The organism is Comamonas sp. MYb21 (assembly GCF_037479395.1).
GTDB lineage: Bacteria > Pseudomonadota > Gammaproteobacteria > Burkholderiales > Burkholderiaceae_C > Comamonas.
This window is the reverse complement of sequence record NZ_JBBGZC010000005.1, coordinates 226974-284644: the sequence shown is the minus strand read 5'-3', so window position 1 is coordinate 284644 and position 57671 is coordinate 226974. Positions and strand designations below refer to the sequence as shown.

At 62.2% G+C, this 57671-nt stretch carries 41 protein-coding genes and 2 pseudogenes (2 of these 43 cut by a window edge); 17 read left to right on the top strand and 26 right to left on the bottom strand.

Features of this window, described 5'->3' with window-relative positions:
- The 9 genes from WH367_RS09550 to dld form a co-directional block, all read left to right on the top strand.
- Positions 1-7876: the 3' portion of a putative Ig domain-containing protein gene (locus tag WH367_RS09550; RefSeq protein ID WP_339535751.1), read on the top strand. 2396 nt of this gene lie to the left of the window's left edge; only the last 7876 of its 10272 coding nucleotides appear in the window; the start codon falls outside the window, past its left edge; its stop codon occupies positions 7874-7876.
- An 18-nt stretch (positions 7877-7894) separates the two neighbouring features.
- Positions 7895-8485, top strand: coding sequence for a hypothetical protein (locus WH367_RS09545; protein WP_339535750.1), 591 nt, complete (start codon positions 7895-7897; stop codon positions 8483-8485).
- Between the two features lie 286 nt (positions 8486-8771).
- On the top strand, positions 8772-9350 hold the full coding sequence (locus WH367_RS09540) for a hypothetical protein (RefSeq protein ID WP_339535749.1): 579 nt from the start codon (positions 8772-8774) through the stop codon (positions 9348-9350).
- Positions 9351-9515: 165 nt separating this feature from the next.
- Positions 9516-10094: a hypothetical protein gene (locus WH367_RS09535; RefSeq protein WP_339535748.1), complete on the top strand. Its 579-nt coding sequence runs from the start codon at positions 9516-9518 to the stop codon at positions 10092-10094.
- Between the two features lie 186 nt (positions 10095-10280).
- On the top strand, positions 10281-10940 hold the full coding sequence (locus WH367_RS09530; RefSeq protein ID WP_339535746.1) for a hypothetical protein: 660 nt from the start codon (positions 10281-10283) through the stop codon (positions 10938-10940).
- Between the two features lie 814 nt (positions 10941-11754).
- Entirely contained in the window at positions 11755-13437 is a 1683-nt protein-coding gene (gene lldP / locus WH367_RS09525; RefSeq protein ID WP_339535744.1) for an L-lactate permease, read from the top strand.
- A gap of 164 nt (positions 13438-13601) precedes the next feature.
- Positions 13602-14378 carry a transcriptional regulator LldR gene (gene lldR / locus WH367_RS09520; protein ID WP_312988237.1) on the top strand — a complete coding sequence of 259 codons (777 nt, stop codon included), beginning with the start codon at positions 13602-13604 and terminating at the stop codon, positions 14376-14378.
- A gap of 60 nt (positions 14379-14438) precedes the next feature.
- On the top strand, positions 14439-15575 hold the full coding sequence (lldD, locus tag WH367_RS09515) for an FMN-dependent L-lactate dehydrogenase LldD (protein ID WP_339517058.1): 1137 nt from the start codon (positions 14439-14441) through the stop codon (positions 15573-15575).
- A gap of 25 nt (positions 15576-15600) precedes the next feature.
- On the top strand, positions 15601-17355 hold the full coding sequence (gene dld / locus WH367_RS09510; protein WP_339535742.1) for a D-lactate dehydrogenase: 1755 nt from the start codon (positions 15601-15603) through the stop codon (positions 17353-17355).
- Positions 17356-17446: 91 nt separating this feature from the next.
- Here dld and WH367_RS09505 read toward each other — a convergent pair whose 3' ends face one another.
- Positions 17447-18361, bottom strand: coding sequence for a LysR family transcriptional regulator (locus tag WH367_RS09505; RefSeq protein WP_339517060.1), 915 nt, complete (start codon positions 18359-18361; stop codon positions 17447-17449).
- 637 nt (positions 18362-18998) lie between these two features.
- Between WH367_RS09505 and WH367_RS09500 the strand changes: the two genes are divergently transcribed.
- Entirely contained in the window at positions 18999-19253 is a 255-nt protein-coding gene (locus tag WH367_RS09500) for a hypothetical protein (RefSeq protein WP_312988232.1), read from the top strand.
- A gap of 96 nt (positions 19254-19349) precedes the next feature.
- Here WH367_RS09500 and WH367_RS09495 read toward each other — a convergent pair whose 3' ends face one another.
- Both WH367_RS09495 and WH367_RS09490 read right to left on the bottom strand, forming a co-directional pair.
- Complete coding sequence (locus WH367_RS09495; protein WP_339535741.1) at positions 19350-20786, bottom strand: CitMHS family transporter; 1437 nt, start codon at positions 20784-20786, stop codon at positions 19350-19352.
- A 180-nt stretch (positions 20787-20966) separates the two neighbouring features.
- Positions 20967-21215 carry a TIGR04438 family Trp-rich protein gene (locus WH367_RS09490; protein WP_021024739.1) on the bottom strand — a complete coding sequence of 83 codons (249 nt, stop codon included), beginning with the start codon at positions 21213-21215 and terminating at the stop codon, positions 20967-20969.
- 1068 nt (positions 21216-22283) lie between these two features.
- On the opposite strand from WH367_RS09490, the gene WH367_RS09485 reads away from it, so the two are divergent.
- Positions 22284-27587, top strand: coding sequence for a DUF5979 domain-containing protein (locus WH367_RS09485; RefSeq protein ID WP_339535739.1), 5304 nt, complete (start codon positions 22284-22286; stop codon positions 27585-27587).
- Between the two features lie 186 nt (positions 27588-27773).
- Here WH367_RS09485 and WH367_RS09480 read toward each other — a convergent pair whose 3' ends face one another.
- The 5 genes from WH367_RS09480 to WH367_RS09460 all read right to left on the bottom strand — a co-directional run bounded on the left by WH367_RS09480 (position 27774) and on the right by WH367_RS09460 (position 32967).
- On the bottom strand, positions 27774-28532 hold the full coding sequence (locus WH367_RS09480; RefSeq protein ID WP_339535737.1) for a helix-turn-helix transcriptional regulator: 759 nt from the start codon (positions 28530-28532) through the stop codon (positions 27774-27776).
- A 102-nt stretch (positions 28533-28634) separates the two neighbouring features.
- Positions 28635-29963, bottom strand: coding sequence for an MFS transporter (locus WH367_RS09475; protein WP_339535735.1), 1329 nt, complete (start codon positions 29961-29963; stop codon positions 28635-28637).
- Between the two features lie 123 nt (positions 29964-30086).
- The gene (locus tag WH367_RS09470; protein WP_339517065.1) at positions 30087-30296 is read right to left on the bottom strand and encodes a DUF2783 domain-containing protein; all 210 of its coding nucleotides are present in this window, start codon (positions 30294-30296) and stop codon (positions 30087-30089) included.
- The gene (locus WH367_RS09465; RefSeq protein WP_339535733.1) at positions 30293-32002 is read right to left on the bottom strand and encodes an FAD-dependent oxidoreductase; all 1710 of its coding nucleotides are present in this window, start codon (positions 32000-32002) and stop codon (positions 30293-30295) included. The genes WH367_RS09470 and WH367_RS09465 overlap by 4 nt, the downstream gene beginning before the upstream one ends.
- 5 nt (positions 32003-32007) lie before the next feature.
- Positions 32008-32967: an MBL fold metallo-hydrolase gene (locus WH367_RS09460; protein ID WP_021028870.1), complete on the bottom strand. Its 960-nt coding sequence runs from the start codon at positions 32965-32967 to the stop codon at positions 32008-32010.
- A 766-nt stretch (positions 32968-33733) separates the two neighbouring features.
- Between WH367_RS09460 and WH367_RS09455 the strand changes: the two genes are divergently transcribed.
- On the top strand, positions 33734-35716 hold the full coding sequence (locus tag WH367_RS09455; RefSeq protein ID WP_339535731.1) for an IPTL-CTERM sorting domain-containing protein: 1983 nt from the start codon (positions 33734-33736) through the stop codon (positions 35714-35716).
- Positions 35717-37011: 1295 nt separating this feature from the next.
- Positions 37012-38307 carry an IPTL-CTERM sorting domain-containing protein gene (locus WH367_RS09450; RefSeq protein ID WP_339535729.1) on the top strand — a complete coding sequence of 432 codons (1296 nt, stop codon included), beginning with the start codon at positions 37012-37014 and terminating at the stop codon, positions 38305-38307.
- Between the two features lie 246 nt (positions 38308-38553).
- Here the strand turns inward: WH367_RS09450 and WH367_RS09445 are convergent, their stop codons facing one another.
- The 10 genes and pseudogenes from WH367_RS09445 to WH367_RS09400 form a co-directional block, all read right to left on the bottom strand.
- Positions 38554-39813, bottom strand: a complete 1260-nt coding sequence (locus tag WH367_RS09445; protein ID WP_339535728.1) for a hypothetical protein — start codon at positions 39811-39813, stop codon at positions 38554-38556.
- 463 nt (positions 39814-40276) lie between these two features.
- Positions 40277-40984, bottom strand: a pseudogene (locus tag WH367_RS09440) (aldo/keto reductase); the annotation flags it as partial.
- A 275-nt stretch (positions 40985-41259) separates the two neighbouring features.
- A pseudogene (locus tag WH367_RS09435) lies at positions 41260-41466 on the bottom strand (aldo/keto reductase); the annotation flags it as partial.
- 184 nt (positions 41467-41650) lie between these two features.
- Positions 41651-42016, bottom strand: coding sequence for a RidA family protein (locus tag WH367_RS09430; RefSeq protein WP_339535726.1), 366 nt, complete (start codon positions 42014-42016; stop codon positions 41651-41653).
- A 48-nt stretch (positions 42017-42064) separates the two neighbouring features.
- Entirely contained in the window at positions 42065-43369 is a 1305-nt protein-coding gene (locus WH367_RS09425) for an NAD(P)/FAD-dependent oxidoreductase (RefSeq protein WP_339535724.1), read from the bottom strand.
- Positions 43370-43382: 13 nt separating this feature from the next.
- Positions 43383-44150 carry an ABC transporter ATP-binding protein gene (locus WH367_RS09420; protein ID WP_116925529.1) on the bottom strand — a complete coding sequence of 256 codons (768 nt, stop codon included), beginning with the start codon at positions 44148-44150 and terminating at the stop codon, positions 43383-43385.
- A 20-nt stretch (positions 44151-44170) separates the two neighbouring features.
- A complete protein-coding gene (locus WH367_RS09415; protein ID WP_021028878.1) occupies positions 44171-44914 on the bottom strand; it encodes an ABC transporter permease in 744 nt (247 codons plus the stop codon).
- Between the two features lie 41 nt (positions 44915-44955).
- On the bottom strand, positions 44956-45939 hold the full coding sequence (locus tag WH367_RS09410; RefSeq protein WP_339535722.1) for an aliphatic sulfonate ABC transporter substrate-binding protein: 984 nt from the start codon (positions 45937-45939) through the stop codon (positions 44956-44958).
- A gap of 116 nt (positions 45940-46055) precedes the next feature.
- Positions 46056-47018 (bottom strand): LysR family transcriptional regulator, encoded by a 963-nt coding sequence (locus WH367_RS09405; RefSeq protein WP_339535720.1) that lies wholly within the window; start codon positions 47016-47018, stop codon positions 46056-46058.
- A gap of 237 nt (positions 47019-47255) precedes the next feature.
- Positions 47256-47987: an SDR family oxidoreductase gene (locus WH367_RS09400; protein ID WP_339535719.1), complete on the bottom strand. Its 732-nt coding sequence runs from the start codon at positions 47985-47987 to the stop codon at positions 47256-47258.
- A 129-nt stretch (positions 47988-48116) separates the two neighbouring features.
- On the opposite strand from WH367_RS09400, the gene WH367_RS09395 reads away from it, so the two are divergent.
- The 4 genes from WH367_RS09395 to WH367_RS09380 all read left to right on the top strand — a co-directional run bounded on the left by WH367_RS09395 (position 48117) and on the right by WH367_RS09380 (position 50738).
- On the top strand, positions 48117-48950 hold the full coding sequence (locus WH367_RS09395; protein WP_339535717.1) for a LysR family transcriptional regulator: 834 nt from the start codon (positions 48117-48119) through the stop codon (positions 48948-48950).
- A gap of 251 nt (positions 48951-49201) precedes the next feature.
- Positions 49202-49369, top strand: coding sequence for a hypothetical protein (locus WH367_RS09390; protein ID WP_339535715.1), 168 nt, complete (start codon positions 49202-49204; stop codon positions 49367-49369).
- A 376-nt stretch (positions 49370-49745) separates the two neighbouring features.
- Positions 49746-49961, top strand: coding sequence for a hypothetical protein (locus WH367_RS09385; protein WP_339535714.1), 216 nt, complete (start codon positions 49746-49748; stop codon positions 49959-49961).
- A 171-nt stretch (positions 49962-50132) separates the two neighbouring features.
- Positions 50133-50738 (top strand): hypothetical protein, encoded by a 606-nt coding sequence (locus WH367_RS09380; protein WP_339535712.1) that lies wholly within the window; start codon positions 50133-50135, stop codon positions 50736-50738.
- A 213-nt stretch (positions 50739-50951) separates the two neighbouring features.
- Here WH367_RS09380 and WH367_RS09375 read toward each other — a convergent pair whose 3' ends face one another.
- The 8 genes from WH367_RS09375 to WH367_RS09340 form a co-directional block, all read right to left on the bottom strand.
- Entirely contained in the window at positions 50952-51239 is a 288-nt protein-coding gene (locus WH367_RS09375; protein WP_116925463.1) for a GNAT family N-acetyltransferase, read from the bottom strand.
- 94 nt (positions 51240-51333) lie between these two features.
- Positions 51334-51666: a hypothetical protein gene (locus WH367_RS09370; protein ID WP_339535709.1), complete on the bottom strand. Its 333-nt coding sequence runs from the start codon at positions 51664-51666 to the stop codon at positions 51334-51336.
- A gap of 19 nt (positions 51667-51685) precedes the next feature.
- Positions 51686-52096: a DUF2251 domain-containing protein gene (locus WH367_RS09365; RefSeq protein WP_339535707.1), complete on the bottom strand. Its 411-nt coding sequence runs from the start codon at positions 52094-52096 to the stop codon at positions 51686-51688.
- Between the two features lie 94 nt (positions 52097-52190).
- Entirely contained in the window at positions 52191-53027 is an 837-nt protein-coding gene (locus WH367_RS09360; protein ID WP_339535705.1) for a hypothetical protein, read from the bottom strand.
- Between the two features lie 97 nt (positions 53028-53124).
- Positions 53125-53409, bottom strand: a complete 285-nt coding sequence (locus tag WH367_RS09355; RefSeq protein ID WP_339535703.1) for a DUF3325 family protein — start codon at positions 53407-53409, stop codon at positions 53125-53127.
- The gene (locus WH367_RS09350) at positions 53409-54962 is read right to left on the bottom strand and encodes a PepSY-associated TM helix domain-containing protein (protein WP_339535701.1); all 1554 of its coding nucleotides are present in this window, start codon (positions 54960-54962) and stop codon (positions 53409-53411) included. The genes WH367_RS09355 and WH367_RS09350 overlap by 1 nt, the downstream gene beginning before the upstream one ends.
- Positions 54959-55270: a DUF3649 domain-containing protein gene (locus WH367_RS09345; RefSeq protein ID WP_339535698.1), complete on the bottom strand. Its 312-nt coding sequence runs from the start codon at positions 55268-55270 to the stop codon at positions 54959-54961. The genes WH367_RS09350 and WH367_RS09345 overlap by 4 nt, the downstream gene beginning before the upstream one ends.
- Positions 55271-57671 carry the 3' portion of a TonB-dependent receptor gene (locus tag WH367_RS09340; protein ID WP_339535696.1) on the bottom strand. It continues 35 nt past the right edge of the window, so 2401 of the gene's 2436 nt are visible here — the last part of the coding sequence; its start codon lies off the right edge, out of view; its stop codon occupies positions 55271-55273.

Sequence of the window (57671 nt, the reverse complement as noted above, 5' to 3'; positions counted from 1 at the left end):
GAACCGCCCGCCGATCTTCACCAGCCAGCCCGTGCTGGGCGGGGATGTCCGCCAGCTGTACGAATACCAGGCAACGGCCATCGATGCCGATGGCGACACGCTCAGCTACCAGCTGATGTATGCCCCCGTGGGCATGACCGTGGATGCCGCCACCGGCAAGATCAGCTGGCAGCCAGGCTTGATGGGGGATTTCCGCGTCAACCTGCAGGTGAGCGACGGCAAGGGGCTGCTGGCCAGCCAGGCCTTCTCCATCCATGTGGTGGATGGCAACCTGCCGCCGCAGATCACCAGCCAGTTTCCTGCCAAGGTACCTGCGGGTGTGAGTTTCTCCCACCAGGTCACCGCCACAGATCCCGAGAAAGGTCCGTTGCAGTACACCTTGGGCAGCCAGGCGGCGGGGATCAGCATCAATGCCTCTGGCGGCATTTACTGGACCAACCCCGAGCCCGGCACCTATCCGCTGGTGATCCAGGTCACCGACCAGTTTGGTGCCCGTGATGTGCAGCGCGTGGTGGTGTCCGTGCAGGCGTTTCCGGCATTCACCAGCCTGCCGGTGTTGACGGCCACCTTGGCCCAGCCCTATACCTACCAGGCGCTGGCCAGCGACCGCGATGGTGACGCTATTGTCTACAGCGTGCTCAGCGGCCCTGCTGGCCTGGTGATCAACGCCAGCAGCGGCGCCGTGACCTGGCCATCGCCGGTGGCGGGGACGGCCGCGGTCATCCTGGCAGCCACTGATCCGGATGGGAACCAAGGCAAGCAGAGCTTCAGCATTCGCACCACGGCCACCCCCAACCGGGCCCCGGTGTTTATCGCCACACCGGTCACCTATGTGGCCTACCCCGCCACCTACGGCTATACCGCCTCGGCCAGCGATGCCGATGGTGACAACCTGGTCTGGAAGCTGCTGCAGGCACCAACGGACATGACGATCAACGAGCGCACGGGCGCGATCGCCTGGAAATTTGCCAGCCATGTGGCGGGCAAGTTTGCCGTGCGCGTGCAGGTGGACGACCAGCGTGGTGGCCAGACCGAGCAGGCGTTTGAAATCCAGCTACCGGTGTATGGCAATGGTGCGCCCACCATCACCAGCCGCCCGCCTAGCCAGGTGCGCGCTGGCGCCATCTATAGCTACTCGGTCATTGCTACAGACCCTGAGGGCGAGACGCTCAGCTACCGCCTCGCCTCCGGGCCTGCAGCAGCTGCTTGGGCTGGCAACCAGCTGAGCTGGGCCACCAGCGTGGCCGATGTGGGCGTGCATGCGCTGCTGATCGAGGTGGCCGATACCGCCGGCAACGTGGCGCAGCAGAACTGGCAGCTCGAAGTGCTGCCCGCCAGCGGCAACCAGCCGCCGGTGATCAGCTCCACCCCCAAAGTGACGGCCGTTGCTGGTGGGGTGTATGAATACCAGGTGGTGGCCACCGACCGCGATGGTGACCCGCTCAGCTACCAGCTGCTGACCGGCCCGGCAGGCATGACGATCTCTGCCACCGGCAAGCTGGAGTGGCCCGTGCCCGCAGGCTTTGCCGGCAGCGAGACGGTGGAGATTAAAGTGGCCGATGGCCGGGGTGGCGAAGTGACCCAGGCCTATGCGATAGGCGTGGGCGTTACCGCCAACCGGCCGCCGCTGATCAATTCGACCCCGGTCGCCACCGGCACGGCCGGCGCAGCCTACCTGTACCAGATTCTGGCCAGCGATCCCGATGCGGATGTGCTGACCTACAGTGTCTCCACCAGCGAGCCTGGGATCACCATCGATGCGCAGACGGGCCGGGTCTCCTGGGCCGTACCGGCAGGCACGAGCGGACAGGCGCAGCTGACCGTGCTGGTGACCGACGGCAAGGGCGGTACCGCATCGCAGACCTATGCCATTGGCGTGGGCCAGCCCGGCAACCGTCCGCCTCGGGTGACCACGCAGCCAGGCACCAGCGCTGTCTCGGGCGCCAGCTATACCTATGCGCTCAAGTCCGTGGATGCCGACGGCGACACCTTGGTCTATGCATTGACGGAGTTCCCGCAGGGCATGCTGATTGACAGCAGCACCGGTGCCATCCAGTGGAGCATTCCGGCCAATGTGGCAGGGCTGGCACCTGTGATGGTGGAGGTGACGGACGGCAAGGGTGGCATCGCCACCCAGGGCTACGCCATCTCGGTCTCGGGCGCCTCCAACCGCGCACCCGCATTCAGCTCCACACCGGTGACTTCGGCCACCGCAGGCTCGGCCTACGCCTACACGGCGCGGGCGACCGATCCGGATGGCGATGCCATCAGCTATACGCTGGTCTCCGCCCCGGTTGGCATGGCCATCAACGCCGCATCGGGTGCCATCAGCTGGACGCCGACCTTGGCGCAAGGCGGCACCCATGCAGTAGCCGTACGCGCCACCGATGCGAAGGGTGCCTATGCCACGCAAAGCTTTGGCGTTTACGTGCAGCTGCCCAACAACAACCCGCCACAAATCAGCAGCAAGCCCACGCTGCGCTGGGCCCCGGGCGTGCCCTACCAATACCAGGTCACGGCTACAGACCATGAAAACGACCCACTGACCTATGCGCTGGACAAGGCCCCTGCGGGCATGGCCATGGCGGCCAGCGGCCTGCTGACCTGGAACAGCCCGGTGCTGGGCAGCCATGCGGTAGAGATCAAGGTGCAGGACACCCGTGGCGCCTATGTGGTGCAAAGCTATACCTTGCAGATTGCGGCCAACCGCGAGCCGGTCATCACCAGCGCGCCCGTGCCCACTGCGGCCATTGCTGCGCCTTATGCCTACCAGGTGGTGGCCACAGACCCGGATGGTGACTTCCTCACCTACCGGATGAGCGGCGCACCGGCCAGCTTGACCCTGTCGGCCATAGGCCTGATCTCGGGCACACCAACTGCCCAGGGCACGCATGCGATTACCGTGACGGTGTCGGACGGCCAGGCCTCCGTCACCCAGAGCTGGACCTTGCGCGTGACCGAGCCCGCAGCGGGCGGACCGCTGGAGGCAGGCGTGACGCCATCGCCCAAGTACCTGAACCTGGGTGAATCGACGACCCTGCAGGTGTTTGCGCAAGGCGGCACAGCGCCCTATACCGTCAGCAGCCTGACGGTGAACGGCCGCGCCGTGACCGTGGATGCCGCTTACCAGGCTGTCTTCACGCCCACGTCGATGGGCAAGCACAACCTGCGCCTCACCTTGCGCGATGCCAAGGGCAGCAGCGTGACCGTGGACGACTGGTTCGGCGTCAAGGACCCCAGCGATGTGCTGGCGCCATTGGCTGCCATCACCGCGCCGGGCAGCTCGGACGACATCACGGTGACCGACGTGTTCGAGCCCACGGCCATCATCGGCACGGCCTCCGATGCCAACCTGGCCGAGTACCTGCTGATGATCTCGCCAGCCGGGCAGAACCAGTGGAGCAAGATTGGCGGCGGCATTGCCAGCGTGACGGCCGCCAAGCTCGGCGACCTGAACCCCCAGACCCTGGCCAACGGCTTGTACGACCTGGGCCTGATCGTGCGCGATATCTCGGGCAATGAGACCAGCGCCAAGGTGACGGTGGCTATCAGCGGTGAGCAAAAGGCGGCGCCCCTGCAACTGACCTTCACCGACATGGCTTTTGAGATCGAAGGGCTGCCACTGACGGTACGGCGCAGCTACGACTCGCTCAAGCGCGCGCAGCGCATGGACTTTGGCTACGGCTGGACGGTGGACTACCAGGACGTCTGGTTGCAGACCAATGGTGTGCTGGGTCGCTCTTGGGTGATGCAGGAGACGGGCTCGGGCTTCAATCGCAAGATCTGCGTTCGGCCCCAAGGCTCCCGCGTGGCATCGGTGCGTATGCCCGATGGCAGGCTCGAGCAGTTCGACCTGCGTGCCAGCCCCGAATGTGTGAGCGTGCTGCAGTGGGCGTCCAACCCCAGCGTCAGCCTCGCATTCAGCGCCAAGGCCAGCAACAAGAGCGGCAGCAAGCTCGAAGCGCTGGGCTACAGCGATCTGCGCCTTGCCGGCGGTGATCTGTTCGACCTGGGCACGACCGAGACCTTCAACCCCAGCCAGTACAAGCTCACCACCCTGGATGGCATCGAGTACATCCTGAACAAGGACTTCGGCATCCAGCAGATCAAGGACCGCAACGGCAACAGCCTGCAGTTCACGCGCAGCGGTATCAGCCACTCTGGCGGCTGGGCGCTGGCCTTCACGCGCGATGCGCAGGGCAAGATCAGCAAGATCAGCGGCCCAGGCGGCCAGGTGCTGAACTATGGCTACGATGCGGCGGACAACCTGATCTCCGTGGTCGACCAGAGCAATGCCGTCTCCGACTTCCGTTACGAGAACCCCAAGGTGGCGCATGGCCTGACCAGCTACACCGATCCGCTGGGCCGGCTGGCGCTGAAGACCACGTATGACGACGCCGGGCGCGTGCTGAGCCAGACCGATGCCGCCGGCAAGGCCGTGACGGTGAGTACCGACAACACGGCAAACAAGCAGACCATCAAGGACCGCAACGGCAACACCACCGTGTATGACTTTGATGACCGGGGCAATATCACCCGCGTAGTGGATGCTGCAGGTGGCACCACCCAGTATGCCTATGACGCCAATGACAACGAGATCGAGGTGATCGATGCGCTGGGCCGCAAGACCACGCGCAGCTACGACGCCTTCGGCAATGTCACCAGCGAAACCGACCCCGCCGGCCGTGTGACCAAGACGGCCTTCAATGCGCAAGGCAATGTCAGCACCATCACCGATGCGGCAGGCAACGTCACCACCAATGGCTACAACGCCAGCGGTGATCTGACCGCCATCACCGATGCCGCCGGCAAGGCCTTTGGCATGGGCTACAGCCCGACGGGCAGCCTGAGCAGCATGACCGACAAGGTCGGCAATTCCACGCGCTACACCTATGCCAAGATCAATGGCACCACGCTCAAGCAGACCGAGACGGCTCCGGACGGCACGGTGACCACCTACGCTTACGACAGCGCCGGCAACGTCACCTCCACCACGCGCGCCATCGTCACCCAGCCGGGCCAACCCGCCACCACGGTGGTAGAAAAGACCAGCTACGACACCAAAGGCAATGTCACCAGCCGCACTAACGCGGTGGGCGATACCAGCACCTACCTCTACGATGCGGCGGGCCAGCTGGTGCAAGAGACCGACAGCCAGGGCCGCAAGACGGCGCATGAGTACAGCCTGCGCGGTGAAAAATCCAAGACCACCTACCCGGATGGCAAGGTAGAGAGCTGGGCCTATGACAACAACGGCAACGAAACCCAGAGCTGCATCGGTAGCCTGTGCACGCGCACAGCCTACGATGCGCTGGACCGCGCCACCAAGGTCACCGACCCGATGGGCTTTGCCGTCGAGAGCGTGTACGACGCAGCAGGCCAGCTCAGCTCCAGCAAGGATGCGCGCGGCAACAGCACGGCGTTTGAATACGACCTGGCTGGCCGCGAAACCAAGCAGACCAATGCCGCTGGTGTTGCGGTGATGCGCGAGTACGACCTGGCGGGCAACCTCGTCAAGACCACCGATGGCTTGGGCCGGGCGACGGTCCACGTCTACAACAGCACCCAAAAGCGCACCAGCACGACCTTGGCCAATGGCGCGGTGACGCAGTTTGCGTATGACGCCAATGGCGTGCTGCTGAGCGAGACCAACCCGCTGGGCCATGCCTACCAGTTTGGCCACGATCCGCTGGGCGCCCTCAAGACCGTGACCGACCCACTGGGCAAGGCGACCGGCTACACCTGGAATGGCAGCAACCAGCTGCTGACCCAGACCGATGCCAACGGCCACACCACTCGCTATGGCTATGACAGCGCTGGCCGGCGTGTGGCGCGCACCCTGCCAGGCGGCAAGAGCGAAGGCCTGGTCTACGACAGCGAAGGCCGTCTGGTAAGCCGTACTGACTTTGACGGCAGCCAGACCATCTACAGCTATGACGTAGGCGGCAAGCTCAGCAAAGTCACGCGCAGCGATGGCCGCAGCCTGAGCCAAGGCTATGACAGCGTTGGCCGCATGAACAGCCAGACCGATACCGCCTATGGCAACCTGGGTCTGACCCTGGACGGCAACGACCGCGTCACCCGCGAGGTCTGGAGCCACAGCAGCCTGGGCACCAGCTTCAGTGCGACCTTGGACTACGCCTGGGACGCCAACAGCAACCGCACCCAGGTCAGCACCTCGGGCCAGACCATCAAGGCCAGCTACAACACGCTCAACCAGCTGGAGACCCTGACCCACCCCGATGGCAGCACCACCCGTTTTGCCTACGACAACGCAGGCAACCGGGTGCAGGTGACGCGGGCCGACGGCAGCACCACCGACTACCAGTACAACCTGGCCAACCAGCTGACCGCCGTGCTACACAAAAAGGCAGACGGTGCAGACATTGCCAGCTTTGTCTACACCCTCAATGCCGCAGGCCAGCGCACCCAGGTGGCCGAGCGCATGGTGGGGGTCGGCAGCCCGGCAGCAACGGTGGAGCGCTCGGTGCACTACCAGTACGACGCTGCTGGCAAGCTGCTGCAAGAACGGGTGGCACAAACCGCGCCTGCGGTGTTTGACTCGACCATCGACTACGTCTACGACGACGTGGGCAACCGCAGCCGTCGCAGCGTCAGCCACAACGGCCAGGTCACCACCTACCAGTACGACAGCCATGACCGCCTCACGCAAAGTGTGGATAGCCTCAACGGCACCACCACCTACCAGTGGGACGAGCGCGGCAACCTGGTGCAGAAGGCATCACCCTCCGATACCACCACCTATGCCTGGACAGTGGACAACCGCCTGGCCAAGGTCAGCACCGGTGCCAAAACCGTCGAGTACGGCTATGACAGCAGCGGCCGCCGCATCAAGCGCCTGGTCAAAGAGGGCGCCACCACCACGGAGACCCACTACAAGGTCGACCACCAGCGCAGCTACAGCGAGATCCTGGTTGAGAGCACCAAGGTCAACAGCGGCGCCTGGGTCGATACCGTGCATGTGCACACCCCCGATGGCTTAGGTGAGCTGATCGCCAGCACTTCGGCCGGCGTGCAAACCCAGCTGTTCAGCGATGGCTTGGGCAGCGTACGAGTGGCCCAAACCGCTGCCACCAGCCATGCCTTCAGCTACGACGCATTCGGCATTGCGCTGGGCGCCACCGAAGGCATGCCCGCCAATGCGGCCGATGCTGCTGCTACCAGCCACCGCTACACCGGCGAGTATGCGGATAGTCAGACGGGGCTGCTGCACCTCCGTGCGCGTGATTACGATCCGCAGGTTGGTCGCTTTATCTCGATGGATGAGCATCCGGGAAAGGAAAGTATCCCGCTGACACTCAATAAGTACATCTATGTCAACGCTGACCCGGTCAATCACATTGACCCAAGCGGCAATATCTTCACGATGGCTGGAACGATGACTTCGGTTGGACGCCAGATGAATATCGTAAGGTTTAACTTCATCAATGTTGGCCGCCAAGCAGGGGGCGCGGCCATACGCAATCTAGGCCAATTGGTCGAGCGGCGTATTGGAGGAATGATTCAGCAGTGCTTGAAGCCGGGGGTCAAAATGACAAGGGGTTGGAGCACAGGAGATGGCAAGGTCACGGTCGATTTCTTCTTGGAAATGGGCAAGAAAACTAAGGCGATGGAGGTGAAATACAGCTTGGGCAGTGCATCGAGTGAGGCGTTTGCGCGTGCGGCACGACAGCTGAAATCTGCATTGAAAAAAACCGACGATGTTGTGCTGGTTTCCTTCAAGGAAATATCCCAGCGTCATCAAAAATCGATGCTAGACAAGCTCGGAAATCCTGGCGTAGCTCCACAGATGGGCGCAATGGTCGAACTTGCGGCGATGCTCGGCGAGTTTGTTATTGAAGGTTGTATTAAATAATACGGAGGTTGGTTGATTATGATGAACTCGTGGCATGTTAAGAGCCTTGACTCTCTCTTGAGTCAATATATTGAAAGTCAAAAATACGATTTTTCATACGATGCTGGTTTGAGAAAAGTGAACCCACTTATTCAACGAAAACTGGCGTACACGACGACGCAGTTTTCCAGGCCTTGTAGTGTTTTTTTTGAAATGGCAAAAAATGGAACAGACGCTGGTTTCAATACCTATGTTGCATGGGGAGACAGCACTGGCGATATTCTCGATGCAGTTCGTGAGAGAGTCGGTGGGGACGAAGTCATTGTGGCGAACCAATGTGTCATCATGCAGACCATTTGGGACCCGGAATACAAGGATAGATCGACTTATTTCGGCTGGCTACCCATAAAAACAAAAAGAGTCTCTACAAAATCATGGATCAGAAATAAAAATGCGCCTGTCGAACCTAAAACAGGGGAGCAGGAGATGGCCGAAGTCACGCCGGCATTCAACCGTTTTGTAGATAATTTTGAGAAATATGCGATTCCGTTCTTTGATTCACTGCCTGTGAATATTGGAAAAAAATGGACGGATTTGATAATTTCCAGTGAGCAGAATTCTGCAAGCTGATCTAGGATTTAAAGCGAGCAATACATGCTCTGCAGATCGCTCACCACTAGGGAGTCTCTCAAAATCCGATTTTTAAAAGATTGGCATTGAATAAGGCAAGGCATTACGAGGCGAACTTTGGAAATTTTTGGGGTTTTAAGATGTGCCCGTATGCTTGCGAAAACCCCTACGGAAATTTGTAATGGTTCTGACCGAATTGGCGCGGCAGTGGAGGTTATAACCCCAAAAATTTATCTTTTCTTTCAGCGGTGGAGTATCATTATCCCTGTGCAAAAACAAGCATGCCATGAATAAAAATGCACTCATTTTTGATAAATTGACAACCGATGAAATGAACATTTTGCTATCAGAGTTGAATGGAAAATTCCCTCATTTCAGTTTTATTTCAAAGCACCAAGAGGACTGGCAGTCGTGTTTTAAAGAGACAATGGAAAATGTTGCGTCGTATGATGCAGACTACGATCCACCTAGATTTTTGAGGGAGAACTGGCCGACAATTGGACCAGTTTGGGAGTTGGCTGATTTTCCACACCTAGGTGTATGCTCTTTTGATGTGCTGACCAAGGTGAATTCATCCTTCTTGTGGTTGATTTCTTTTTGGTATTGCTGGGATATTAATTTTATTGCTTACTCTTGTAATGATTGCTCAAAAGACATAGCGAGAAAGTTTCATGCGCTTGCAATAAATGCGTTGGATCTTGATTTGGAGCTCAATACTTTAAATGTCTATGACTCAGTACTAACTGTATTTGAGGATATGGATATGCTTGGTGAGGCATTGGATTTTTATTTGACGGGGGATATGGGAGGCGATGATCCATTTCGCCCCATTCTTTTTTGTAAGCAGATCGAGTTTGTGGAGTAACTTAAAAACCATCCCTTCTTAGTAGGGAAGTGCGACTACTACAGTCGTGACGAATATTTAAAAGATCCGGTTTTGAACCCGCTGCGCCTGCAGTTGCCGCCTGGGGTGTGATAAATGCTTTCTCTAAGTGACGAGAGATTTTGCCAATACGAAGTTTATTATTTAATGAACTTTGTTTTGATTAAGCCTAAATCACAGTTGGCGCATTTCTACGTCAAGAGGATTACGCCTGTCTGTGCAGAATCGCACTTTCAAGCCATCGATCTGGATCATGATTTCAATTCGAACATCACAAACCCTTTGTATCAGCTGTTTGTGTCTTGTTTTCTTAACTCGCAAAAGATAATTCCGTTATTGGAGGATATGTTTGGTAGTAATGATATATATCATAAAATAAATAATAAGCGAGAAAATCTGTTTGATGGTGAGCTGTCAAATAGATTTCTTGAAAATCTTGAATTTAATACATCTTTGGATGGGTTTGAGAATGGAGCATGTTGGCAAGAGCTGAGAGAGAGATCCAGATTATTTTTGACGAAATACAGTCTGCTGGATAATTTTGCCTTTCCAAGGCCTATGAAATTCTCTGAATTTTTATATCCAGATGATTTTGAAGAATATGATCCCGCCCCTCGTTGGTCCTGGTGTGGACAATTCATGTCGTTGGAAGATTGGATGTATTTTAAAAAAACGACATTGGATGCCTACCATGGCATCGAATTGACAAGATCGTTTTCTAAGTAGTCATGCCAACTTGTGATTTCTGAAATCGTATTTATATGTATATGAATAAAAACGCACTGCGATTCGATAATTTGACAGCCGACGAAATGAATATTTTACTGTCGGAGTTGAAGGATAGATTTCCTGATATTGCTGTGGCCGCGCCGCGTGGGGAGCTCATCGATAAAAATCGAAAGGCGCATTGACATGAATTTTGTTGCATTGAAATATGAGTTGGATAACCTCTTTAAAGGACTAAACGAACCTTATGATGTTGTTCCTGAATGGACCGGCGCTGGTGTTTCGCCTGATGTACTCAAAGAAGCGGAAGCCCGCATGGATGTTGTCTTTCCAGAGGTGCTCAAGGATGTATCAGGCCAATTTTCAGCGATTTACCATGAGACTCCTTATTTTATGGGGAATGCTTTTAAGAAAATTCAGAGTGAAGTTATTAAAAGGTCTAGAAGAGAAATTTCTGAAGACTACTTTAAAGATGACTTAGAAATTTCTATTGTTTATGCGCCTACAGAATGGGATGGTGAGGACGCTCAAGGTCTCAAAGCACTAAATGTTGAATACATGAGTGAAATGGATGCAAAGCAATATATTGGAGTAGACTGCGATCTAATGTGGTTGCATGATAGAAGTTTTTTGCTCATCGGAGCCACTTACTCAGAGTCGCTGTATATGGATTTGAGAGAGCCCGCATCCAACCCAAATTATGGCGCGCTCTATAATTTTAATTCTTTGGAGGATTTTTGCATCATGTATAAAGTAGCCGATGATTACGGGCAATTTCTTCTGAATATCAAGCATTCGCTGGAAAAGAAAATCCAGCTCGATGCTGAAGATGCAGACGATAACTAAGGTGTAGGCGCTGCTGAACCAGGCGGAGAACAGTACGCGCCATGCTTGGTTCCGGCGATCTTGCATTGGCGCCACAAGAACGCATACCGATGGCGTTGAGCCCTCCTCGAAGGGGCAACGCCCGTTCAATCTTCGGCATCTCTTTGCCATTACGGCTAAGCACCAGCGGTCTTGGTGCAGTAGCCGCATCTCGCCATGAGATGCGGCTTTCCCTCAGCTACGCAGCAATGCTGCTGCATCGACCACCAAATAGGTGCCCACGCCACCGGCGTGCCGCACAAGGTCCCACATTCCCACCCAGATATCCGACTGCCTCAACAAGCACAGGCAAGCGCCTCCGCGCGATACACAGCCCGCCATGTACCAAGGGCTTTAACAACCAACCCCTTACAGAACCCACGCTGCGGCTGAGTCGCCCAGCCCAACATGGTCTGTCCGGGCAAGTGCCAGCGACGCCTTGACGTAAGGCAAATAGAGCTAAGCGCCACTGGATGTGCGTCCAGCTCTAGTTGGTAAATTGGTATTACCAATAAGCTAATTTAGCCCTTAGATTGTCAAATTACGGGTTTACCCTGGCAATAAATTTGCATGATTCCCCAATAATCGCCCAACTTTGCCGCAGATTAGTAATTTCGTGGTTTATTGGTAATACCAATTTAGACCAAAGGTCCAACCAACGGCTTAGCGAACAAGCCATTCACCAGCCAAGGCCAAGCACAGGGCAGCCCAAGCAGCCCGTTGGCGCCACCCCCTCGGTGAACAGCCCAAGACCAAGGCGCCTCAAGCGCCCCTCCAATAACTTCGAGACATCGCCATGCAAACTCTCTGGCAGCAAAACTACGACCCGGCTGGCAACATCTGGGTGTCGGCCCTGGTGGCATTGATACCGATCCTGTTTTTCTTTTTGGCATTGACCAAGCTGCGGCTCAAGGGCTACCAAGCGGGCACCATCACGGTGGTGCTGGCCCTGGCGGTAGCGTTGCTGTTCTACCGCATGCCCGTCAGCGCGGCGCTGGCTTCGGCCGTCTATGGCTTCTTCTATGGGTTGTGGCCCATTGCCTGGATCATTGTGGCTGCGGTGTTTCTGTACAAGATCTCCGTCAAGACGGGGCAGTTCGATGTGATCCGCTCGTCGATTCTGTCGGTCACGCCGGACCAGCGCTTGCAGCTCATCCTGGTGGGCTTTTGCTTTGGCGCGTTTCTGGAAGGGGCGGCAGGTTTTGGCGCGCCGGTCGCCATCACGGCGGCCTTGCTGGTCGGCCTGGGCTTCAAGCCGCTGTATGCGGCGGGCCTGTGCCTGATCGCCAATACCGCGCCGGTTGCGTTTGGCGCAATGGGCATTCCGATCATCGTGGCCGGCCAGGTCTCGGGCGTCGATGCGTTTGCGATTGGCCAGATGGCCGGCCGCCAGCTGCCTTTCATGACCGTGCTGGTGCTGTTCTGGCTGATGGCCATCATGGATGGCTGGCGCGGGGTGAAGGAGACCTGGCCAGCGGTGCTGGTCGGTGGTGGCTCGTTTGCGATCGTGCAGTTCCTCACCGCCAACTACATTGGCCCGGAGCTGCCCGATATCACCTCGGCCATCGTGTCCTTGATTGCGCTGACCCTGTTCCTCAAGGTCTGGCAGCCCAAGCGCATCTTCCGTTTTACGCCAGAGGCGGGTGAACAAGGCGCAGCAGCCGTGCCCGTCGCACCTGTCAGCTCGGGCGCGCCGCTCACCGCCGCTGCGGTCATCAAGGCCTGGTCGCCCTTCATCATCCTGACGGCCATGGTCACGGTCTGGAGCATCAAGCCCTTCAAGGCGCTGTTTGCGGCAGGTGGCCCGCTGGCGTCCACCGTCATCAATATTCCGGTGCCGTTCTTGCACAACCTGGTCGAGAAGACGCCGCCCGTCGTGGCCGCTGCTGCCCCTTACGGCGCTGTTTACACCTTCAACTGGCTGCTGGCCACCGGCACCGCCATCCTGATTGCGGCGCTGATCACCATCGCCTTCACCCGCCTGTCGCCGTCCAAGGCAGTGGCTACCTTGGGGGAGACTTTCAAGGAACTGGCGGTGCCGATCTACTCCATCGGCATGGTGCTGGCCTTTGCCTTTGTCGCCAATTACTCGGGCCTGTCGGCCACCCTGGCGTTGGCACTGGCGCATACGGGCCAGGCCTTCACCTTCTTCTCGCCCTTCCTGGGCTGGATAGGGGTGTTCCTGACGGGCTCGGACACCTCTGCCAATGCACTGTTTGCCGCGCTGCAGGCCACCACCGCGCAGCAGCTGGGCCTGCCCCAGGTGCTGACCGTGGCCGCCAACACCACCGGCGGTGTGACGGGCAAGATGATCTCGCCCCAGTCCATCGCCATTGCCTGCGCGGCCGTGGGTCTGGCGGGGCGCGAATCGGATCTGTTCCGCTTTACGGTAAAGCACAGCCTGATCTTTGCCGTCATCATCGGTTTGATGACTACGCTGCAGGCCTACGTGTTTCCGTGGATGATTCCAGGTCATTGAGAGTCGCTAACCCAGCCCTTGATACGTCGTTGCCAAGCCTTGTCGTACTAAAGTACTGCCTGCGGCTTGGCGCCTCGTCGGGGGCGCCCAGTCTCAATCGCAAACCTACGGTTTGCTGGGCTGCTTTAGCGACTCTAGGCAACCAACACCTGAAAGCTCTCCCCATGCGCCTCGCTGACCATGTTGTCGAAAAACTGCTTGCCCTGGTGCAGGCCCGTGGCTTGCAGCCGGGCCAGCGCCTGCCGGCCGAGCGGCAACTGGCGCTGGAGCTGGGGGTGTCGCGCACGTCAGTGCGCGAGGCGCTGCAAAAGCTCATCAGCCAGGGGGTGCTGTCGGCCCGGCGCGGTGATGGCACCTATGTGCAGACGGTGCCATCGGCCGATTGGCTGCAAGAGGCCATGGGGCCGCTGGCCGGACTGATCGAATCGGACCCCAACTACCGCTATGACGTGCTGGAGACCCGACATGCGCTGGAGAGCAGCACCGCCTGGCTGGCCGCGCAGCGCGCCACCGCGCAGGACAAGGAACGCATCCAGCGCTGCTTTGATGTGATGATCGAGCACCAGCAAAGCGGCCACGCCGAGCTGGCCGCGCGTGCTGATGCGCAGTTCCACCTGGCGATTGCCGAGGCCTCGCACAACCTGGTGCTGGTGCAGGTCATGCAAAGCCTGTTCACCGTGGTGCTCTCTACCGTGGAGCGCAACCGCCACGACATGTTCCGCTTGAGCGCCCCGGTCACGCTGCAGCAGCTCACCGTGCAGCACCAAAGCCTGATGCAGGCGATTTTGGAGGGCGACCCGCAGCGCGCCCGCGCCTGCATTGGCGAGCACCTGGAGCATGTGCGCCACACCATCTTGCAAATGGACGAAGAGCGCGCGCGCCGCGAGCGATCGATGCGCCTGCCGGCCGAGCTGATGCCCAGCCTGCCGGGTGTGCCCTGATCTGCGCGGATCCTGACAACCAACATACCGAGACAAACACCCAGCCCTGAGAGCGCCACCATGATCATCTCTTCCGCCTCCGACTACCGCGCCGCCGCGCAAAAGCGCCTGCCGCCCTTTCTGTTCCACTACATCGATGGCGGCGCCTACGCCGAGCAAACGCTCAAGCGCAATGTGGCCGACTACGCCGATGTGGCCCTGCGCCAGCGCGTGCTCAAGGACATGAGCCAGCTCGACACCAGCATCGAGCTGTTTGGCGAAAAGCTCTCTATCCCCGCCATCCTCGCGCCCGTCGGCCTGCTGGGCATGTTTGCCCGCCGGGGCGAGGTGCAGGCCTCACGCGCCGCCGCTGCCCATGGCATTCCGTTCACCCTGTCCACCGTTTCGGTCTGCCCGATTGAAGAGGTGGCGCCGGGCCTGGGCCGGCCGATGTGGTTCCAGCTCTATGTGCTCAAGGACCGGGGCTTTATGAAGAACGCGCTGGAGCGCGCGCAGGCCGCCGGCTGCTCCACCCTGGTGTTCACGGTCGATATGCCCGTGCCCGGCGCCCGCTACCGCGATGCGCATTCGGGCATGAGTGGCCCCAATGCGGCGATGCGCCGCTACTGGCAGTCCCTCACCCACCCGGCCTGGTCCTGGGATGTGGGCTTGAACGGCCGACCGCACGACCTGGGCAATATCTCCGCCTACCGGGGCAGCCCCACGGGCCTGGCCGACTACATCGGCTGGCTGGGCAGCAATTTTGATCCATCGATCTCCTGGAAGGACCTGGAATGGATCCGCGACTTCTGGAAGGGCCCGATGGTCATCAAGGGCATCCTCGATCCGGAAGACGCCAAGGATGCCGTGCGCTTTGGCGCCGATGGCATTGTGGTCAGCAACCATGGCGGCCGCCAGCTGGACGGCGTGCTGTCATCGGCCCGCGCGCTGCCGGCGATTGCCGATGCGGTCAAGGGCCAGATCAAGATCCTGGCCGATTCGGGCATCCGCAATGGCCTCGACATCGTGCGCGCCATCGCCTTGGGGGCGGACGCTACCTTGCTCGGCCGCGCCTTTATCTATGCGCTGGCCACCTCGGGCCAGGCGGGCGTCAAGCACCTGCTGGAGCTGATGGAAAAGGAAATGCGCGTGGCGATGACCTTGACCAGCGTGGCCAAGGTGGCCGATATCAACGGCGATCTGCTGGTGCGCCAGTAAACGACGCACCCTACCAAGGCCTGCCATGACCGCTGCCACCACCACCCCCGTCTCGCGCGATGCGCTGCTGGCCCAGCTGCGCGCCGCCGTCGGCCCCGCCCATGTGCTGACGGGCGACCAGGCCACGCGCCGCTTTCGCAAAGGCCACCGCACCGGCGAAGGCCCGGTGCTGGCCGTGGTGCGCCCGGCCAGCCTGTGGGAGCAGTGGCAGGTGCTGGAGGCGGCTGTGGCAGCCGACCGCATCGTCATCATGCAGGCGGCCAACACCGGGCTTACCGGCGGGTCGACGCCCGACGGCAGCGGCTATGACCGCGAGATCGTGCTGATCAACACCTTGCGCATCACCGGAGTGCAGGTGATTGGCGATGGCGCCCAGGTCGTCTGCCTGCCGGGGGCGACCTTGGACAAGTTGGAGCAGGTGCTGGCGCCGCTGGGCCGCGAGCCGCATTCGATCATTGGCTCGTCCTGCATCGGTGCCTCGGTGCTGGGGGGCATCTGCAACAACTCCGGCGGCTCGCTGGTGCGGCGTGGCCCGGCCTATACCGAGCTGGCGCTCTATGCCCAGGTGCGGGCCGATGGCTCGCTGGCGCTGGTCAACCACTTGGGAATAGAACTGGGCGCCACGCCGCAAGAGATATTGACCCGCCTGCACAACGGCGACTACCGCGAGGCCGACATCACGCACGATGCGCAGCGCGCCGCCTCCGACCCGCGCTACGCCGCCGCCGTGCGCGATGTGGACCAGGATTCGCCCGCGCGCTTCAATGCCGATCCCTCGCGCTTGTTTGAGGCCTCGGGCTCGGCCGGCAAGCTCTGCCTGTTTGCGGTGCGGCTCGATACCTTTCCGAAAGTGCCCAGCACCGTGTTCTATATCGGCAGCAATGCGGCCGACGACCTGACCACCGTGCGCCGCCATCTGCTCACCGCCTTGCCGGAGCTGCCGATTGCCGGTGAGTACATCCACCGCACCGCCTACGACATTGGCGAGCAATACGGCAAGGACACCTTCTTGCTGATTGACCGCTTTGGCACCGCCCGCGTGCCTGCGGCCTTTGCGCTCAAAAGCCGGGTCGATGGCTTCTTTGAGCGCCTGGGCCTGCGCGGCGTCAGCGACCGCATCATCCAGGCGGTCACCAACCTCTTGCCCAGCCATTTGCCGCCGCGCATGCGCCAGTGGCGCGAGCGCTATGAGCACCACCTGCTGCTGCGCGTGGCCAACGACACGGCCGACGCCACCCGCGCGTTTCTGAGCACGCATTTTGCTGGCAGCGCCAGTGGCGGCTGGTTTGAGTGTGATGCCGACGAAGGACGCAAGGCCTTCCTGCACCGCTTTGCGATTGCCGGCGCCGCCATCCGCTTCCGCGAAGTGCACCGCGCCCAGGTTGAAGACATCGTCGCGCTCGATGTTGCCCTGCGCCGCAATGACCGCGACTGGGTCGAGAAGTTGCCCGCCGAGGTCGAGGCCGACATGGTGCACAAGCTCTACTACGGCCACTTCTTCTGCCATGTCTTCCACCAGGACTACATCGTGAAAAAGGGTGTCGATCCGCTGGCGATGGAGCACCGCATGTGGACGCTGCTCGATGCGCGCCGGGCCGAGTACCCGGCCGAACACAATGTGGGCCACCTCTATGTGGCCAAGCCTGCACTGGCTGATTTTTACCGCCAGCTGGACCCGAGCAACAGCCTGAACCCCGGCATTGGCCACACGGCGCGGGGCAAGAACTGGGAGGCCTGCTGTGAGCGGCCTGGTGCCTGGCCCAAAGGCTATTCAGACTAGCGCCGGTCTGGGCTGCGGCGCTGGCGCACTGGCGCCGGGGAAGGGCATGCAGTTGCCGGTTGGCAGTCCGTAAGCGGTGTCCGGGGCTGGCTCACAGCGTATCGCACAGCATGTCCCAGAAGGCCTGCACCAGCAACGGCGTTCCGGCCTGCTTGCCGTGCTTCATCAGGCAAATTTTTCTGGCCAGTTGCGGCCGGGTGATCGGCAGGTAGCACAGCTGCGGGTCAGAGTGCGCCTGCTTGCTCAGGCTGGATATCAGCCCGACTTTCAGATCGCTGTGCACCAGCGCGTACAGGGATTCGATCGACGACAGGTTGTGCGGCACATTGACATGCACGCCCTGCTCGCGCAGCACGGTGGTGATCATGTCATAGGTATTGCCCCGCCGCAGCACCGCCAGGGGCTGGTCCTTGAGATGGTGCCAGTGCAGCTTGGCCTGCTGGGCCAGCGGGTGGCGCGGGGAGAGCACGACCATGATCTCGTCCGTGGCGATCAGGCGCGAATCGATGTGCGAGGGCGTGTCGAACTGCAGGCCCACCGCGATGTCCGCATCCCCTTGCGTGATCGACTCGATCAGCGTGTCGCTGTGCATGTCGTCGAGCACGAAATGCACCTCCGGGTGGCGCTGCTGGAACTGGGCCATATACGGCGCAATCCACTGCGATGCCGAGGGGATGCAGTGGATGCGGATGGCATGGCTTTGGTGTTGCAGCCGCTGCAGCATCTCCTCCATGCCCTGGTCAAAGGTGGCAATCATCCAGCTGACCTGGGCGCGTACCGATTCGCCCGCCGGCGTCAGCCGCACGCGCCGCATGCTGCGGTCAAACAAGGTGACGCCCAGCGTGAGTTCAAGTTCGCGGATGGCGGAGGAAAAGGCCGGCTGGCTCATCGCCAGCGACTGGGCGGCCTGCGTGAAGGTGGGGTGCTCAGCGGCCTGCTTGAAGCAGCTGAGCTGCCGCAATGTGGGGATGGATGCCGATCTCTGCGGCTGGTAAACGTGGGTCATGATGAATTCATTTTTTCAAATCAAAATAATTACTCCAATTGTAAATTGCTATGTAATTAAATTTTTTACAGATGCGTAAAAAAATGGCTGGGAACAGGTGCCGATGGCAGCTGGATAGCACCAGGCCGGAGCGTAAAAGTTCCGGAGATTTTTACGAAAACGCCTCTGTTTCATCGGTGTTTTTACCGATGAATGGCGAAGCGCTGGCGCCGCGATGGGTAGCGACTGTGCCACACATGGGGTAGATCGTGGGCGCACCTAACATTTGTTGAATTTATCGCTATTTATTAACGATAGATATAGTATATTATTTAAGTTGGTTTTTTCGCACAGATCGGCCCGAGGCTGGCGTGCCGCCCACAGGGCGGTTTTGACCGGTGGCGTTCAGCGCCTCCCTGGCCCTGGGCCAGCGCACTGTCTGCCGCAGCCTGCTGCCCCCATGCTGCCCATGCGCTGTGCATGCCCGCAGCAGCCTGCCCCTTTGCCGAATGCCATGTCTTGACCGGGCCGGCGTTGCTGCAGCAAGGGCGGCCCCTGGTGCATTTCCGAAACTCCGCTCCTTGGTGCTGCAGACCGGGCCCATCGACGGGCCGGGCGGCCGGCGCGGGGATGTCCTTTATTTTTTACAAGCTCAACTATGAATTTCTCAAGCATCGATTGGAGCCAGGCGCCAGAGGATGCGCGCTGGTGGGCCATGGACGGCGATGGCCATGCCTATTGGTACTGCAGGCCGCAGATTGCGGCGGCCACCACCTTCTGGTTTGCCGCGCGCCACCCGGCGCCCAGCTTTGGCTATGCGCGCGATTTCCGGCAGTCGCTGCAAGCGCGGCCGGCACCGGCCGAGGAGAGCGCGCCTGCGCGCGCTGCAGCGGTCCGTCTGCTGCGCCGCTAGCACGGTGCGCAGCGGGCGCTGTGGCTGGCCCAGGCCCGCCCAGCGCCGTGTTGCGCGGCCGGCCGCTGCCCTGGGGCAGGGCTGGCGCCGTGCCGGTCAGATGATGCCCAGCATCCAGGTCAGCACCAGCAGCGACAGCGACAAGCCCCAGATCCAGAGGAACGAGTAGCGGATATGCTGGCCCATCGACAGCTTGGCCAGGCCCAGGCCCATCCACAGCGCTGGCGAGAACGGCGAGACAAAGGTGCCCACGATGCTGCCGATGATCATCGCGTAGGCTGCCGAGGTGGATGGCACCCCCGCCTGCGACGTGATCTGCTCGACGACCGGGAACAGCGCAAAGTAATAGGCATCGGTGCTCAGCACCAGCTCCAGCGGAATGCCGATCGCGCCAATGACCAGGTGCATATAGGGCAGCAGCACGGCCGGCAGCACATCGACCAAGGCCCGCGCAATGCTGTTGAGCATGCCCGACTCCTTGAGGATGCCCAGGAACGTACCGGCCGCCAAGATGATGCTGGCCATCATGATGGCGCCGCCCGCATGCGCATTGATGCGCTGGATCTGCACCTTGGGCTGGGGGTAGTTGATGACCAGGGCCACGCACAGCGCAATCATGAAGGTATAGCCGGGCGGGAACACGCCCATCACCAGCACCGCCAGGGTGAGCAAAAACACCAGCGCATTGACCCAGCGCAGCCGGGGGCGCAGCAGCTGCGTGCGCGCTTCATCGGCGGCCTTGGCTGCAGCGGCCTGGATGGCCAGTTCGGTAGCGGCGTGGGGCTGCAGTGCAGCGGCCAGCTCGTCGACATGGCTGGGGTGAGCGGATGCGGGCGCCGATGTGGCCACCGGTGCAGGCACAGAGCCGGACGCCGCAGCAGGCATGGCTTGCGCCAGCTCGGCCTTGAGCGCCTGCTGGCGGATGCGGCGCTGCTCGCGCAGGCCCAGAAACACCGCCAGCACCAGCAGCAAGGCCAGGCCCAGGCCCTGCACCACCACCAGCTCGCGCCACAGCGCCACGGCATCCATCTCCAGCACGGTCGCTACGCGGCCCACCGGCCCGCCCCAGGGCAGCATATTGACCACGCCGGCGCTGGCGGCCAGCAGCAAAAACAGCAGGTAGGGGCTCATCTTCAGCCGCTGGTACAGCGGCAGCAAAGGCGGCACCACCAGCAAGAAGGTGGAGGCGCCTGCGCCGTCGAGCTGAGCGATGGCTGAGATCAGCACCGTGCCCACGGCCACGGCAATCACATTGCCGCGCGTGATGCGCACCATGGCGCGAATCAGCGGGTCAAACAGGCCCACATCGTTCATCACGCCAAAAAACAAAATGGCAAAGATGAACATGGTCACCACCTGCACCACGGAGCTGATGCCATGGCGGTAGAAACCGGTGATCTCGCTGGTACTGAAGCCAGCGATCAGGGCGCCAGCAAGGGGCACCAGCACCATGCTGATCACGGGCGAGACCTTCTCGCTCAGCAGCAAGGCGACGATGACAACAACAATGGCTAAGCCAATCAAGGTGAGCATAAATACTTCTTCTAGTGCGTGGGGGGAATGGCGCATACCTTGCGCGGTATGCAGCCGGCGCTGAGTGGCCCACACATGCCCGGTAGCCAGGCCCGGCGGTGCTTGTGGCACCGCCAGCGGCTCGCCTCTCGTCTCCAGGGCAAACACGGGGTGGGTTTGCCGGGGCGGTGTGGGCCGCTCTTATCTGTCGCGGGACCGGGTCGCGTTGAATTTGAAAAGGTCCTTGTCTTTCACATAGCGGGCCGATTGCTTGCGGGCGCGCCGCGCCCGGCTGCGCCGGCGTGTGTAGCCCGACCAGTCGGCCCACAGCTTCCACAGCAGGGCCAGCAACGAGGGCAGCAGCACATGGGGCCATGGCCAGCTATCTATTGGTGGAATTTCATAGATTTTCAGCATCAACAGGCTGACAGCAATGATCAAGAGGTACATGGCAGAAAGAAGGGGCGGGTTGCGCTGCCTGCGAGGGGCGGATCGGTACGACCCGCAGGCAGCGGCAGCGCAAAGCGGGCGGTGACCTCACCACCCGGGATGAAACGGGGAATCAGGCCGGCGATGGCTGGGCGGTACCCCACCCTGTGCCTGCAGACCTGAAGAACGCGTGTCTGGGCCGCCATCTGTAGAGACCGGGCGGCATGCGGTGACACATGCGTTTAAATTATAGCTTTATGCTAATAAATCAATGAATCAAATCATTAACAGCTATGTTGATTGCGCATTCTGTACTGGCGCTGCTGCTGGGCGTGGGGGCGAAAAAAGGCCGTCGATACCTTGGCTGCAGGCGGCCAAACCCTGGGAGCTACAGGGTTTGGCGGGGCGGGCGCGGGTTTTTGCGTAGCGCATGGGGCGCATTCCGGTTCAGTGAGCTGGCAAGCGTCCAATGCGATTTTTGCGGTGCATTTCCCGGGTTTTAGAGCCCCGTGGCCTCACTCAGGTACAGCGCTTGGTTGTCAGAAGTTAACAAATCAAAAGCATATAGATAAAGACATTAATTGAATAACTAGCCAGTCATATCTGACGCCTTGCTGATCAGAACTTATGAAAGTCTGCAGGTGCCTAGAGCATTGCTAATACAGCAAATTTTTCTAGAAATGGTAGTTTTTGTGCGCGTACTGATAAACGGTAAATGCTGTGGGTTGCATGCATAAAAAACCAATAGTTACGAAATAAATCAAAACTACCGTGGTACCGATTTGGCGACTAATTGTTAACGCAATGTCCTGGGTTATCGCGGTTACGCGACGCTGAATGTCAGCGGCAGAAGCCCTTATCTGTACTGGGTTTGCGGGGCCATAGCAGGAAAAAACTGCGCAGCGAAAAGCCGATGCGAACGCACCCACGTAAACCCTGGTTTGTGGGGTTTGTATCGGATGAATGTCAATTTTTTCAAACTATGGAGAAATTAGTGGTTTTTATGCCAGCACTTGTAAGAGGTGCTAGCTTGGGTGCAGCGGTGATTAAAATCTGTACATATTGATATTTCCAATGAATGGAGTTGATGTGATAAAAAATTATTTGCATCGTGCGCGCTGGGAGGCGCAAGGGCCGGCGCTCCGGCCCACGGGAGGCGCCCTGCGCGGCGCGGTTATCGGCAGGGCGCTGTTGGCGCTGGCGGGGCTGTGCGCCTTGGCCGGACCGGCGCATGCCGCCATTACCATCACCAGCGCGGTGGTCAGTGCCGATGGCAGCGGCCCCTTTGACGCCAACAACAACCCTGGCAATGACAACGGGCCTGCCAATGGCATCGTGCGCAGCCAGGACACCGTCCTCTACACCATCGGCTACAACGCCTCGGACACCAGCAACGGCGTGATCACCGCGACCTTGCCCGCGGGCATGCGCTGGGATGCCACCGCCACTGCTGCCAGCGTCTGCAATGGCCCCGGCGGCGGCAGCTTGAACGCAGCCAGAACCGTGCTGACCTGCAACCGCCAGCCTGGCAGTGCGGGCGTGGAGTCGTTCCAGGTGCTCAGCTGGGTGGGCAATGTGGCCAATGGCGCCTCGGTGGCATTGACGGCCGCCTCCGGCGCCACGTCGGCCACGTCGGCGCCGGTTACCGTATCTGCCACCCCCAAAACCGACACCCGCGTGCGTGTGGAGGCTGCAAATATATTGCGTGCGGAAACCACGCCAGGCTCCAATGTGTGGGAGCGGCGCATGCCGGTGGCCATCAGCCTGGGCGCCTTGCTGCCCGCCAGTGGCAACTTCAAGGGCTATGAGGCGCTGCAAAACCCGGTGTCCGTCACCATCAAGGTGCAAACGGGCGCGGTAGTCCGTACCTGCCCCGCTGGCGCTACCTGTAGCCAGCCTGGCGGACCCGGCACCGATATCACGGTACAGATCGCCAACCCCACCACGCATTTCCTCGATGCCGCAGCGGTGGGTGGGCTCGATGCTGCATGGCGAAGCACGGCTTTGCTGACGGTGCTGATTGGTGTGCCCGAGATCCCGAACTTCCCGGCAGGCCAGAACAGCCCCATCACGGCGCAGCTGGTCAACTTTGCACCACTGGGCCTGGGCGGTCAGTCCAATGCGGTGCCAGCGCCTGGCTACCAGCCCGGCTATGTCTGCCCCGCTGGCGCGAACAATACCCAAACCTGTGTCAGTGCAACGGTCAGCCGTACCCAAACCCTGCAGCTGGCCATCAGCGGCGGCGCGGTGTATGACAACGTCAACCTGATCTACGGCGATGGCCATGGCTACACCCAGAACTTTGAGAAGGTGGTGCCCGGCCAGGCCTTTAATGCGCTGATGGGCGTGGGCAACCGGCCGACCTCCGAAGACCCTGCCACCGATGCGCAATCCTGCGTCGCCTGGAACCCCGCCTTGCTGGAGCTGCGTGCGGCCGCCAGCCTGAAGCTCAGCAATCTGGCGATCTTCTACCAGCCGACCAACCTGCTGTCGCCCGATGTGGCAGCCGCCAATATGGTGATGGAGTACTCGGCCCAGCCCTATGCCGATGATGCGGCGCGCCGCGCGGCCAACTGCGGGGTCGCCGGTGATGGCAATCCGCTGTGGACCAGCAACTACGCATCGCTGCCGCCCAATACCATCACCAGCGTGCGCTACACGTACATCCCCAATCTGACGCCTGGCCAAACGCTGGGTCTGGTGCTGCCGCTGCAGCGCAGCAGCAGCGCCACCTCGCTGGCGCTGGCCGATGATGCACCACTGCCCTGGTTCTCCCAGTACTTCACGGCGGCCAGCGGACGCGTGTACTCCACCTTTGACGGCAACAGCAGCACCGTTGGTGCCAACGGTGGCGGCTATGTGCAGGCGGCCTCTGCGCTGGTGCGGCACAGCATTGCGCTGCCCGGCAGCGTCTCGCCCGGCGATATTTTCCCGATCAGCGTCACGCCCACCACCATTGGCGCGACCACGCCCGGGGTCAATGGCGTCTCACGCAATGTGCAGATCACCATCGATTTCCCCAACACCTACATCCAGCCGCTGGAAAGCTCGATTGCGCCGTCTTTGCCGCCCGGAGCAACCTATGTGCTCACGCCTGCCGATCTGGGCGGCGACGGCCTGCCTGGTACGGCCGATGATGGCGTGCCCGCCAAGCTGGTGCTGAACCTGGGTGACCTGGCCGCACCCGGTGGCGCGGTGGGCCCGGCCCCGTACCAGGGCCATGCCACGGCCCACCCGGCCATCACCTTCCAGGCCCAGGCGGCCTATATCTCTCCGGTGGGCACCTACCCGCTGGTGGGCCTGGTCGCAGCCAACAATGACCTGAGCTTTGCCGATTACACCGGTGTGCCCAATATCGTGCCGGCCGCCTTGCTGCAAGACCGCAATGAGCGGGTCAGCACCACGGTCTCGGGCGTCGCTGGCTTCCAGATGAGCAAGGCACTGGTCAGTGGCGGCACGGTTGACACCAGCGACCCCGCCAACCCGGTCACCCGCATCACCGCCGGCGAGCCCTTTACCTATGCGATCTCGTTTGGCAATGCCACCAGCACGGCCAAGGCCCAGCTGCGCCTGGTCGATGTGCTGCCCTTTGATGGCGACGACCGTGGCACCACGGGCCTGGGCCCGCTGCAAATGGTCAGCGCCACGGCGGCCATGGGCGGCTCTGGTCAGGGCACGATAGCCATCGAGTACACGACGATGCCCGCTGCCGACGTGCGCAATGCGCTCCTCAACATCCTCGATAACGAAGATGCGGCCACCGGCGTGCCCTGGACGGCCTACGCCGGCGGTGCCTTCCCCGCGGGCGTGACGGCGCTGCGCTTTAGCACCAGCTCGGCACTGCAGCCGGGTTACAGCGGTATTGCCAACCTGACGATGCGCAGCCTCTCGCCGCTGGCGCCCACCACCGAGCTGTACAACGACGTATATGGCCGCGAACAGATCCCGAACGGACTGGTGCTGGCGGCCAGCGGCCAGGTCGAGCTGCGTGGCCAGGCGGCTGCCAGCCTGACGGGTCTGGTGTTCAACGACCTGAACATGAACAACACGCTGGACGCCGGTGAAGCCGGCGTGGCGGGTATCACGGCCACGCTGACCTGCGATGCCGGCCCTGCCTGCACGGCAGGTGAAACGCATAGCGCGGTGACCGACGCCTCGGGCGTGTACAGCTTTGCGCCGGGCGCCACGGTCGATGGCCAGGCCAACTTCCCTGGTCTTGCCAGCGGCTCCTGGACCTTGAGCATCGCCCCCGGTGCGCAGTGGCTGGCCGTCGGTGCCACCCCTGGTACCGTCAATGGCACCGCGTCCGGCACGGCGGTGGACCGCAGCATCAGCGGCATCGTGGTGCCCACGGGTGGGGCGGCGGTGGACTACCTGTTTGCCGAGCGCCAGCAGGGCAGCCTGACCATCAACAAGGCGCTCGTGCTGCCCGCTGGTGTGACCGGTCCTTTTGACTTTGCGTTTACCGCAACCTGTGACCTGCCCAGCGCTGGCTTTAGCTACCCTGCGACCTTGATCGGCTACCCGGGCAACACCTCGGTGACGATTGACGAGGTGCCCGCGACTGCCAACTGCACGGTGACCGAAGACACCCCCCTGCCCACGGCCCCTGCCTCGTACGAATGGGCGGCCCCCTCGGCGCCTGCGCCCGTGGTGATTGCTGCCAACGGCGATGTGGCCGTGACCGTGACCAATACGCTCAATGCGCTGCTGGGCAGCATCACGATCACCAAGGATCTGGTATTGCCGGCCGATGTGCCCGGTCCGTTCAACTTCAGCTACACGGCGACCTGTGACCTGCCCAGCGCTGGCTCGGTGTACTCCGGTACGTTGACGGGCTACCCAACGGCGACTGCAGTGACCATTGCCAATGTGCCTGCAGGTGCGCAGTGTGTGGTGGCCGAAGGCCCCTTGCCTGCAGCCCCTGCGAACTACAGCTGGGGCCCTGCGGCAGCCAATGTGCCGGTGACCGTGCCTTTGAATGCATCGGCCCCGGTGACGATGGCCAGCAGCCTGGTGCGCTTGACCGCCGGTATTGAAGTGACCAAGACCCTGGCGCTGCCCAGCGGTGTGACGGGACCCTTCAGCTTTGGCTTTACCGCCACCTGCAACCTGCCCAGCGCCGGCTCGACCTACACCGCGACCTTGGCCAACTACCCGACCAACACGCGGGTGACGATCCCTGGCATCCCCTCGGGTGCGAGCTGCGCGGTGGCGGAAAACACCCCGCTGCCGGCGGCGCCTAGCGGCTACGAGTGGGGCGCCCCGAGCGTGCCTGCGGCCGTGACGGTACCCAGCGCGGGTGTAGCGTCGGTGGGTGTGACGAATACGCTGGTCCAGCAGTTCGGCACGATCACCATCAACAAGACGCTGACGCTGCCCAACGGTGTGACCGGTCCGTTCAACTTCACGTATACGGCCACCTGCGATCTGCCCAGCGCCGGCACGGTGTTCCCTGCGAGCCTGAGCTACCCGACCGCCACATCGGCCACCATTGCCAATGTGCCCGCTGGCGCGCAGTGTGTGGTGGCCGAAGGCCCGCTGCCCACGGCACCCGCCAACTTCAGCTGGGGCCCTGCGGCTGCCAATGTCAACGTCACGGTGCCTGCCAACAGCGACATTGCCGCGACGATGGCCAGCACCCTGGTGCGCCAGCAAGCGGGTATTGAGGTGACCAAGACCCTGGCGCTGCCCAGCGGCGTGACGGGCCCCTTCAGCTTTGGCTTTACCGCCACCTGCGACCTGCCTAGCGCTGGCTCGGTCTACACCGCGACCTTGGCCGACTACCCGACCAACACCAAGGTAACGATCGCCAATGTGCCAGCCGGTGCCAACTGCGCGGTGACGGAAGACCAGCCGCTGCCAACGGCGCCTGCCAACTACGAGTGGGCGGCTCCCTCGGTGCCCGCACCCGTGATGGTGCCCAGCACCGGCGCGGCGGCAGTCGGTGTGACCAATGCACTCACCGGGCAGACCGGCGAGATCCTGGTGAACCTGAACACCACCCTGCCCGATGGCGTGACCGGTCCCTTCAGCTTTGTCGTGACCGCCACCTGCAACCTGCCCACGGCAGGAACCACCCACAGCGTGACCATCGTGTCGCCACCGGCCAGCGCGACCGGCACCATCACCGGTGCCCAAGCCGGCGCGGAGTGCACGATTGCGCAAACCTTGCCTGACGCACCGGCTGGCTACCGCTGGGATGCGCCAACGCTGGAAGGCAGCCCGGTGACCATCGCCGCCAACAGCAATGTGCCGGTGACGGTGAGCAACAGCCTGGTCAAGGCACAAACGGGCACGCCAACGCCCGTGCCGGTGGACAGCCGCGTAGCCCTGCTGCTGCTGGCGCTGCTGCTGGCCGCCGGCGCCAGCCTGCAACTGCGCAAGCGCTAAACCCGCCATCCAGCAGCGCGGGCCACTCCGCACTGCTGGCCGGGTGACTACAAACAGCAAAACCGGGGCTTGATGGCCCCGGTTTTTTTACGCCTGTTGGTTGGCTGCCCTTGTGCGCCAAGGCCCGCTTGTTGCGCAAGCGCGCTGCCGCTGCGAGCGCCCCAGCGGCTTTGACGACCGCTGGCGCTAATTCAGCAGCCCGGGCAGAAAATCGCTGGCCCGGCGAAACCGGAAACGTTGGTAGGCCCGCAGCCGGTAGGTGTGCACGGTCGCGGGGCTGATGGACAGCGCCTCGCCAATGTCCTGGGCGCTGTCGCCCAGCAAGGAGCGCGCAATGACCAGGCGCTCGCGTGTGGTCAGGGACGGAAAGCTGCGCTCCAGGCGCGCCTGCAGCACCGCCTGGGCATCGGCTTGCGGCCGGGTGAGGGCAGCCGATGCGCGGACCCGGGCATGCAAGGCCACCATCGCCAGCTGCCCCAGGGCGGCCAGCTGCGGGCTGGGGCTGGCGGACTGCACATGCAGGCCCCGGTAAAAGCTCAGGATCAGCAGGCGCTGCGATGCATCACCCCAGGTGAAGCTGAGCTTGTCGACAAAGCCCGGTTGCTCAAAACACAGTTCGCGGTACTCGCCCGAGGGCAGGTGGCAGGCCCGCACCTGCTGAGAGAACGCCCCGCTGCGCTTGCCCCGCAAGGACTGGGCCTGCAGCACCGGGTCCATCGCATGGAAGCGCCGGGCGTAGGCGCCTGTCCGCTCGGCAATGCCCCGGCGCTCGCCTGCGGCCAGCACCTCATGCACACCGCCCGCTGCATCGACCTGGTAGGCGAAGATTTCCTCCACCTGGTCAAGGCCGCGCGAGGCGCCCAGCAGCGTTTGCGCAAAATCGGGCGACAGCGCCGCATCGAGCAGCGACTGCCCCATCGAGGGATCGAACATCAACGCTTGCATGGTGGCGACTCCTTGCTGCGGCCTGGGCAGCCTTCTTGGTTGTTGTGGGTGGCATCGTGGCACAACGCGGGCCATCGCGGGGCACTGCCCCGCTGGCACCCGCTACTGCTTGAGATCGACGCCCATGCGCTCCCGCGTGGTGCTGACGGCAACCAGCGACAGCAGGGCCAGCCCCATGATATAGATGCCAATGTAGGTGGACTGGCCGTAGCTGGTGATAAGCCACTGCGCAATGGATGCGGCAAAGGCCCCGCCTAGGATGGTGCCCAGTGCATAGCCCACCGACACGCCCGAGTAGCGCACATGGGCCGGGAACATCTCTGCATAGAGCGCGGCCTGCGGGCCATAGGTGAGGCCCAGCGGAATGCTCAGCAGCGCCAGCGCTACAAAGAACAGGCCCAGGCTGCCCGAATCGACCAGCCACCACATCGGCACCGCCCACAGGGCCAGCAGCACATAGCCGATCTGGAAGGTGCGCACCCGCCCCCAGCGGTCGCCCAGGATGCCGCCCACCAGCGTGAACACCAGCCAGCTCAGCGAGGCGGCCATGGTCACCATCAGCAGCGGCGTGGCCGACAGGCCCAGCTTGTTGCGGCCATAGGCCACAAAGAACGCAATGAGCAAGTAGCCGGCGGCGTTGTTGCCGACAAAGATCAGCGCGGTGCGCAGCACGGTGCCGCCGTGGTGGCGGAACAGGCTGCGCAGCGGGGTGGATGACGCCGCCTTGCGGGCATGCATCTGCTCAAAGATCGGCGACTCGCCCACGCTGCGGCGAATCAAGGTGCCGACCCCGATCAGCACAATCGACAGCAGGAACGGAATGCGCCAGCCCCAGGCCATGAACTGCTCGTTGGACATGGACGAGGTCAGGATGCTGAGCACCAGGGTGGCCAGCAGCAGGCCAATGGGCACCCCGATCTGCGGAAAGGAGCCGAAAAAGCTGCGCCGGTGGCGCGGGGCGTGTTCCACCGCCATCAGGGCCGCGCCGCCCCATTCACCGCCGGCAGAAAAGCCCTGCACCACGCGCAGCACAACCAGCAAGATGGGCGCCCATACCCCAATCTGGGCATAGGTGGGCAGCAGGCCGATGAGCATCGTCGCGCCCCCCATCAGCACCAGGGTCATCACCAGCACGGCCTTGCGGCCCAGCCGGTCTCCCAGCGAGCCGCAGACGACCGCACCCAGCGGCCGGAACAAGAACGAGATGCCGATGGTGGCAAAGGAAATGATCTGCGCCATGGCCGGGTTGTGCTGGGCCAAAGGCCCAAAGAACAAGGTGCCCAGCACCAGGCCGGCCATCTGTGCGTAGATGAAGTAGTCATACCATTCGATGGCCGTGCCGACCAAGGTGGCGGTGAGCACCCGGCGTTCATCCGGGGTGGTGGTGCCTGCCTGCGACGCGGGCAGGCTGCTGATCGATGAATTCCCCATGTGCTTGTCTCCTTTTATAAAGTGGGTCTATGCCCTATTTGCTGGCTGGCGCTGGCGTGGTGGCTTGCGAACAGGCCACCGGGCCACCGAGCCACCGAGCCAAACGAAGGCCCCGGGGCGCGGTCAATCCGCCGCTTCGCCCGCAGCCGAGCTGGCCAGTGCGATGGCGCTGAGCACCACGCTGCTATCGCCAATATGGTTGGCCAGCAGCAAGATCAGCCTGGCGCTGGCCTGCAGGCTTTGGGCCTCGTCCAGGCCCTCGTGCATCTGCAACAGTTGCTGGTAAATATCATCGACGCGCTCCAGGTTGGGGTGGCGGATCAGGCGGGTCATGGCCGTGCTCCTGTGGCAGAGGTGAATCGGGTGGGCAGCGGGGCGGCACCAGTGCTGGCGCTGTCGCAGGCGCAAGCGGTATCCAGCGCCGCTTGCAAGACGCTGGCCGCGACCGGTGCCTGAAAGCGCGCGGCCACATACTGGTCCGGGCGGATCAGGTAGCCGCAGCCCGGCGCCAGCGCGTAGCGCGCCTGCAGCAGGGCCGTGTCGCCCAGCGCGGCAATATCGAGCAGCGCCACGCCTGTGGGTACGGCCTCGTGCCACTGGTGGGCCAGCAGCACAAAGCGCCCGCCCAGGCGCGGCAGCAGCCAATGGCCGGCCAGCGGCGCGTCCACCGCTGGCGAGCCGGGGCACAGGCCGCCCTCCCAGGGCTGGTCATCGGCGGTGTTGAGCGGGCTGTGTGGGCAGTGGATGGCGGTGGAGAGCCTGCCTGAATTGACAAAGGGCCGGGCCCAGGCTTCGCGCGCTGCCAGCTCCAGTACTGCATCGCGCAAGGCCCGGCTCGCGGTGCTCTTGGGCGTGAGGAAGTCGGTGGAGCGGCTCGAATGCAGAATGTTCTCATCGGCCATCGCAATGGCCTCGTCGTTGTAGCTCTCCAGCAGCGCCTGCCCTGAGGCCCCGCGCAGCACCCGGTCGAGCTTCCAGCCCAGGTTGTCGACATCGGCCAGGCCGCCATTGCAGCCGCGCGCGCCAAAGGGCGATACCAGGTGGGCACTGTCGCCGGCAAACAGCACGCGGCCATGGACAAAACGCGCCATGCGCCGGCACTGGAAGGTGTAGACGCTGTACCACTCTTTGCTGAACGGCACCCCGGGCCCCAGCATCGCGCGCACATAGCGCTCCACGTTCTCGGGCTGGACGCAGGCCTCGCGGTCAATGCCCCAGCCGAGCTGAAAATCCAGCCGCCACAGTCCATCGGGCTGGCGGTGCATCAGCGCCGACTGGCCCGGGTTGAACGGTGGGTCAAACCAGAACCAGCGCTCGGCAGGGCGCTCCTCGGGCATGCGGATGTCGGCGATGAGAAAGTTCTCCTCAAACACCCGGCCGTTGAAGTCCAGCCCCATCAGACCGCGCAGCGTTGACTTGCTGCCGTCGCAGGCGATGAGCCAGTCGGCCTCCTGCGTGTAATGCTGCGCGCCCGCCTGCACGCCCAGCCGCACATGGTCTTCCAGGATCTGCAGAGACTCGATCTGCTGGCCCAGGCGCAGCTGCACATTGGGCAGTGCGCGCAGCGCGTCGAGCAAGGCCTCTTCGACGTAGTACTGCTGGATATTGATAAAGCCCGGGTACTGCTGGTCCTTGATGGGCAGCATGTCGAACTGGTAGATGGGCTCGGCGCGCGCGCCCCAAAACACCTTGCCCACATTCCAGGTCACGCCCTTGTCCAGCAGTGGCTGGCCCAGTCCCAGGCGCTCGAAGATATCGAGCGAGCGCTTGGAAAAGCAGATCGCCTTGGAGCCCCCCGGCACAAAGTCCAGCCGGCTGATGACCACGACCGCATGGCCGCGCTGGGCCAGGTCCAGCGCCATGGCCAGCCCCACGGGCCCGGCCCCGGCAATGACCACGCTGGCGCGCGGCGGCTGGCGGCTGGCTGCCGGCGTGGCCCCGATATGGCGCCACACCGGAATGCCCCGCTGCTGCGGGGGGGCGGGCGGCGCGGCGGCACTGCGCGCCTGCGCCACGGAATGCATCGTGCTCGCTGCCATGGCGCTCACCCTTGCAACTGGGCCCAGACGTCCCGGTCGCGCTCGGCCGTCCAGATGCGCGGCCAGCTGATGCCGTCGAACTCGTCCCACAGGCGCTGCACATTGAACGGCAGGCAGTGCTCAAAAATGGGCCAGCGGCCAAACTGGGGCGCCAATGCCTGGTGGGTGGCTTCAAAAGCCTCCTTGAGCGTGCCGCCGCGCCGGAAGACCGGCCCCACCTGGTCGATCATGCCCTGGAGGAACGCGCGCGTCTGCTCGATGGCCGCGTCGCATGCCGCTTCGCCCCGGGCCACCGCGCCCCGGCCGCCGACCAGGTTCTGCGCGCGGTACTGCTTGAGCTGGTCCAGCGTTGCGCCGGCCCATTCAAAGTGGTGGGCATCGCCCGTGTACAAGGCCGCTTCGGCCTCCACCAGATCGCCCGCAAACAGGGTTTTGCTCTTGTCGTGCCAGACCACGATGTCGCCCGCCGTATGGCCCCGGCCGTTGAACTGCAGCTCCAGCTTGCCCCGCTCGCCTCCCAGTTCGATCTCGTGGCGGGTGGCAAAGGTCTGGGTCGGCCGGGTCAGCCCCGGAATGCCCTCGAACTCCTTGAACAGGCGCGGCATGCGGCCGTATTCGCTGGCCCAGTCCTGCTCGCCGCGTTCCTCGATCAGCTGGCGGGTCACGTCGCTGCTGATGATGTGCTCGGCCTCAAAGGCCGATGCGCCCAGCACCCGCACGGCATGGTAGTGCGTCAGCACCAGGTATTTGATCGGTTTTTGCGTGTGGGCCCGCAGCGTGCGCAGCCAGTCACGCGCTGCCGCTGGTGTGGCGCGCGCCTCGATCGCGACAATAAAGTCCTCGCCCTCGATCGCGCCCACATTCGGGTCGCCTTGCGCGGTCAGCGCATAGACCCCGTCGCCCAGGATCTCCAGTGTCTCGGTTTTGGCCGTCATGTCGGCCGATGATGCAAAAGGTTTTGCCATCGCTTTGGTGCTCCTCGGTAGTCCATCCATGGTGTTCATTCACGCCAACGCGGCTGCCTGCCAAGCCAAGCCCGGCCCTTGCCACAGCGTCTGCGCCCATGCCAACCAGTCTGCTGTGGCTATGCAGCGCTGTCTGTCCATAGGTTGATGGACAAGCAGCACGGATCGGGCAAGGCGGTGTTGATTTACCTCAGGTTTTTTTGCGAGCACACGGGTATATCCCTAGCTTTGTTCCACCCGCCCGACATGGGCAAAAGCCGCTGCTCCAGGCACCGGGTGCTCTGGCTGGCCCCGCTGCGGCGGCATCGGGCATGTTCTCGGCACGACGGCAACCAACGCCGGCCTCGCAATGCGATGCCAGCAGCATCAACCAACCGCTGCAAGCAATGAGAATAATATAAAAATGTAATCGTACTTTGTTTATTAATGGACTTCATTTATCTTTATTGCCATCGCCATGGCGTGCCTTTGGGCCCTGGGTCTGAACGCGGGCTTGGGCGATTCATGTCCATCCCATGGGGCTGAAGAGGCTCCCTGCAACGGTGTTTTTCATGCAGGTGGATGCTGTGGTCAGGCGGCATCGCTGCAGCAGAAAGCCGCGACCGGTGCTGGCTGGTTGCAGCGTCCGGTGATGCGGCATGCAAAGACGTTTCAAACGCACATGGAGAGGGGATTCAAAAGTTATCGGCTGCGTTTGTTTCTTTCACTGTCTCGCCAATAGGAGGAAATGAAGATGCAAAGGCTCTCAAACTTTTTCAGGCTGTGCATGGCCGCCTTTTTGCTGTGTGCAGGTGCGCAGCAGGCTTGGGCACAAAAGGTGCTGCTGCTGACGACCAATGTCACGGGTGCCAATGCCGAGGATGCTGTCGTCCGCACGGCCTACGACAACCTGCAAGGTGAATTTGCTTCGCAACTCGCCGATCCCAGTGATCTGACGCGCCTGTCGGTGTTGAGCACTGCTGGATCGATCTCGCAGCGCACCTTTAGCGATGCCCCCGGCCCTTATGACCTGGTCATCGTTGCCAGTGGATATAGCGCTATCGATTCTTCAAATTGGACCGTATTGCAGGATGCCTTGGCCAACCGCTGGGCCAATGCCATCGTGTTCTTTGTCGATGGCTGTTGCGAGGCACAGAATGGCGGCAATGCGCGCCGCATGGTGGCTACCTTGAATGCAGGCACCGGCTCGGCTTTTGCATTGGGACGAAGTGCTGATGATCTAAGGTTCCCGCTCAATACCAATTCTCCTTTTGCAGCGAACTTTGCAGGCTTGAATCCGTTTACGGGAGGGGTCATCTCCTATATCAATAACGTGCCCGCGGACAACGCGCTTTATTTGGCGCATGGAACGCCTTCCTCCAGCTTTCCCGCGCCAGGCACCACGCCCGTCAACGATGTGTACGGGTTATTGATTCCCACATTTCAATCCAACAATGGCCTCGGCGCTTGCGCGTTTGCCGTGGTGGATGTTTCCCCTTTTCTGAATATTCTCCATTACCAGTCATGGACGGCCAACCGGGGCAAGGTGGGGCCCGCCTTTCTTCATGCTGCCACCTCCGAGACCGGCGCCTGCGGCCTGCCCAAGGTCAGCAAAAGCTTTGACAAGAGCGATATCTACCTGGGCGATAGCGACAACAGCACCGTGCTGACGATCGATCTGTCCAATGGCACGCGCGACCCCATCCTCAGCGTTGATATGACCGACAACCTGCCCGCGCCTTTGGTCGTCGGCGCCGGTGCAGTGGGTAATACCTGCACGGGCGGCAGCCTCAGTGCCGTCGCTGGCGCCAATGTCATCCGCAGCAGCGGTGTGACCATTCCGCCCGGCGGCTGCAGCATCACGGTGCCGGTGGTCTGGCCCAACACCGATGCTGGCCGCCAGGCTTGCACGGACACCCCGCTGCTGACCAACACCATCACGCCGGGCACAGACTTTGTCTCGCCGATTGGCCAGGTCAACACGCCAGCGACGGCCACGCTGACCTGCCAGCCCGCGCAGCTCTCCATCGCCAAGCAAGTGGTCTGGCCGGCCAACATCACGCCGGTGGATCTGACCGGCAGCAGCTTCCCCGTCTCGGTGGTCTGCACCGGCAGCGATGGGCTGGCCTTGCCCGCGATCGACACCTCGATCACGCTGGATACGCCCAAGACCGGCAGTGTCACCGTCACGCCGGTGATCGCCAGCGGCAGCTGCGTGGTGACCGAGGGCACACGCCCCGCGCCCCCCGCCAACCATATCTGGGTGGAAGACCCGGCGCCCAGCGTGTCCGTCCCCATGGCAGCGCCGCCTGCGGCCAACCATGCGCTGCTGGTCAACACCTTGGCCCGCGCCAACACCGATATCACCATCAGCACCGCCGTGACCGGTGGCCCGGCAGCGGGCATCAGCGGCAGCTTTAGCTTTAGCGCCCACTGCGGCACAGATGGCAGCTTCACAACGGCTGTCACCTTGAGCGGCAGCAATGCCGGTGCCATGGCCATCACCGGTGTGCCCCAGGGGGCCAGCTGCACCGTAAGCGAGGATCCGATCTTGCCCGCCGCTCCGGCCGGCTACGCCTGGAGTACCAGCTTGCCCGCCCCGGTGAGCCTGCTGACGGGCGATGGCGGCAATACGGCCTCCTTTGTCAACACCCTCGTGCGCACGGCGCCGCTGGTGCCTGCTGCCGTACCCACGCTGCAGCTATGGGCGCTGGTGGTGCTGTCGCTGATGCTGCTGGGCGCTGCCACGCTGCGCCGCCGCCAACGCTGACTGCCCCAAGCCGCTGCCAGCTGGCTTGGCTGCAGGCCGTAGGCCCTTGCTACCGCTAGCCGCCCACAAGGCGAGCGAAGACACCGAGGCATCCCCCTTTGCCTCGGTTTTTGATGGCTGCTTGACAAGCAGGTGTGCGAATGCAGGTGGCTTTGCAGGCATGGCAAGGCTTGGCAAGGCTTGGCTAAGCCCCTCTGCAGCGGTGCAGCCTGTGCCCGCTGAGCCAGTAGCTCCCCCTGTGCAGGCGCTGGGCCGGATGGTGCGCGCGACCACCTCCAAACCCCACAAGCTGCTGTCAATGCTTTTAATCAATTAACAACACAATTGCAATAGATTGCATTTTATCGATTGGTAGATTTTTTCAATAGCTTTTGCGTATGTATGATGCCATTTCACACGATATCTCTGCAGCGCAAGGTCGCCTCCTTGCGGCCCTTGTGCGCCATCAGGGCCGCGAAACAGCAGGCGCTTGCCACGGCCGGCCGCAACAGCCGCCCGCGAGGCGGTCCATCGGTTTGCGTTGCAGATCTGTTTTTTAGATGGACAAGTAAAGAGAGGACGAAATGAAAAATTTCCCCCATTTTTTCAGGCTATGCCTGGCGGCTTTGTTGCTAAGCGCGGGTGCACAGCAGGCCTGGGCACAAAAGGTGCTGTTGTTGACGACCAATGTCACGGGTGCCAATGCAGAACGAGCAGATGCGATTGCTGCTTTCAACAACGTACAAAGTGAGTTTTCGTCGCAGTTAGCCAATCCTAGTGATCTCACGCTCTTGCAGGTGCTGGGCAATGCCAATGCCATTTCGCAGGCCACTTTTACTTCGCCTTCTGGCGCCCCTTATGACATTGTGATTGTTGCAAGTTCTTATAGCCCTATTGATGCAACAAATTGGACGATGCTACAAAGCGCCGTTGCTAATCGCTGGGCTAATTCCATCGTGTTCTTTGTGGATGGGTGTTGCGAAGCGCAGAATGGGGGGAACGCGAGAAATATGGCGGCTGCCTTGAATGCAGGAACAGGCTCAGCTTTTTCAGTGGGGACGACTTCCGTTGACTCGCAGTTCCCCCTCAATACGAATTCCCCATTTGCAGCGACCTTCGCAGGCTTGGATCCATTTGCCGGAGGAGTTGTTTCTTACATCAATAATGTGCCAGCGGATAACGCACTTTATTTGGCGCAGGGAACGCCTCCTTCCCGTTTTCCTCCTCCAGGCGCAGCACCTACGAACAACGTTTATGGGTTGTTGATCCCCACGTTTCAATCCAACAACGGACTCGGCGCTTGCGTGTTTGCTGTGGTGGACGTTTCCCCATTCGTTAATTTTGCCCAGTACCAGTCATGGACGGCCAACCGAGGCAAAATCGCTCCCGCCTTTCTCGGTGCCGCGACCTCCGAGACCGGCGCCTGCGGCCTGCCCAAGGTCAGCAAAAGCTTTGACAAAAGCGATATCTACCTGGGCGGTAGCGACAACAGCACCGTGCTGACGATCGATCTGTCCAATGGCACGCGCGACCCCATCATCAACGTCGATATGACCGACAACCTGCCCGCGCCTTTGGTGGTGGGAGCCGGCACCGTCGGCAATACCTGCACGGGCGGCAGCCTCAGTGCCGTCGCTGGCGCCAATGTCATCCGCAGCAGCGGTGTGACCATTCCGCCCGGCGGCTGCAGCATCACGGTGCCGGTGGTCTGGCCCAACACCGATGCTGGCCGCCAGGCTTGCGTGAACACCCCGCTGCTGACCAACACCATCACGCCGGGCACGGACTTTGTCTCGCCGATTGGCCAGGTCAACACGCCAGCGACGGCCACGCTGGCCTGCCAGCCCGCGCAACTCTCCATCGCCAAGCAAGTGGTCTGGCCGGCCAACATCACGCCGGTGGATTTGACCGGCAGCAGCTTCCCCGTCTCGGTGGTCTGCACCGGCAGCGATGGGCTGGCCTTGCCCGCGATCGACACCTCGATCACGCTGGATACACCCAAAACCGGCAGTGTCACCATCACGCCGGTGATCGCCAGCGGCAGCTGCGTGGTGACCGAGGGCACACGCCCCACGCCCCCCGCCAACCATATCTGGGTGGAAGACCCGGCGCCCAGCGTCTCGGTCGCGATGGCAGCGCCGCCGGCGGCCAACAACGCGCTGCTGGTCAACACCTTGGCCCGCGCCAATACCGACATCACCATCAGCACCGCCGTGACCGGTGGCCCGGCAGCGGGCATCAGCGGCAGCTTTGGCTATACCGCCAACTGCGGCGCCGATGGCAGCTTTAGCGCCACGGTAAACCTGAGTGGCAGCAGCGCTGGCGCCATTGCCATCACCAATGTGCCCATGGGCGCCAGCTGCACGGTTGAACAAACGCCCACCATGCCAGCGGCCCCTGCAGACTACGTCTGGAGCGAGACGCTGCCGGCAGAAGTGGGCTTGGTGACCGGCCCCAGCGGCAACACGGCGTCCTTTGTCAACACCCTTGTGCGGACGGTGCCGGCCGTGCCCGCTGCCGTGCCCACGCTGCAGCAATGGGCGCTGGTGGTGCTGTCGCTGATGCTGCTGGGTGCTGCCACGCTGCGCCGCCGCCAGGGCGGAATGCACTAAGCCACTGCGCGGCAGCAGGGGCTGGGTGGGCCACTCCACCGGGCTCCTGAGCGCCGCTACGCCAAACCGCCGGGGCAGCTGCCCCGGCTTTTTTGTGCCCGCGCCAGGGTGCAGCAGCGGCGGCGGCGCACTGGGCACCAGCAATAAAAATGCCCCGGGCGCAGGCCACGGGGCATCGATATCGATAGGGCAGGGTGGCCGTGCAGCGCACCCTGGGGTCTTGTTAGGCCGCGACGCGCCGCAGGCTCAGACCAGCTTTCGGCGGGCAAGGCCGACCAGCAGCAAACCCAGGCCCGCCAGCGCCAGCGGGTGGCCGACCGGCACGGCCTTGGGCACGACGACCACGGGTGCAGTCACCTCCAAGGTGACGGTGGCCGTATCGCATTGCGTGGCCTGCACGGTGCTGCAGATCTGGTAGCTCACCGTGTAGGCACCGGGCGTGGCGGCCGCGCCAATCAGCACATTGCCATCGGGCGTGACGGTGATGCCGGTGGGCCAGGTGCCCACGGGCGTCAGGGCCACGTTGCTGGTGGTGGCAGGTGCCGCATCGACCGTGTCATTGGCCAGCACATTGACGGCGGTGACCGTGCCACTGCTGGGGCGGGTGATGGCGGGAGCGGTGTCATTGACGGCGTCCACCCCAATCAGCTGCACCCCGCCAATGCCCTTGAAGGCAAAGATAAAGGTGTTGGGCGTGCCATCGGTGCTGGGGGTTCCGGGCGGATTCTGGCTAGGTTTGCCCAGCGAATAGGCCTCGGCGCCAAAGGCGGCCAAGGCTGCCAGCGCATCGACCTGGTTGCCCGCTGCGCCATAGCCAATGGTGAACTCCACCTTGGCGCCGGGAGCAATGGTGCCAAAGTTGAAGCGGAAGTGCGCGCCGTGGTCCTCGGGGCCACTGTCCTCAATATCCTGGTTGGTAAACAGAATGCCAGCGTCGGGGTTCAAAGGGTCTGCGTTGTGAAAACCGTTGTCGCTGGAGAAGACCAGCGCCGTGCTGCTGCCGCGCTGGATGGTCGTGTATTCGCTGAACTGGGTGGGGAACACATCCCAGTCCATTGCGCGGCCATACAGGGCTTCGACTGGTGCGGACGAGATGTTCTCGATCGTGACCTTGACTTCGTAAATATTGCTGGTGGCCGAAGAAGGCGCAAAAGCATGGGTCACGCGGAAGGTATTGAAGGCATTGGCCACGGCGGTAGCGGTGGTGGCCGTAGCGCTGAAAGACTCTGACGTAATCCCTTGAATACCGACATCGGCGCCGGTATAGCCCGACGTATTGCTCAGGGCATCGGCAACGCCCCAGGCCTCGCAGAAGCACCCTGGTGTCAGCCCATCGGCACCACTCGTCAAATAGGTAATGCCCGTCAGCGGCGATATTTCCTGGGGCATCAGCGAGCCATCGTTGCGCACTCCCACCCGCAAGGTGCCATTTTCAATATTGGCCTGCGCCAGCACGATCGCCGGCACGGCAACCACCATCCCCGCCAACAGTTTTCCTAGTTTCATGCTCTCACCTCATTTAGTATTTAAATTTATGATGAGGTTTTTTATCATAGTTATAAGAGATGAAAAAATTACTATACCAAACTTATGGCGTTAGAAATACCTTATAAAAACAAGGACTTGTGTATATGTCTGGAGTCAATTTTCTGAATGCATGTGATTATTCACTTTTGTCAAACATTGTCAAAATCTTGCTATCAAATATTCTTGATATAGGTCATGAAAATGGGGTTGCAACGCATTGCAATGCCTGCGCATTTGATTCGCAAGGCGAGAGAGGAAGTCGTCGTTTTTGACCTGAAGAGGGTGCGCAATGCTGGCTGCAGCACATTCCGCCCATGGATGGGCGGTGTTTATCTGGGTGGCTCGCTGCATATGGCTGTTGATGGCCGCCTGAGCGCAGCGCTGGCATGGGCCCCTGGGGTGTTGCACCTGCACGCGCCAGTGGGGGCGATGGCCGCAGGCCTCAGCGGCTGACCCGGCTGGCCAGATGGGCGGGGTAGCGGGCGCCTTCAATCGCAATGCGGTCCAGGGCTTCGCTGATGCGCTGCAGGTCGCCGCTGTCCAGAACCACCTGGGTCGCGGCCAGGTTTTCCTCCAGCCGGTGCAGCTTGGTGGTGCCGGGGATGGGCACTATCCAGGGCTTGCGGGCCAGCAGCCAGGCAAGTGCCACTTGCGCCAAGGTGATGCCCTTGGCCTGGGCCATGCTGCCCAGCGCATCGACCAGCGCCTGGTTGGCCTGGCGCGCCTCGGTGCTAAAGCGCGGCACGATATGGCGAAAATCATCCTGGGCAAAAGCGGTGTCTGCCTGGATCGCTCCGGTCAAAAAGCCCTTGCCCAGCGGGCTGAAAGGCACCAAGCCAATGCCCAGCTCTTCAAGCAGCGGCAAGGTGGCCTGCTCGGGCTCGCGCCACCACAGCGAATACTCGCTTTGCAAGGCTGCCACTGGCTGCACCGCATGGGCGCGGCGGATCGAATCGACGCCCGCTTCGGACAGGCCAAAGTAGCGGACCTTGCCCTCAGCAATCAGCTCTTTGACGGCACCGGCTACCTCTTCCATCGGCACGGCAGGATCGACGCGGTGCTGGTAGAGCAGGTCGATATGGTCCGTGCGCAGGCGCTGCAGCGAGGTATGGACCACCGCTCGGATGCGCTCGGGCCGGCTGTCGAGACCAGCCTTAGAACCTGTTCAAAGTCTCTACGCAGCCGCGTTGGAGTGCAATCGGGATGAGTTCGAAGGGATGGAGCGCAGCTTGCACCGGGGTGCAAGCAAGGGCCAGCGCGCAGAAATCGCCCGATTTCACTCCAACCCGTAGGGACAGTGGCTTTGCGGCCGGTCTGCGTCGTTGCAAATCTTCGCAATAGCTGGGCTATTGCTGCGGTATTGCGCCTCGCATCCCATCCCGCAAAGACACTGTCGCGGCGCGAGGAGACTTTGAACAGGTTCTTAGAGTCACCATCCTTGAAGCCAAACTTGGTGGCAATCACCACCTGGTTGCGCACCGGCGCCAGCGCTTCGCCAACCATCTCTTCGTTCAAGGCCCCATAGGCCTCGGCCGTGTCAAAAAAGGTGACGCCACGCGCTGCGGCATCGCGGATCAGCTGCACGCCTGCGCTGCGGCTGAGCCCCGGGCCATAGCCAAAGCTCAGGCCCATGCAGCCCAGGCCGAGGGCGGAGACCTGCAGGCCGCTGCGGCCGAGTGGGCGGGTGGGGATGGGGGTGTGGGTAGCAGAGTTCATGCCTATCAATGTAGGTATGTAGCCCCGTGATGACTAGATGGTCAGCATGGCACGCCATCATGAGCGGGGCTCATCAATGGCGGGCGCCATGCCGGCGGTATCAAGCGGCCGTGCTGGCCACCACGCAAATTTCAATCAGCTTGGCCGGGCTGGCCAGGCGCGCTTCCACCGTCGCGCGGGCCGGTGCATGGCCAGCGGCGACCCACTGGTCCCAGACCGCATTCATCTCGGCGAAATGGCGCATATCGGCCAGGTAGATCTGGCAGCTCAGGATGCGCTCCTTGTGGCTGCCATGCTCGGCCAGCAGGCGGTCAATCTTGGCGAGCACCTCTTCGGTCTGGCCGCTGATGCCGGCATCGACCTGGTCAGCGACCTGGCCGGCCAGGTACAAGGTGTGGTCGTGGCGCACGACCTGGGACATGCGGTGGTTGCCGCCGATGCGGGTGATGGTGTTGGTGGTAGTCATCTGCTGTTCTCCTGGGTGATGGCGCAAGCTGGCATTCATCAGCGCGCATCAGCGCTCAATGCCGGCCTTGTATTTCTGGTACTGGATGGTGCTGACCACGGCAATGCGGCGCAGCGGCTCGGGCGGCAGCCAACTGGGGCGCTCAAAGCCCAGCGCATCGGCCAGCTGGGGCGACTGCTGGCCGCAGGCCATCTCGCCGAGCAGCTTGCCGAACATGCTGCCCTTGAGCATGCCCGCGCCATTGCAGCCGATGGAGATGTAGAGGCCATCGCCCACCTGGCCAAAGTAGAGCGCGCCGTTGCGGGTGAGGGCGGTGACACCGCCCCAGACCAGCGGCAGCGCATGCGTGCGCATCTGCGGGTAGCGCATCTGGTAGCAGCCCTGCAGCGCTTGGCGCACCTGGGCGAGCGGCTCTTCGCTGTCGTACGAGTACGAGCTGCGCACCATAAAGCGCCCGCCCGCGACCTTGCGCAAGGTGGTGCCCAGGCGGTTGGCGGGGATCACGCCCCATTCCGGCGCGGGGCCCAGTTTGTGCAGTTCCTCGTCGTCCAATTGCTCGGTGAGGCCCGCGTAGGTGTAGATGGTGAACACGCGGTCCCGCGCAAAGCCGAGCTTGCGGGCAAAGCCGTTGTTGGCGATGACGATGCGCGGGGCGCTCAGCTCGGCCGTGGCGGTGCGCACGCGGTGGGGCTTGCCTTCCGTGAGCGACAGCACGGGCTCGCCCTCCCAGAGCTGCACATTGGCGGGCAGGCTGTCGGCCAGGCCGCGCACCAGGGCGGCGGGCTGCACAAAGACGTTGTTGTCCGAGTGGTAGCCGTAGTGGTAGTGCGTGGTGCCCAGCTGCTGCTGCAAGGCATCGCGCCCCAGCTCGGTGTAGGCCACGCCCCAGTCCTGGTACTGCTGGAGCGTGCTTTTGAGGCGCGCTGCGCCGTCGGGCGTGGCGGCTGCGTGGTACTTGCCCACGGGGTTCCAGCCGCAGTCGATCTGGTGCTGGTCGATCAGCGATTTGAGCCAGGCCAGACCCGTGTTGTAGAGCGCTATCTGCTTGCGCGCCACCTCGATCGGGCTGCCGTGGCCGGACATGCCGGTGTTGTGCGGCAGGTTGATCAAAAATCCCGAGTTGCGGCCCGAGGAGCCGTCGCCCACGGTGCTGGCATCGACCAGCAGCACGCGCGCCTGGGGCTCGAGCTCGGCGATGCGCCGGGCGGCGGCCAGGCCGGTGACGCCGGCGCCGATGACGATGGCATCAAAGTGCCGCTCGCTGGGCGCCTGGGTCTTGGCTTGCCTTTTGGAGAGCAAGGTATTCCAGCCCGAGCCCGCTTGGTAGCTCGGGAAAGTAGGTTGCTTGGACATGGGGTGGTGGTGGTTAGTGGCGGGTGGCCTGCAGGCTGCGCATGACCTCGGACTGCACGGTGTCCCAGATCTGGCCCTTGAGTTCGTTGTAGCGCGGCGAGAGCTGCACCTGCGCATTGCGCGGCATGGGCAGGTCGTTGCGGATGTCGGTCACCACGCGGCCGGGCCGCGCGCTCATGATCAGCATGCGGGTGGACAGCAGCAGCGCCTCGTCGATGGAGTGGGTGATGAAGATGATGGTCTTCTTGCTCTTTTCGTAGATCTGCAGCAACTCGTCCTGCAGCACCTGGCGCGTCATCGCATCCAGCGCGGCAAAGGGCTCGTCGAGCAGGATCACGTCCGGGTCATTGGCGAGCACGCGGGCGATGGAGACGCGCTGGCGCATGCCGCCCGACAAGGCATTGGGGTACTTGTCCTCAAAGCCCTGCAGGCCCACCATGTCGATAAAGCGGCGCGCCACCTGCAGGCGCTCGGCCTTGGCAATGCCCTTCATCTTGAGGCCAAAGGCGACGTTGTCGAGCACCGTGAGCCAGGGAAAGAGCGCGTACTGCTGGAACACCATGCCGCAGTGCGGATCGACCTTGTTGACCTCGCGGCCGTTGACGACAATGCGCCCAGCCGTGGGCTTGTCAAAACCGGTGACCAGGTTGAGCAAGGTGGATTTGCCGCAGCCCGAGGCGCCCAGCAGCACCACAAACTCGCCCTTTTCAATCTCCAGATCGACGCGCTCGAGCGCCTTGAAATCCCCGTAGTGCTTGGCGATCCCCTGGATGGAGATCATCGGGCCTTTGTGTTGCGCGTTCATTGTTTCCACCTCAGTACCCAGTTTTCAATCAGTCGGAAGAAAAAGTCGGTGATCAGCACCGTGGTGCTGATGAGCACCATGCCCAGCACGACCACCTCGGTCTGGAAAAATTCCTTGCCGTTCATGATGAGAAAGCCCAGGCCTTCGCGCGCGGCCACCAGTTCGGCGGCAATCACGCAGGTCCAGGCCAGGCCCAGGATCACTTTGAAGCCGCTCAGGATCTGCGACAGGCTGCCGGGCAGGATCACCTCCTTCATCACCTGCCAGCGGTTGGCGCCCAGGTTTTGCGCGGCGCGCACCAGGAGCGGATCGACATTGCGCGTGGCCTCGATCACATAGACCATCGCTGGCGCAAAGCAGCCCATGAAGACGATGCTGTACTTTTGCGTCTCGGTGATGCCGAACCACAAAAGCGACAGCGGGATCCAGCTCATCGACGGCAGCGGGCGCAGAAACGACAGGATGGGGTCAAAGGCCGCCCGGGCGTACGACGAGGTGCCCAGAAAAATGCCCAGCGGAATGGCGACGGCGGTGGCCGCCAAAAAGCCGATCATCACCCGGCGTGCGGACGCCAGGATGTGGGGCCAGAAGGTGCCGTCGCCCAGCATGGCGGCGGCCTTGCCCAGCGCGGCGCTGGGCGGGGGCAGAAAGATGGGGTCGACCAGGCCTGCGCGGCACACGGCCTCCCAGACGGCGATGAACAGCAGCACGGAGGCCGCACTGGTGGCGGCCAGTGCCATGGATGAAGGGGGTTTGGCAATCACGGGGTGTGCTCCGGCCTTCAGACAAAGGAGGCATCGATCCAGTCTTTGACGACCGGGGCCTTGTCGATCTGCTTGTGCTTGACCAGCATCTCGGCGAGCTTTTGCAGGCCTTGCACAAACTCGCCGGTGAGCAGCTCTTTTTGCTGGGCTTGCGGGTACCAGTCCGAGCCGGTGACGGCCGACATCTGCTCCTTCATGGTGAGGCCGGTGAACTTGAGCAGCGCCTGCGAGGCCTTCTCGGGCTGCTCGCGCAGCAGATCGCTGGCCTTGAAGTAGGCCGACAGGTAGCGCTTGACCAGCTCGCGGTTTTGGGCGGCAAACTCGCGGCGCACCAGCAGCACATCGGGGCCGGGCGTGACCTTGAAGGACTTGTAGAGGCTGAACTGCGAGTCATCGGCCAAGAGCTTGACGCCGGGCTCGCGCAGGATGTTGTCAAAGTGCGGGGTCCAGGCGGCGGCCGCATCGATCTGGCCGGTCTTGATCGCGCCATGCAGCTCCGGGCCGGGGATGTTGAGCACATCGGCTTCGCCCGGTTTGATGCCCGCCTGCTCCAGCACATCGAGCACCAGCAAATGGGTGCTGGATGCGAAAGTCACGCCGATCTTCTTGCCTTTGAGGTCAGCCACGGTCTCGATGCCTTTGCGGGCGACCAGGCCTTCGACGCGGCCAAAGTTTTCTGGGATCGCAATGATCGCGAACTGCTTGGCGCCGCGCGACATCAGCGCCAGTGCCGAAACAATGCCAGCGCAGCCAATATCGACGCCGCCGGACATGAAGGCACTCATGCGGGCCGACGAGGTAGCAAAGGACTGCCAGTCCTGGTTGATGCCTACCTCCTTCAAATAGCCCTCGGCCATCGCCAGGTGGGCGGGGTAGTGGCCCAGCCAGGGCGAGCCCCCGTATTTGACGGTCGCATCGGCCGCCCAGCTGGGCAGCGACAGCGCACCGGCCAATGAGGCGGCGGCGCTTTGTTGGATAAAGGAACGGCGGCTGAGGGTCATATTTGTCTCCTTGGATTGCCTGTTTTTCAAGAGCTGGCCAATCGCTGGACAAGGCGCTCCCCTGGCACGGATGCGGCGGCATCCCAGCCATGGAGAGCAGCTTGTGCAAGGGCTGGCTAGCTCAGCGCGATCCCGCTTCTGAGCCAGGGGATCAGTTGGCGTACATCGGGAAAGATGTCGTTTTCCATGACGCTTCTGCTCACTTGGAAGCAGTTCTCGGCCATCTCCACATACTCCCCCTCGCGGGAGAGCTGGTAGATGGTGCGGTGCAGGCTGGCGCCGGGCAGCGGAATGGCGGTGATCTGCCCGCTGTAGGTGCGGCCCTGCAGCAGGCAGATGGGGGTGGTGACGGTCCAGCCCAGGTCGGCGGCGACCATGGCCATGACCACGTCGGAGGTGTCGATCTCCAGATAGGGGCGCGGGCTGAAGCCCTGGCGGCGCAGGTGGCGCTCGATCAGCGCACCAAAGTGCGAGCGGGCGCTGAAGCGGATCAGCGGCATCTTCTCGATCAAGGTGGTGAGGTCGGCGTTCTTGAACTCTTTCTCGCGCACCTTGGGGATCACCGCGATAAAGGGCTCGGAGAAGATCGAGCGGCGCACGATATGGTCGATGTCGTCGAGCGTGTCGGTGGTGACGATGAGGTCGAGCTGGCGCTTCATCAGCGCCGTCGCATGGCTGTTGGCCAGGCCGGACCAGAGCAGCAGCTGGCTGGCCGACTCGGTGACCTTCTTGACGATGGCCGGCCCTGCGGTGGCGGCAAAGGAGTCGATCATGCCGACGCGGATGGCCGGGCGGCTGGCCAGGTCGGCATCGCGCACATGCACCACCAGCCGCTCCATGTCTTCCACAATCTGCCCGGCCCGGCGGCTGAGTGCAATGCCTGCCGGCGTGAGCTTGAACGGCCGCTGCGAGCGGTCAAACACCTGCGTCTGCAAGATCGCCTCGATCTGCGTGATCGTTTGCGACACCGCCGATTGCGTGACCCCCAGCGTTGCTGCGCCCTTGGACAGGCTGCCCGAAGACGCCACGGCCTCGAAAATCTTCAAGGCGCGGACATCGAGACCCGAGGTTGTCTTCATGTCGTCTCCGTTGTGGATCCACTGCAGTGCCTGGGGCACTTTTCAGTAGATTTTTAAGTATTAGTATTTCTACAAATACTAGCTATTAAGCGGAGATTTTGATAACAAATTAATTAAAACTAATACTTAGGATCAGTTTCGCTTGGGTGGGGCATCTTCAGTCGTCCGCAAAAAAGCCTCCAAGGCCGCAACCTGCTGGCGGCGATGGAGGCTGTGGCCGGGATAAAGCCGGTGCTTTTAGGCTTGCTGGCGCGTTGCGGCCAGCACGATTTCGCGAATGCAGACGCCGGCCGGCTGCGCATAGGCGTAGTGGATGGCGTTGGCCACATCCTGGGCCGCCAGCACCTTGCCGCCCATGGCAGTTTTCCAGTCCTCATAGCCGGACTTGATGGCCGCATCCGTGGTGTGGCCGAGCAGCTCGGTCTCCACCGCGCCGGGGGCGATGGTGGTCACGCGCACATGGTGGGCGGCGAGTTCCTCGCGCAGGTTCTCCGTCAGGCCATGCACGGCAAACTTGGTGCCGACATAGGCGACATGGTTGGGGAAGGTCTTGCGGCCCGCGACCGAGCTCACATTGATGATGCTGCCGCGTTGGCGCTGCACCATGCCGGCGGCAACGGCATGCACGCCGTTGAGCACGCCTTTGACATTCACGTCGAGCATGCGGTCCCACTGGTCCGGGTCCTGGCGCGTGATCTCGCCCAGCAGCATGACGCCGGCATTGTTGACGATGGCATCGGCCGGGCCAAAGCGGGCTTCGCCTTGTTGCACGGCGGCGGCCAGTGCGGCGCGGTCGGTCACGTCGACAGAGATTGCCAGCGTGTCGGGCAGGTTCAGCGCCTGCATGGGCTCGAGCCGGCGCGCCAGCAGCAGCAGCGGGTGGCCCAGCGACGAAAACAGCTGGGCGGTAGCCAGGCCAATGCCCGAGCTGGCACCGGTGATGACGATCAGGGGTTGGCGGTTTTGCATGGTGTTGTGGCTTTCTAAAGAAATAGATTTTTCTGATGAATCAGTAGAGAATTTAGTGTAGATCGAGTGTATGGCGTTTGAAAAATGGTTTATTCTTCTTTCATTCATACGTTTTGCTTATGGCTTGTGATGGATTACCGCCAGTTCCGCGCCTTTGTCGCCGTCTTTGAAGAGCGCAATATCACCGCTGCCGCGCAGCGCTTGCACCTGAGCCAGCCGGCGCTGTCAGGCAGCATCCGCCTGCTGGAAGAGGCCCTGGGCACGGCGCTGTTTGTGCGCAAGGCGCGGGGGGTGGAGGTGACCGACGATGCCCGCGCGCTCTACCCCCAGCTGCGCCGCATGGTGGCCGAGGCCGACGACCTGGCCCAGCGCTTTCGCCAGCGCGGCGCGCGTGCGCGCCTGACCATTGGCGTGGAAGAAGATGTGGCCCGCAGCACCGTGCAGCACTTGGCCGCCACCGCCCGGGCTTGCGTGCCCGGCCTGCAGCTGCACCTGCTGGCGCAATGCGAGGGCGATGCGCGCCTGGCCAGCGAAGAGCTGCGCTGCGAGGACGAGCTGTTTTTACCGCTGCTCAGCGAGCGCTATGTGCTGGCCCTGCCCGCCCAAGCGCTGCCACCAGACCACGCAGCGGGCACCCCACAAGACCTCGCCACCGACTGGATCGTCTGCCCCAGCCACGCCAGCCACCAACGCCTGGTGCCCCTCTACGGCAGCCGCGCCGACACCCCCGCCGCGCTGGCCGGCAATTTCTCGCTGGCGCTGGACCTGGTGGCTGCCGGTGTGGGCCGGGCCATCGTGCCTGAATCCCTCGCGCAAGCAATGCCGGGCGTGCAGACCCAGCCGCTGGAGGTGGAACTGAAACGCCGCATTGGGCTGTGCTACAACGCGCAAGCGCTGGGCAATGGGGCGCTGGCGCAGTTGCGGGATGGGGTGTTGGGGATGGGAGCGAAGCCCTCGTTCTAAGCTATTCGCTGCTGCGAGGGAAAGAGCCGCGTTGACTGAGTGCTTGAGCGCTGATGTTCTTCAGGGCTTTATGAGGCGATGGCCCTGCAATCTATGTAATAGTGCAGGGCGTCGCGGCTTTTCCATTATTGGGGAAGCGCGTAATGCAGCCAGGGCCGCCCGTCATGCACAGATTCAATTCAATTTTCTTCCCCTTGCTCGCCGTTTTGCTTGGATTATGCACCTGCTTTTTTATAAGATTTATAGCTTCCTTGCCAGCGCTGAATATATTCAAGGCATTCGGTATTGGAATGGTGCTGGCCTTGATCGAGGTGCAATGGCTTAGACGGGTTGATGAGGATAAGCTAAAGTATTTTCTGCTGGACGGCGCAATTTTCCCGTTCTTTTCTTTAGGAGTTGCTGCTGGTTTTTTAATATAATTAATGACGCTAGCAGCTATTTGGATTAAAAAAGCACAAAAAGCTCAGGAGGCAGTATGAGAGGTAGATGTGAAAATTGCGGAGAACCCCTGTTCTGGAAAGCGATTTTTAGCGCTATGAAAAACTGTTGCAGTTGTGGGGCACTTTTGAAGAAATCAAAGCTCGATACTTGTCTTTATTTGCTTCCTGTCTCTGTATTCCCCGTTAAGATTTGGCTCGCGGATCCTCTGCTATCTGATGTTTTTATTAAAAATGTGACCTTGACCATATATCTGCTTGTTTCCTTTTTTCTTGTTTTGTTGTTTAGATGGTGGATCGGGTATCAGGTGCAAAATTAAGATTTAGCCTGCACCAAGTTTGATGCTAAGGGGTACTGATGAAAAAATTCCTGCTTATATCCCCAATATTGATTTTGTTCGTAGTGCAGGGGCTTGAGCATAAATACTATGGCTCAGCATTATTCTCATTTTTAGCGCCTGTAGCTTGTGTGGCTAATCTGGCATCCGTGGCGAACGCTGCAAATGAAAATAGAGGTAAGATCGTTGTTGCATTGGTTTTGATGTCGCTGGCGTTGTTCTACTTACGTTTGTGATGGTTCTGCTTGTTGAGAGTAGTTGCGTTGAAAATGCAAGTCAAGAAATGGTTAATTTTCGTGGTCTGGGTGATACTTTGTATTCCCGGGGTAATGCATTTGATGCAGTATTTTTCATCGTGAAGTGATGCTCCGATCTTCAGCGGAAAAGCTACGTGAGTTTGATTTTTAATGAATCGCCCAGCCATGGTAAGTAACTATCCCTTGATAAAGATAAATTTAAGCCAAAGATGTGTTGGGCACATTGCCTTGCCTGGGATCGTGGTGCACCATTCCGACCTTATGGGCATCGCAGGATTTTTTAGAAAGATATCCGCTGCGCAACAGGAATACCGTTTTCTGAAATTTCCTGCAGGTGCTGGTAGCGATGCACGTTATTTATGCACTCAATCTTGGCGAAGTGATAATATGGGTCAGGATTTCTCCGATATCCGGATGAAGGCGTTTTATGCCACAACGCCTTTTGCAGGATTCTCATCCGATCTTGTCTTTGGCCCGCGCTCAGAAGACCCCTTTTTGCATTTGCCTGTTTTGGGTATCTTCGAAGAGGACTGGCCTATCTCTATGGCTAAGAACGGAGGCCATCGAACGATCATGCCGGCGCGTAAGCGCATGGCATATATGGCAGCGCCGCGTCATATTTTTTTTATGATGGCGCTAATCTTGGAAGAATTTGCCAAGCGGGATGATGTGCAGACATTGCGATTTGAGCAATCCGCAGCGGGCGGCGGTGTTGGAATGCCCAGCTATGAGCTGGAATTCCAGAAAGCAATATAGTGCTGCTTTTATATCCAGTTATGCAGGCGGTCCTTTACTAAGACTCCGAGGCCTAGCTATATGGATATAGTGATTTTCCAGATGCCCTTTAAAGGTAAGGGCTGAGGACAGCTCAGCGGATAGCCATTGGCGCTGCCTTCCGTGTAGTTTGGGCTACCCACTGAGCATGGGTATGTGGGGCAGAGAGTCGTGATGCGCTCTGCCCTAGCCGTATCAGGACAGCACGTCGCGCAGCGACGCATCCTTGGCGAACTGGGCCTTGGCAAAGGGGCACAGTGGCAGCACCTTGGTGTGGGTCTCACGGGCCCAAGCCACCAGCGCATTGAGCAGTTGGCGGCCGGCTCCTTCGCCGCGCAGTGAATCATCCACTTCCGTGTGGTCGATGATGATCATCGTGGCATTGGTGCGGCTGTAGGTCATCTCGGCCACGCGTGTGGCATCGCGGTTGATAAAAAACGCGCCTTTGGAATCGGCTTCTTCGTGTTGAACGGTGTAGGGCATGCGGGCCTTGGGTTGAACAAAACCCCAAGAATAAGGGATGGCAGCAGCCCTGGGGGTGGAGATGGCTTGGAGCAGGGCGCTGATGCCTTGGGCTTCAATCCGCGCTGTCCGCGTCTTCGTCGTCGTCCTCAGGCGGGTTTTCAAACCGCTCCCAGGCGCCGCCCACTTCCTGGCGCCAGGCGCTCCAACCCAATGGCAGGTCTGCGATTTGCGCCAGGCTCTGGTCGCGCTCATAGATGCAAGCCATGCAGACCAGGAGGGCCTCGCCGGGCTCGTCGGTGCTGGCATCCAGAAATTGCCAAGCCCCATCGGCATCATGCGAGACCATCAACACTGGCAGATGCTCGCGTACCACCTTGGTTGTAGAAAAGCTGGCGGTATTGTGCGCATCGGCAAAGGGCCAATGGTCAAACTGGTGGCTGTGCATGGCGATGCTCCTCGTCGTCTCAGGCTTCGGTGGCAAACAGCTCGATGGCGTCGTCCGTCCAGTCATGGCCGCTCCAGCCGGAATCTGCATCAGGGGGCGGAAAGGCGGTGCGGCAGTAGCCATGCTTGGCCGCAAAATCAAACACCGCATGCGGGTAGCCATTGATCAGTAGCACGACCTTGCTGCCATCGGTGGACCAGCCAATCGTCACCTCGGACGGCAGGTGCTTGTCGGAGACATCGGCCACGTTGTAGATGTGCAGCGCGTTCTGGATGGGTTGCTCGGCGTTCGCAAAATCCAGCGCATAGAAGTAGGCGGTGTCGCCATCGTCTTCAAACACCGCTGCATAGCTGCCTTCGGGCGCATTGCCTTGAAGGGGCTCGGCAGCGCCAATCTGGATGGTGTTCTGGGCGGTAACGACGATGGGCATGAACAGTCCTTGTCATGGATGGGGGGAAGCCGTGGCGGCCAGCAAAGGATCAGCATAAACCGGCTTTGTGGCAGCGCTGGGTAGGCCAAGGTTGTTATCGCGTGCCCCGGATATGGGCAATCACTTCGCGCAAGGTGGTGGCCTCTGGCACCCACCAGTCAGCCAGCGCACCCAGCGCCACGGCGCAGACCAGGGCGCCGAGCAGCGGCTTCCAGGTCAGTCGCACGGCAGAGGCCAGCCAGCCTGCGCGCTCGACCCGCACGAGGGCGCGGGCGGTCATCATCGAAAAGGCCAGTTCCACCGCCACGGTCAAGAGCACATCCACGCCAAAGTACAGCCACAGCAGCGCGCCAAAGCCAAAGAAGGCCAGCAGCAGGCCGGCAAAAACGGCCAGGATGGGCACGATGATGATGCCCTCATCGCCGCCGCCGATATCGACCACATCGACGGCATCGGTCCAGGAGCTGGAAGCACCGGATGCAGTCGACGACAGGTCCACATCCGCCCAATCTCCTGACGCCCCACCACCACCAAAATTGCCGCCCCCGCCTGACTGCCAATCGGGCACGCCTTTGCCTACGTGCAGATCGGGCACCGGGTCGATGCCATCGACCCAGGAGTCTTCGCGCTTGCGCTCGTAGGCATTACGCACCAGGTAGGCCGCCCACAGCCGCAGCACCAGCAGGTAGACCGCATAGCCCACGCCCAGGCTGATGGCATAGCGCAGCGCCATCGATGTCACCCCGGAATGGAGCAGCGCTGCCGTGACCGCCCACATCACTAGCAAGACCAGCAGCCCCATGCACAGGCCATGCAGGCGCAGCCAGTGTTTTTTCTGCAGGGTGGATGCCATGTGCTGGGGCATGCGCAGCGATGACCAGCTGGACTTGCGCTTGCGCTGGGCGGCGCGGTTGTGGGGAGCTTGGGCCAAGGCTAAAGGGTGGGGAGTGAGGTCGGGAGCAGTGTAGCAGTGCGGATTTGGCGGTTGCTGGCCCCTTGGTGCACGCTGCTTTGGATGGCTGGGGCGCCTAGCGCCCGCGCCCCTGGCCGCGACCGACCCCGCTCATACCTACCGCAATGCACAGTGTGGCGGGCGCGAGCAAGCCCAGCCAGGTGATCCAGGCCAGACCACTGTCCATCACCGCTAGGGTGCCAATCAGCGAAGCGAGCAAGGCCGTTGCGCCCAGCACCTGCAACCCACGCCGTGCACGGCGCCCTGACCACGCTAAAGGCAGATGCATCGCATGCCGGTCCATCGCCAAGGCCAGTGCGGCCAAGCCCAGCAGCATGCACAGCGCAGACAGGGCCAGCATCAGCAGCAGACCTTTTGACGGCATTGCATGGTCAGGGCGCCTGCTGCAAATGCCAGGCCCAAGGCGATAAAGCCCAGATCCATACCGGCCATCACCATATCGCCCGTTTGCATTGACTGCAGCAGGTTCCGGTGGCTGGTCGCGGCATTCAGCACAGGCAGCAAGCCAAAGCCCAGCGCTGCGCACCAGGCCAGCCAGCGCCAGGCTTTGGCAGGTGCGGTGCAGGCCGCCCAGACAAAGCTCACAAGCCAGGTGGCAAAAAGCGCATGCAGCTCCCATTGCGCGCGCGCCTCCATGCCGATGGGCAACAGCCGGTTGGCCCAGAGGTAGGCCGCAATGGCCACGGGCAGGCCCAGAATGGCGGCAGGGTTGAGCCGGCTGACGAGTGCATGGCCCACGCTCGGCTGGCGTGCGCTGCGCTTGGCGGACCAGAGCACCATGCCGGTGGCAATCATCACGCAGCCCAGCAGGCCCGACAGCAGGTACAGCGCGCGCAGCACTGCGCCTGCAAACAGGCCTTCGTGCAAGCCCAGCCACAGGTCGCGCGCGGCGCGCGGGGTAGATTGCCGCGCAGGGCGCTCGGCCAGCAAGGCGCCGCTGACGCCATCAAAGACGAGGATGCCGGCCTCGCGCACGGGGCCTGCGGCGAAGTTGCCGATGGCGCTGATGCGGGAGTTGGCATCGCCCGGGTGTTGTACCGTGAGCACGGCCACGGGCGCGCCCTGCCACCGGGCCTGGGCTTGGGCCAGCAGCGGGGCGATGGCAGTCAGCGGCGCGGCCTGACCGGAGGCCGGGGCAGCGGCCATTGGCGGGAACAGCTCGCCATAAAAGCTGCGCACCGCCGCGCCTGGTGCCTGGCCGTACCAGGCGCTGGCGATCAGCGGCATGAAGGAGAACATCACAAAGACCAGGCCCGAGTAGCTGATCATCAGCTGAAACGGCAGGCTGGCGACGCTGGCCAGGTTGTGCGCATCCAGCCAGGAGCGCTGGCCCTTGCCCAGCCGCAGGGTGAAGAAATCGGCAAAAAAGCGCCGGTGCGCGACGATGCCGGTCAGCAGCGCCAGCAGCAGCACCATGGATGCGATGGCGACCAGCCATTCCGTCAGCGCCGGGGGCAGGTAGTGCAGACGCCAGTGCAGTTGGTAGAGCGCCTGGCCGCCCGCCGTATCACGCACGGCGATGGGTGCGCCGGTCTGTGCATCCAGCCACATGGCTTGCGGTTGTGCGGCGCCGGCGGGCGACCAATCGACGCGTAGATAGGGCTCGTTGCGGTCCACCGGCAGCTGGATGGACCAGCTGCGGGCACCGGGCGCATGGGTCTGCAGATAGGCCAGCGCATGTGCGGCCTGGGGCGCCGGTGGCAGCGGGTACTGCGCTGGGGGCAGCTCGGGGCGCATCCAGCGGTCGATCTCGGTATCCAGATAGCCGGCAGTGCCGGTGACAAACATAAAGTACAGCAGCCAGCCCAACAGCACACCGGCCCAGGTATGCAGGCCCGCCATCGCCGGGCGCAGGGGGCGATGTGGGCGCTTGGGGGGATGCGATGGGCTCACAGCGCAACCCAGGCGATGAGCGCACTGCCCAAGCTGGCCAGCAGCATGCCCGCCCAAGCGCGGCCTGCGCTGCGGGCGGCAAAGGCCGCCATCAGCGCAGCGGCATACACGACAAAGCTCAGCTGCATCGCCACCAGCACCGCATCGGTACGCGGCAGTGCCGGGGCCAGGCTGGCGACCAGGGCCACGGGCAGCAGCTGCGCGAGCGCATAGCCGCCCAGGCTGCCGGCAAGCAGGCGCGATACCACGGCCCAGCCCGTCGCAGGCCTGCGCGGCTGGGCGGCCCGCGCCGCCTGGTCAACGCGCAATCAGAACTCCGTCGATGCCGACAGCAGCACGGTGCGCGGCGCGCCCATGGTCAGGCCTTCGCGCGCGGCAGACTGCCAGTAGTTCTTGTTCATCAGGTTCTCGACCGTCAGGCGCAGGGTGACCGGCGTATTGCCTGTGGTGAAGCGGTAGCGCGCGCCCAGGTCAAAGCGGTTCCAGGAGGGCAGCTGCTGGCTGTTGGCCACATCCACATACTGGCTGCTGGTGTGCAGCGCGCGGGCGGTCAAGGTCAGGCCGGGCACCCAGGCAGTGTCCCATTCACCGCCAATATTGATCTGCACCTTGGGCGTGGCGGGGGCCGTGCGGCCATCGTTGAGGCCGTCCTCGGTCTTGGTCAGCTTGCCCTGGGTAAAGGCCACGCCGGTCAGCAGGCGCAGGCCCCGGCGCACCTCACCCTGGGTGACGATCTCCAGGCCCCGGTTGCGCTGCTCGCCATCCATGCGGAAGGTCGAGGGCGTGGTCGAGGCATCGAGCAAGCTGCTGGGCCGGCTGATCTGGAACAGGCTGGCCGTGGTGACAAAGTTGCCGGTGTCGAACTTGGCACCCAGCTCCAGCTGCCTGGATTTGGCGGGCGGGAAGATCTCGCCGGCATTGGCCGTGCCTTCGGGCGCGGTCGAGCCCTGGGACAGGCCCTCGATGTAGTTGCCGTACAGCGAGATGCCTTGTGTGGGTTTGAACAGCAGCGCCGCCATCGGCGTGATCGCCGACTTGTCGTAGCGCGCCGTTTCCGCGCCCGATGTGCCGTTGAGGGTGCGGGTGCGCACCTCCTGGTGGCGCGCGCCCAGGGTCAGCTGCCAGCGCTTGTCGGCCGTGGAGATGGTGTCGGCCAGCGCCACGCTGGTCATGCGCGTCTCGCCGGTGCGGGGCAGGTTGGAGCCGATGCTGATCGAGGGCTTGGCAATGTCGGCTGGGTTGTAGATGCTGGACGCGTAAACCGTGCCGTTCTGGCGCAGCAGGCCATTGTCTTGCGCATAGCCGCTGGTGCTGAGCACCCATTCGTGGCCCAGGCTGCCGGTCTGCAGCTTGCCCTTCAGCCCTACTTCGGCAGTGCGGGTGTTTACGGCTTCCTTCAGGCGGTAGGGCCGGGCCATCAGCGTGCCATGCGCATCCTGCAGTTGCGACGTGGTCTGCAGGCTGTCAAAGTCATAGCCCATCGCACCCAGCGCGCCGTAGGCGATCAGGTTGGGGTTGATATCCACCTCGCCGCGCACAATGGCGGCACGCTCCTTGGCATCCCAATAGCTCCAGGACGGTTGGAAGTTGGTTTTGTTGTTGGGTGCAGCGGCAATCGGCGTGCCTTCCGCCGGAGGGAACAGCAGGCTGCTGCGGCCATGGGTGACGCGCTTTTGGTAGTTGATGTCGGCCTCCAGCCGCACGCGCTCGCCCTGGTAGTCCAGGCCCAGGGCCAAGGCATCGACACGCTCGCTGGCGCCATGGATGGGCGTATCGCCCGAGCGTTTGGCGACGTTGAGGCGCACGCCCCATTCCTGGTCCGCACCAAAGCGGCGGCCAAAGTCGGCATGCACGCCAAACTGGCTGTCTTGCGCGTACGAGGCCGTCACGCGATTGAGCGGCGTGGCGCCGGCACGCTTGGGCACCAGGTTGATGCCGCCGCCCACCGAGCCAGCGGGCGCCATGCCGTTGAGCAACGCGCTGGGGCCACGCAGCACCTCTACCCGCTCCACGCCGATCAGCGAGGCCGCATTGCGCGGCGACAGGCCATACAGGCCGTTGTACGACACGTCGTAGTTGAAGACGGTAAAGCCACGGATGTTGAACTCCTCCCGGCCCGCATTGCGCCCGTAGGTGTTGCGCACCGAGGGGTCGTTGACCAGCACATCGCCAATGGTCTGCGCCTGCTGGTCGTCCACCAGCTTGGCGGTGTACTGGGTGGTGCTGAAGGGCGTGTCCATCACATCGCGGTTGCCCAGCAACCCGACCTTGCCGCCGCGCGCGACCTGGCCGCCGGCATAGGGGCCGGGCAGGGCTTCAATGGCTGCTGCCGTGACCGACACGGTGGGCAGCACCACGGTGCCTGCTGGATCGCCCGATGGCGCAGGGGGTGCAGGCCGCACCAGCACCGCACGGTCTTTGACCGCGCCCTGCAGGCCGCTGCCGGCCAGCAGACGGTCCAGCGCCTGCTGCGGCGTGAAGTGGCCCGAGACGGCAGGCGCCGTCTTGCCAGCGACCAGCCCGGCCGGAAAGCCCAGCTGCAGATCGCCCTGGCGTGCCAGCTCATTGAGCGCCTGTGCGAGCGGCTGCGCTGCAATCGCAAAGCTGCGGGCCCCCTCTTGTGACGATGCTGCCGTTTGCGCATGCGCCGTCAGCGGCTGGACAGCGGCGATACCCAGCGCCAGTGCGGCGGCCATGGCAAGGGGCGTG

Coding starts and splice junctions, on each gene's coding strand:
- lldR (WP_312988237.1), top strand. CDS start 13,602: ATGCGCCTCGCTGACCATGTTGTCGAAAAACTGCTTGCCCTGGTGCAG.
- WH367_RS09470 (WP_339517065.1), bottom strand. CDS start 30,296: ATGACCCGCCTGATCCGCCACCCCAACCTGGAGCGCGTCGATGATATT.
- WH367_RS09475 (WP_339535735.1), bottom strand. CDS start 29,963: ATGGGGAATTCATCGATCAGCAGCCTGCCCGCGTCGCAGGCAGGCACC.
- dld (WP_339535742.1), top strand. CDS start 15,601: ATGACCGCTGCCACCACCACCCCCGTCTCGCGCGATGCGCTGCTGGCC.
- WH367_RS09445 (WP_339535728.1), bottom strand. CDS start 39,813: ATGAAACTAGGAAAACTGTTGGCGGGGATGGTGGTTGCCGTGCCGGCG.
- WH367_RS09505 (WP_339517060.1), bottom strand. CDS start 18,361: ATGACCCACGTTTACCAGCCGCAGAGATCGGCATCCATCCCCACATTG.
- lldD (WP_339517058.1), top strand. CDS start 14,439: ATGATCATCTCTTCCGCCTCCGACTACCGCGCCGCCGCGCAAAAGCGC.
- WH367_RS09415 (WP_021028878.1), bottom strand. CDS start 44,914: ATGGCACTGGCCGCCACCAGTGCGGCCTCCGTGCTGCTGTTCATCGCC.
- WH367_RS09405 (WP_339535720.1), bottom strand. CDS start 47,018: ATGAAGACAACCTCGGGTCTCGATGTCCGCGCCTTGAAGATTTTCGAG.
- WH367_RS09490 (WP_021024739.1), bottom strand. CDS start 21,215: ATGTACCTCTTGATCATTGCTGTCAGCCTGTTGATGCTGAAAATCTAT.
- WH367_RS09420 (WP_116925529.1), bottom strand. CDS start 44,150: ATGATCTCCATCCAGGGGATCGCCAAGCACTACGGGGATTTCAAGGCG.
- WH367_RS09480 (WP_339535737.1), bottom strand. CDS start 28,532: ATGCAAGCGTTGATGTTCGATCCCTCGATGGGGCAGTCGCTGCTCGAT.
- WH367_RS09365 (WP_339535707.1), bottom strand. CDS start 52,096: ATGCCCATCGTCGTTACCGCCCAGAACACCATCCAGATTGGCGCTGCC.
- WH367_RS09395 (WP_339535717.1), top strand. CDS start 48,117: ATGGATTACCGCCAGTTCCGCGCCTTTGTCGCCGTCTTTGAAGAGCGC.
- WH367_RS09425 (WP_339535724.1), bottom strand. CDS start 43,369: ATGTCCAAGCAACCTACTTTCCCGAGCTACCAAGCGGGCTCGGGCTGG.
- WH367_RS09545 (WP_339535750.1), top strand. CDS start 7,895: ATGATGAACTCGTGGCATGTTAAGAGCCTTGACTCTCTCTTGAGTCAA.
- WH367_RS09500 (WP_312988232.1), top strand. CDS start 18,999: ATGAATTTCTCAAGCATCGATTGGAGCCAGGCGCCAGAGGATGCGCGC.
- WH367_RS09355 (WP_339535703.1), bottom strand. CDS start 53,409: ATGCTGGCCCTGTCTGCGCTGTGCATGCTGCTGGGCTTGGCCGCACTG.
- WH367_RS09410 (WP_339535722.1), bottom strand. CDS start 45,939: ATGACCCTCAGCCGCCGTTCCTTTATCCAACAAAGCGCCGCCGCCTCA.
- WH367_RS09430 (WP_339535726.1), bottom strand. CDS start 42,016: ATGACTACCACCAACACCATCACCCGCATCGGCGGCAACCACCGCATG.
- WH367_RS09370 (WP_339535709.1), bottom strand. CDS start 51,666: ATGCACAGCCACCAGTTTGACCATTGGCCCTTTGCCGATGCGCACAAT.
- WH367_RS09460 (WP_021028870.1), bottom strand. CDS start 32,967: ATGGCAAAACCTTTTGCATCATCGGCCGACATGACGGCCAAAACCGAG.
- WH367_RS09375 (WP_116925463.1), bottom strand. CDS start 51,239: ATGCCCTACACCGTTCAACACGAAGAAGCCGATTCCAAAGGCGCGTTT.
- lldP (WP_339535744.1), top strand. CDS start 11,755: ATGCAAACTCTCTGGCAGCAAAACTACGACCCGGCTGGCAACATCTGG.
- WH367_RS09385 (WP_339535714.1), top strand. CDS start 49,746: ATGAAAAAATTCCTGCTTATATCCCCAATATTGATTTTGTTCGTAGTG.
- WH367_RS09535 (WP_339535748.1), top strand. CDS start 9,516: ATGAACTTTGTTTTGATTAAGCCTAAATCACAGTTGGCGCATTTCTAC.
- WH367_RS09455 (WP_339535731.1), top strand. CDS start 33,734: ATGGCCGCCTTTTTGCTGTGTGCAGGTGCGCAGCAGGCTTGGGCACAA.
- WH367_RS09495 (WP_339535741.1), bottom strand. CDS start 20,786: ATGCTCACCTTGATTGGCTTAGCCATTGTTGTTGTCATCGTCGCCTTG.
- WH367_RS09380 (WP_339535712.1), top strand. CDS start 50,133: ATGAATCGCCCAGCCATGGTAAGTAACTATCCCTTGATAAAGATAAAT.
- WH367_RS09465 (WP_339535733.1), bottom strand. CDS start 32,002: ATGGCAGCGAGCACGATGCATTCCGTGGCGCAGGCGCGCAGTGCCGCC.
- WH367_RS09540 (WP_339535749.1), top strand. CDS start 8,772: ATGAATAAAAATGCACTCATTTTTGATAAATTGACAACCGATGAAATG.
- WH367_RS09400 (WP_339535719.1), bottom strand. CDS start 47,987: ATGCAAAACCGCCAACCCCTGATCGTCATCACCGGTGCCAGCTCGGGC.
- WH367_RS09530 (WP_339535746.1), top strand. CDS start 10,281: ATGAATTTTGTTGCATTGAAATATGAGTTGGATAACCTCTTTAAAGGA.